55 protein-coding genes and 1 pseudogene (2 of these 56 only partly in view) are annotated in these 56280 nt (G+C 67.9%); 20 read left to right on the top strand and 36 right to left on the bottom strand.

Annotation, left to right across the window (positions count from 1 at the left end; all coding sequences use genetic code 11):
- Both pheT and pheS read right to left on the bottom strand, forming a co-directional pair.
- On the bottom strand, positions 1 to 2211 hold the 5' portion of the coding sequence (gene pheT, locus HYG95_RS10065; RefSeq protein WP_181697711.1) for a phenylalanine--tRNA ligase subunit beta. It extends 291 nt beyond the left edge of the window; only the first 2211 of its 2502 coding nucleotides appear in the window; the start codon lies at positions 2209 to 2211; its stop codon lies beyond the left edge, outside the window.
- 15 nt (positions 2212 to 2226) lie between these two features.
- Complete coding sequence (pheS, locus tag HYG95_RS10060) at positions 2227 to 3303, bottom strand: phenylalanine--tRNA ligase subunit alpha (RefSeq protein ID WP_181697710.1); 1077 nt, start codon at positions 3301 to 3303, stop codon at positions 2227 to 2229.
- A gap of 294 nt (positions 3304 to 3597) precedes the next feature.
- Between pheS and HYG95_RS10055 the strand changes: the two genes are divergently transcribed.
- Entirely contained in the window at positions 3598 to 3777 is a 180-nt protein-coding gene (locus tag HYG95_RS10055; RefSeq protein ID WP_157105158.1) for a hypothetical protein, read from the top strand.
- A 48-nt stretch (positions 3778 to 3825) separates the two neighbouring features.
- Here the strand turns inward: HYG95_RS10055 and HYG95_RS10050 are convergent, their stop codons facing one another.
- Positions 3826 to 4218, bottom strand: coding sequence for a Uma2 family endonuclease (locus tag HYG95_RS10050; RefSeq protein WP_181697709.1), 393 nt, complete (start codon positions 4216 to 4218; stop codon positions 3826 to 3828).
- Positions 4219 to 4237: 19 nt separating this feature from the next.
- Positions 4238 to 5671 carry an MFS transporter gene (locus tag HYG95_RS10045; RefSeq protein ID WP_181697708.1) on the bottom strand — a complete coding sequence of 478 codons (1434 nt, stop codon included), beginning with the start codon at positions 5669 to 5671 and terminating at the stop codon, positions 4238 to 4240.
- A 101-nt stretch (positions 5672 to 5772) separates the two neighbouring features.
- Between HYG95_RS10045 and HYG95_RS10040 the strand changes: the two genes are divergently transcribed.
- Entirely contained in the window at positions 5773 to 6348 is a 576-nt protein-coding gene (locus tag HYG95_RS10040; RefSeq protein WP_181697707.1) for a TetR/AcrR family transcriptional regulator, read from the top strand.
- A gap of 4 nt (positions 6349 to 6352) precedes the next feature.
- On the opposite strand, the gene HYG95_RS10035 is transcribed toward HYG95_RS10040, so the two are convergent.
- The 4 genes from HYG95_RS10035 to infC all read right to left on the bottom strand — a co-directional run bounded on the left by HYG95_RS10035 (position 6353) and on the right by infC (position 8614).
- On the bottom strand, positions 6353 to 7150 hold the full coding sequence (locus HYG95_RS10035) for an RNA methyltransferase (RefSeq protein ID WP_181697788.1): 798 nt from the start codon (positions 7148 to 7150) through the stop codon (positions 6353 to 6355).
- A 35-nt stretch (positions 7151 to 7185) separates the two neighbouring features.
- Positions 7186 to 7572, bottom strand: a complete 387-nt coding sequence (gene rplT / locus HYG95_RS10030; RefSeq protein ID WP_067498536.1) for a 50S ribosomal protein L20 — start codon at positions 7570 to 7572, stop codon at positions 7186 to 7188.
- A gap of 108 nt (positions 7573 to 7680) precedes the next feature.
- Complete coding sequence (gene rpmI, locus HYG95_RS10025) at positions 7681 to 7878, bottom strand: 50S ribosomal protein L35 (RefSeq protein ID WP_067498539.1); 198 nt, start codon at positions 7876 to 7878, stop codon at positions 7681 to 7683.
- A 31-nt stretch (positions 7879 to 7909) separates the two neighbouring features.
- Positions 7910 to 8614, bottom strand: coding sequence for a translation initiation factor IF-3 (gene infC / locus HYG95_RS10020; protein WP_181697787.1), 705 nt, complete (start codon positions 8612 to 8614; stop codon positions 7910 to 7912).
- A gap of 331 nt (positions 8615 to 8945) precedes the next feature.
- On the opposite strand from infC, the gene HYG95_RS10015 reads away from it, so the two are divergent.
- Positions 8946 to 9287 carry a DUF1844 domain-containing protein gene (locus HYG95_RS10015; RefSeq protein WP_067498543.1) on the top strand — a complete coding sequence of 114 codons (342 nt, stop codon included), beginning with the start codon at positions 8946 to 8948 and terminating at the stop codon, positions 9285 to 9287.
- A 513-nt stretch (positions 9288 to 9800) separates the two neighbouring features.
- Here the strand turns inward: HYG95_RS10015 and uvrA are convergent.
- Positions 9801 to 12767 carry an excinuclease ABC subunit UvrA gene (uvrA, locus tag HYG95_RS10010; protein ID WP_181697706.1) on the bottom strand — a complete coding sequence of 989 codons (2967 nt, stop codon included), beginning with the start codon at positions 12765 to 12767 and terminating at the stop codon, positions 9801 to 9803.
- Positions 12768 to 13174: 407 nt separating this feature from the next.
- Here uvrA and HYG95_RS10005 point away from each other — a divergent pair, with 407 nt between their 5' ends.
- Entirely contained in the window at positions 13175 to 13807 is a 633-nt protein-coding gene (locus tag HYG95_RS10005; protein ID WP_181697705.1) for a response regulator transcription factor, read from the top strand.
- A gap of 3 nt (positions 13808 to 13810) precedes the next feature.
- Here HYG95_RS10005 and HYG95_RS10000 read toward each other — a convergent pair whose 3' ends face one another.
- Entirely contained in the window at positions 13811 to 14590 is a 780-nt protein-coding gene (locus HYG95_RS10000; protein ID WP_181697704.1) for a sigma 54 modulation/S30EA ribosomal C-terminal domain-containing protein, read from the bottom strand.
- A gap of 146 nt (positions 14591 to 14736) precedes the next feature.
- On the opposite strand from HYG95_RS10000, the gene HYG95_RS09995 reads away from it, so the two are divergent.
- Positions 14737 to 16560, top strand: a complete 1824-nt coding sequence (locus tag HYG95_RS09995; protein ID WP_181697703.1) for a GAF domain-containing sensor histidine kinase — start codon at positions 14737 to 14739, stop codon at positions 16558 to 16560.
- A 3-nt stretch (positions 16561 to 16563) separates the two neighbouring features.
- Here HYG95_RS09995 and HYG95_RS09990 read toward each other — a convergent pair whose 3' ends face one another.
- Positions 16564 to 17709: a beta-ketoacyl synthase N-terminal-like domain-containing protein gene (locus HYG95_RS09990; RefSeq protein WP_181697702.1), complete on the bottom strand. Its 1146-nt coding sequence runs from the start codon at positions 17707 to 17709 to the stop codon at positions 16564 to 16566.
- Positions 17710 to 17841: 132 nt separating this feature from the next.
- Between HYG95_RS09990 and HYG95_RS09985 the strand changes: the two genes are divergently transcribed.
- From HYG95_RS09985 to HYG95_RS09975, 3 genes are read left to right on the top strand one after another with little or no spacing between them, the layout of a single operon-like run.
- On the top strand, positions 17842 to 19152 hold the full coding sequence (locus tag HYG95_RS09985) for a diguanylate cyclase domain-containing protein (protein ID WP_181697701.1): 1311 nt from the start codon (positions 17842 to 17844) through the stop codon (positions 19150 to 19152).
- Between the two features lie 13 nt (positions 19153 to 19165).
- Positions 19166 to 19504: an antibiotic biosynthesis monooxygenase gene (locus HYG95_RS09980; protein WP_181697700.1), complete on the top strand. Its 339-nt coding sequence runs from the start codon at positions 19166 to 19168 to the stop codon at positions 19502 to 19504.
- A 44-nt stretch (positions 19505 to 19548) separates the two neighbouring features.
- On the top strand, positions 19549 to 21846 hold the full coding sequence (locus HYG95_RS09975; protein ID WP_181697699.1) for a 3'-5' exonuclease: 2298 nt from the start codon (positions 19549 to 19551) through the stop codon (positions 21844 to 21846).
- Positions 21847 to 21899: 53 nt separating this feature from the next.
- On the opposite strand, the gene HYG95_RS09970 is transcribed toward HYG95_RS09975, so the two are convergent.
- The gene (locus HYG95_RS09970) at positions 21900 to 22352 is read right to left on the bottom strand and encodes a universal stress protein (protein ID WP_181697698.1); all 453 of its coding nucleotides are present in this window, start codon (positions 22350 to 22352) and stop codon (positions 21900 to 21902) included.
- Between the two features lie 290 nt (positions 22353 to 22642).
- Complete coding sequence (locus HYG95_RS09965; RefSeq protein ID WP_181697697.1) at positions 22643 to 23479, bottom strand: AraC family transcriptional regulator; 837 nt, start codon at positions 23477 to 23479, stop codon at positions 22643 to 22645.
- 56 nt (positions 23480 to 23535) lie between these two features.
- Here HYG95_RS09965 and HYG95_RS09960 point away from each other — a divergent pair, with 56 nt between their 5' ends.
- Positions 23536 to 24003: a VOC family protein gene (locus tag HYG95_RS09960; RefSeq protein ID WP_181697696.1), complete on the top strand. Its 468-nt coding sequence runs from the start codon at positions 23536 to 23538 to the stop codon at positions 24001 to 24003.
- 44 nt (positions 24004 to 24047) lie between these two features.
- On the opposite strand, the gene uvrB is transcribed toward HYG95_RS09960, so the two are convergent.
- A complete protein-coding gene (gene uvrB, locus HYG95_RS09955; RefSeq protein ID WP_220139264.1) occupies positions 24048 to 26228 on the bottom strand; it encodes an excinuclease ABC subunit UvrB in 2181 nt (726 codons plus the stop codon).
- Positions 26229 to 26318: 90 nt separating this feature from the next.
- On the opposite strand from uvrB, the gene HYG95_RS09950 reads away from it, so the two are divergent.
- Positions 26319 to 26843, top strand: coding sequence for a DUF402 domain-containing protein (locus tag HYG95_RS09950; RefSeq protein WP_181697695.1), 525 nt, complete (start codon positions 26319 to 26321; stop codon positions 26841 to 26843).
- A gap of 51 nt (positions 26844 to 26894) precedes the next feature.
- Here the strand turns inward: HYG95_RS09950 and HYG95_RS09945 are convergent, their stop codons facing one another.
- Together HYG95_RS09945 and coaE are read right to left on the bottom strand one after the other, a co-directional pair.
- The gene (locus HYG95_RS09945) at positions 26895 to 27317 is read right to left on the bottom strand and encodes a hypothetical protein (protein ID WP_181697694.1); all 423 of its coding nucleotides are present in this window, start codon (positions 27315 to 27317) and stop codon (positions 26895 to 26897) included.
- Between the two features lie 120 nt (positions 27318 to 27437).
- The gene (gene coaE / locus HYG95_RS09940; RefSeq protein WP_181697693.1) at positions 27438 to 28643 is read right to left on the bottom strand and encodes a dephospho-CoA kinase; all 1206 of its coding nucleotides are present in this window, start codon (positions 28641 to 28643) and stop codon (positions 27438 to 27440) included.
- A gap of 149 nt (positions 28644 to 28792) precedes the next feature.
- Between coaE and HYG95_RS09935 the strand changes: the two genes are divergently transcribed.
- The gene (locus HYG95_RS09935; RefSeq protein WP_181697692.1) at positions 28793 to 29008 is read left to right on the top strand and encodes a hypothetical protein; all 216 of its coding nucleotides are present in this window, start codon (positions 28793 to 28795) and stop codon (positions 29006 to 29008) included.
- A gap of 139 nt (positions 29009 to 29147) precedes the next feature.
- Here the strand turns inward: HYG95_RS09935 and rpsA are convergent, their stop codons facing one another.
- Positions 29148 to 30623, bottom strand: a complete 1476-nt coding sequence (rpsA, locus tag HYG95_RS09930) for a 30S ribosomal protein S1 (RefSeq protein WP_067498011.1) — start codon at positions 30621 to 30623, stop codon at positions 29148 to 29150.
- Between the two features lie 295 nt (positions 30624 to 30918).
- Between rpsA and HYG95_RS09925 the strand changes: the two genes are divergently transcribed.
- On the top strand, positions 30919 to 31791 hold the full coding sequence (locus HYG95_RS09925) for a class I SAM-dependent methyltransferase (RefSeq protein WP_181697691.1): 873 nt from the start codon (positions 30919 to 30921) through the stop codon (positions 31789 to 31791).
- On the opposite strand, the gene HYG95_RS09920 is transcribed toward HYG95_RS09925, so the two are convergent.
- From HYG95_RS09920 to HYG95_RS09905, 4 genes are all read right to left on the bottom strand, one after another.
- Positions 31788 to 32342, bottom strand: coding sequence for a hypothetical protein (locus tag HYG95_RS09920; RefSeq protein ID WP_181697690.1), 555 nt, complete (start codon positions 32340 to 32342; stop codon positions 31788 to 31790). The genes HYG95_RS09925 and HYG95_RS09920 overlap by 4 nt on opposite strands.
- A gap of 179 nt (positions 32343 to 32521) precedes the next feature.
- Positions 32522 to 32692, bottom strand: a complete 171-nt coding sequence (locus HYG95_RS09915; protein ID WP_166655833.1) for a hypothetical protein — start codon at positions 32690 to 32692, stop codon at positions 32522 to 32524.
- Between the two features lie 8 nt (positions 32693 to 32700).
- On the bottom strand, positions 32701 to 33585 hold the full coding sequence (locus HYG95_RS09910) for an SPFH domain-containing protein (protein ID WP_181697689.1): 885 nt from the start codon (positions 33583 to 33585) through the stop codon (positions 32701 to 32703).
- 65 nt (positions 33586 to 33650) lie between these two features.
- Complete coding sequence (locus HYG95_RS09905) at positions 33651 to 34985, bottom strand: FAD-binding oxidoreductase (protein WP_181697688.1); 1335 nt, start codon at positions 34983 to 34985, stop codon at positions 33651 to 33653.
- Positions 34986 to 35055: 70 nt separating this feature from the next.
- On the opposite strand from HYG95_RS09905, the gene HYG95_RS09900 reads away from it, so the two are divergent.
- Positions 35056 to 35955, top strand: coding sequence for a LysR family transcriptional regulator (locus HYG95_RS09900; RefSeq protein WP_181697687.1), 900 nt, complete (start codon positions 35056 to 35058; stop codon positions 35953 to 35955).
- An 87-nt stretch (positions 35956 to 36042) separates the two neighbouring features.
- The gene (locus HYG95_RS09895; protein WP_181697686.1) at positions 36043 to 37587 is read left to right on the top strand and encodes an acyl-CoA carboxylase subunit beta; all 1545 of its coding nucleotides are present in this window, start codon (positions 36043 to 36045) and stop codon (positions 37585 to 37587) included.
- On the opposite strand, the gene HYG95_RS09890 is transcribed toward HYG95_RS09895, so the two are convergent.
- Positions 37574 to 38491 carry a LysR family transcriptional regulator gene (locus tag HYG95_RS09890; protein ID WP_181697685.1) on the bottom strand — a complete coding sequence of 306 codons (918 nt, stop codon included), beginning with the start codon at positions 38489 to 38491 and terminating at the stop codon, positions 37574 to 37576. The genes HYG95_RS09895 and HYG95_RS09890 overlap by 14 nt on opposite strands.
- Before the next feature lie 87 nt (positions 38492 to 38578).
- Between HYG95_RS09890 and HYG95_RS09885 the strand changes: the two genes are divergently transcribed.
- Both HYG95_RS09885 and HYG95_RS09880 read left to right on the top strand, forming a co-directional pair.
- Positions 38579 to 39421 (top strand): oxidoreductase, encoded by an 843-nt coding sequence (locus tag HYG95_RS09885; RefSeq protein WP_181697684.1) that lies wholly within the window; start codon positions 38579 to 38581, stop codon positions 39419 to 39421.
- A gap of 6 nt (positions 39422 to 39427) precedes the next feature.
- Entirely contained in the window at positions 39428 to 40060 is a 633-nt protein-coding gene (locus HYG95_RS09880; RefSeq protein WP_181697683.1) for a DUF1579 family protein, read from the top strand.
- Between the two features lie 15 nt (positions 40061 to 40075).
- On the opposite strand, the gene HYG95_RS09875 is transcribed toward HYG95_RS09880, so the two are convergent.
- The gene (locus HYG95_RS09875; protein ID WP_181697682.1) at positions 40076 to 40531 is read right to left on the bottom strand and encodes an ABA4-like family protein; all 456 of its coding nucleotides are present in this window, start codon (positions 40529 to 40531) and stop codon (positions 40076 to 40078) included.
- Positions 40528 to 41475 carry a hypothetical protein gene (locus tag HYG95_RS09870; protein ID WP_181697681.1) on the bottom strand — a complete coding sequence of 316 codons (948 nt, stop codon included), beginning with the start codon at positions 41473 to 41475 and terminating at the stop codon, positions 40528 to 40530. The genes HYG95_RS09875 and HYG95_RS09870 overlap by 4 nt, the downstream gene beginning before the upstream one ends.
- Positions 41476 to 41578: 103 nt before the next feature.
- Between HYG95_RS09870 and HYG95_RS09865 the strand changes: the two genes are divergently transcribed.
- Positions 41579 to 42208 (top strand): MerR family transcriptional regulator, encoded by a 630-nt coding sequence (locus HYG95_RS09865; protein ID WP_181697680.1) that lies wholly within the window; start codon positions 41579 to 41581, stop codon positions 42206 to 42208.
- 48 nt (positions 42209 to 42256) lie between these two features.
- Here HYG95_RS09865 and HYG95_RS09860 read toward each other — a convergent pair whose 3' ends face one another.
- The 4 genes from HYG95_RS09860 to HYG95_RS09845 all read right to left on the bottom strand — a co-directional run bounded on the left by HYG95_RS09860 (position 42257) and on the right by HYG95_RS09845 (position 46093).
- Positions 42257 to 43009 (bottom strand): amino acid ABC transporter ATP-binding protein, encoded by a 753-nt coding sequence (locus HYG95_RS09860; RefSeq protein WP_133734253.1) that lies wholly within the window; start codon positions 43007 to 43009, stop codon positions 42257 to 42259.
- A 23-nt stretch (positions 43010 to 43032) separates the two neighbouring features.
- Positions 43033 to 43971 carry an amino acid ABC transporter permease gene (locus tag HYG95_RS09855; protein WP_181697679.1) on the bottom strand — a complete coding sequence of 313 codons (939 nt, stop codon included), beginning with the start codon at positions 43969 to 43971 and terminating at the stop codon, positions 43033 to 43035.
- Between the two features lies 1 nt (position 43972).
- Complete coding sequence (locus HYG95_RS09850) at positions 43973 to 44812, bottom strand: ABC transporter substrate-binding protein (RefSeq protein WP_225282573.1); 840 nt, start codon at positions 44810 to 44812, stop codon at positions 43973 to 43975.
- Between the two features lie 192 nt (positions 44813 to 45004).
- Positions 45005 to 46093 (bottom strand): isocitrate/isopropylmalate dehydrogenase family protein, encoded by a 1089-nt coding sequence (locus HYG95_RS09845; RefSeq protein ID WP_181697678.1) that lies wholly within the window; start codon positions 46091 to 46093, stop codon positions 45005 to 45007.
- Between the two features lie 75 nt (positions 46094 to 46168).
- On the opposite strand from HYG95_RS09845, the gene HYG95_RS09840 reads away from it, so the two are divergent.
- Both HYG95_RS09840 and trxA read left to right on the top strand, forming a co-directional pair.
- Entirely contained in the window at positions 46169 to 46669 is a 501-nt protein-coding gene (locus tag HYG95_RS09840; protein WP_370465740.1) for a 2'-5' RNA ligase family protein, read from the top strand.
- A gap of 49 nt (positions 46670 to 46718) precedes the next feature.
- Positions 46719 to 47093: a thioredoxin gene (gene trxA / locus HYG95_RS09835; RefSeq protein ID WP_181697676.1), complete on the top strand. Its 375-nt coding sequence runs from the start codon at positions 46719 to 46721 to the stop codon at positions 47091 to 47093.
- 76 nt (positions 47094 to 47169) lie between these two features.
- Here the strand turns inward: trxA and HYG95_RS09830 are convergent, their stop codons facing one another.
- Complete coding sequence (locus tag HYG95_RS09830) at positions 47170 to 47592, bottom strand: 2-keto-3-deoxygluconate kinase (protein ID WP_181697675.1); 423 nt, start codon at positions 47590 to 47592, stop codon at positions 47170 to 47172.
- Between the two features lie 347 nt (positions 47593 to 47939).
- On the opposite strand from HYG95_RS09830, the gene HYG95_RS09825 reads away from it, so the two are divergent.
- Positions 47940 to 48251, top strand: coding sequence for a DUF6191 domain-containing protein (locus HYG95_RS09825; RefSeq protein ID WP_181697674.1), 312 nt, complete (start codon positions 47940 to 47942; stop codon positions 48249 to 48251).
- Between the two features lie 33 nt (positions 48252 to 48284).
- On the opposite strand, the gene HYG95_RS09820 is transcribed toward HYG95_RS09825, so the two are convergent.
- The 7 genes and pseudogenes from HYG95_RS09820 to HYG95_RS09795 all read right to left on the bottom strand — a co-directional run.
- Positions 48285 to 49058: an acyl-[acyl-carrier-protein] thioesterase gene (locus HYG95_RS09820; protein WP_181697673.1), complete on the bottom strand. Its 774-nt coding sequence runs from the start codon at positions 49056 to 49058 to the stop codon at positions 48285 to 48287.
- 186 nt (positions 49059 to 49244) lie between these two features.
- Positions 49245 to 49670: an SRPBCC domain-containing protein gene (locus tag HYG95_RS09815; RefSeq protein ID WP_181697672.1), complete on the bottom strand. Its 426-nt coding sequence runs from the start codon at positions 49668 to 49670 to the stop codon at positions 49245 to 49247.
- Between the two features lie 91 nt (positions 49671 to 49761).
- Positions 49762 to 52500 (bottom strand): DNA polymerase I, encoded by a 2739-nt coding sequence (gene polA / locus HYG95_RS09810; RefSeq protein ID WP_181697784.1) that lies wholly within the window; start codon positions 52498 to 52500, stop codon positions 49762 to 49764.
- A gap of 105 nt (positions 52501 to 52605) precedes the next feature.
- The gene (locus HYG95_RS24780) at positions 52606 to 53301 is read right to left on the bottom strand and encodes an ABC transporter ATP-binding protein (RefSeq protein ID WP_225282571.1); all 696 of its coding nucleotides are present in this window, start codon (positions 53299 to 53301) and stop codon (positions 52606 to 52608) included.
- 150 nt (positions 53302 to 53451) lie between these two features.
- Positions 53452 to 54402, bottom strand: a pseudogene (locus HYG95_RS24775) (ABC transporter ATP-binding protein); the annotation flags it as partial.
- On the bottom strand, positions 54399 to 55808 hold the full coding sequence (locus HYG95_RS09800; protein WP_181697670.1) for a branched-chain amino acid ABC transporter permease: 1410 nt from the start codon (positions 55806 to 55808) through the stop codon (positions 54399 to 54401). The gene HYG95_RS09800 and the pseudogene HYG95_RS24775, both read right to left, overlap by 4 nt.
- Positions 55805 to 56280: the 3' end of a branched-chain amino acid ABC transporter permease gene (locus HYG95_RS09795; RefSeq protein WP_067498077.1), read on the bottom strand. Its footprint extends 562 nt past the window's final position; only the last 476 of its 1038 coding nucleotides appear in the window; its start codon lies beyond the right edge, outside the window; the stop codon is at positions 55805 to 55807. Before HYG95_RS09795 ends, HYG95_RS09800 begins: the two co-directional genes overlap by 4 nt.

The following is a 56280-nucleotide window of genomic DNA, read 5'->3' as shown; positions in this document are numbered from 1 at the left end:
CGTTGGGGCAGGGCGGGATTCGACCAGCGGGAGCGCGTCGAGGTCGAGTTCCAGCGCGCAGGTGCGCGGAGGAAGACCGGCGCGTTCCAGCACGGCGGGGTGCAGTTCGCCCGCGTGGCCGACGACCACGCCGTCCACCAGCAGTTCGGCGCAGCGGCCTGGATGCCACGGCAGGTAGGCCGCGGCGCGGCGCTCGATCACCACACCTGCGGCGTCGGCCACCTCGTCGACCAGTGCGAACGCGTCGGCGGCCTCGGCCGGACGACCCGGACCCCACGGTCCGCGCGGATCGCGCTTACCGCTGAGCACAGCCGCGACGTGCACCGGCTGGGCGGGCAGCGAGGCGTTCAGCTCGGCGATCTGCTCATCGGTGGGCCGACGATCGACCGGCAGCGCCTCGACCGCACGGGTCTGCTCGCCCGGCTGGACCACCTGGGCGATGCCGTAGATCGTGAGGTCACGGGCGCCGCGAGAAATGTTGCGAGCGGCCACTTCCAGCAGACCGGGCAGCAGCGTAGTCGCCAGTTCCGGGCGCTCGGCGTCGAGCGGGTTCAGCACGCGCGTGGTGTCGCGGCGCGGATCGTCGGCATCCAGACCCCACACGTCGAAGACGCCACCCGGCAGGAACACCGGCGCGGGGACTTCGACGGCACCGGCGAACGCCATCGCCCGGCTCACCGCGCGACGACGCTTCTGCTGCGCGGTCAGACCACGACCGGCTGGCGCCGACGGCAGCACCGACGGGATCTGCTCCAGCCCCTCCAGCCGCAGTACCTCTTCGACCAGGTCGGCGGGCTGGGACAGATCGGGACGCCAGCTCGGCGGAGTCACCAGCAGCTGGGTCTTGCCCGCGTCGTTGACCTCGATATCGACGTGCGCGCCGATCTGGGCCAGCCTGCGCACGGCGGTACCCGCCGGGTAGGTGACGCCCGCGACGCGGTCGGGCAGGTCGATGTCCATCGCGATCGGCGCCGCCGCTTCCAGCGGCACCCGGATGTCGGTGAGCGTGGATTCGATGGTGCCACCGGTGATTTCGGCGAGCAGGGTGGCGGCGCGATCGAGGGCGACGATATTGATCTCGGGATCGACGACCCGCTCGTAGCGCTTGGCAGCTTCCGACGACAGCTTGTGCCTGCGCGCGGTCCGGTAGACGCGCAACGGGTTCCAGGTGGCGGCCTCGAGGATCACGTCGGTGGTGTCGGCGCCGACCTCGGTGCTCGCCCCACCCATCACACCGGCGAGCGAGATGACACCGGAATCGTCGGCGATCACCACGTCCTCGGCGTCGAGGGTGCGCTCGGTGTCGTCGAGGGTGCGCAGGGTCTCGCCCTTGTGCGCGGAGCGAACGACCAAGCCGCCGTTGAGTTTCGCGGCGTCGAAGGCGTGCAGCGGCTGCCCCAGTTCGAGCATCACGTAGTTGGTGACGTCGACGGCCGGGGAGATCGGGCGCATGCCGGCCAGCATCAGCCTGCGCTGCAACCACAGCGGGCTCACCGCGTTCGGGTTCACCCCGGTGACGCGCCGGGCGCCGAAGCGGGTGCATTCGGAGTCGGCTTCCAGCCGCACCGGCCAGGCCTCGGACTCACCGTCGGGCAGGGTGCGCACGGCGGGGTCGGCGTATTCGAGGTCGAAACCGCAGGCCAGCTCGCGGGCGAGACCGCGCACCGAGAAGCAGTAGCCCCGGTCCGGGGTGATGTTGAGCTCGATGATCGTGTCGTCGGTGCCGAGCAGCACGTTGGCGTCGTCACCGGGCTGCGCGGAACCCGGCTCGAGCACCAGGATGCCGTCGTGATCCTTGCCGATGCCCAGCTCGGCGACCGAACAGATCATGCCGTTGGAGGTGTGGCCGTAGGTCTTGCGGGAGGAGATCTTGAACCCACCGGGCAGCTCACCACCCGGCAGCACGACGACGACCAGGTCGCCGACCGCGAAATTGCGGGCGCCACAAACGATTTCCTGCAACTCCGGGTTGCCGACATCGACCTTGCAGAAGCGGATCGGCTTCTTGAACTCGGTGAGTTCGGTGATCTCGGCGACGCGGCCGACGACCAGCGGCTTGTCGATGTCACCGCCGATCGGGGTGAGCTTGTCGACCTCTTCGACCTCGAGGCCGACCCGGACGAAGCCCGCGTCGAGTTCCTCGGCCGACACCGACCACTCGGGGGTGGTGCGCTGCAGGATCTCGGTCAGCCAGGACTGTGCTACTCGCACGTTTTCGCTCTCTCTCTACGACCGGATACCGAAGGGCAGGGTGAACCGCACGTCACCCTCGACGATGTCGCGCATGTCGGGAATCCCGTTGCGGAACTGCAGGGTTCGCTCCATGCCCATGCCGAACGCGAATCCGGAATACACCTCGGGATCGATGCCGCTGGCGATGAGGACCTTCGGGTTGACCATGCCGCAGCCGCCCCACTCGACCCAGCCCGCGCCGCCCTTCTTGTCCGGGAACCACACGTCGACCTCGGCCGAGGGTTCGGTGAAGGGGAAGTAGTTGGGGCGCATGCGGGTTCGGGTGTCGGGGCCGAACAGGGCGCGCGCGAAGGCGTCGAGGGTGCCACGCAGGTGGGCCATGGTCAGGCCCTTGTCGATGGCAAGACCCTCCACCTGGGAGAACACCGGGGTGTGGGTGGCGTCGAGCTCGTCGGTGCGGAAGGTGCGGCCGGGGCACACGACGTAGATCGGCAGCTCACGTTCCAGCATCGACCGCACCTGCACCGGGGAGGTGTGGGTGCGCAGCACCTGGCGCGACCCCTCGGGGGCGATGTGGAAGGTGTCCTGCATGGTGCGCGCCGGGTGGTCGGGCAGGAAGTTCAGCGCGTCGAAGTTGAAGTGCTCGGTCTCGACCTCGGGGCCCTCGGCGACCTCCCAGCCCATGCCGACGAACACGTCGGCGATCTGCTCGGAGATGACGGTGATGGGGTGGCGGGCACCGGCCGGGCGACGGCGGGCGGGCAGGGTGACGTCGATCTTCTCGGCCACCAGCACGGCCTGATCGCGCTCTTCCAGCAGCGCCGCGCGGCGCGCCTCGAAGGCATCGGAGACCCGCTTGCGCGCGATATTGACCCGCTTGCCCGCGTCGGCCTTCTCTTCCTTGGGCAGACGACCCAGCTCGCGCTGCGCCAGCGCGATCGGCGACTTGCCGCCGATGTAGTCGGTTTTGGCGACCGCGAGCGCATCCAGATCGGCCGCCGCGGCGAACGCCTTCTCGGCCTCCGCCGCCGCTGCCGCGAGTGCCTCCTCGGTCAGTTCGGCGCCCTTCGGGCCTTCGCCCTGCTCGACTCCGCTGTTGTCGTCGGCCACGATTGTTCGACTCTCCCCTGGGGATCGGTTCACGGGTGCGTCATTGCCTACCCGTATCGGTGCTGCATAAATCCTATGGGATGGGGTTCGCTCGGTTCATCCGGATTACCGGGGGGCGCTACCGGACCCCAGACAAGGTCGCCATCAGGACCGACAAGTCCAGGTCAGAACGGTTTTCGGAGGGTTCTCACCAAGATCGACACCGAACCGCGATCCGAGGGAACCGAATCGTCTCCGGTTCCGTCCAACCGTTCAAACACATCCGCCGTGTTCGACGCGAGACAGGACGAACCGATGCCTGAACAGACCCGCGATTCCACCCCACCCCAGGGTCGGCGCACGCGACGCACCGCACCCGGCAGCGGCCTGGCACTGTGCGGCCTCGGCATCCGCCCCATCCGCCCCCGCCCGTTCCCGCGTGCGGGCGGACTGTGCCCCGAAGTCCACCCACAAACCCCACCCGACCAGGATTAGGCACAGCCCATCGCTCCTTGCTGCGATCGATGGTGCACGCGTGGGGCTCTATCCGTAGAGCGGCAGGCAGGCTGTGTCGACGGCTGTCGACAGCGGCTCGGGGAGGACGAGGGGGTCACCGAATGTCCCCTCGACCGGATCGGGGTACACACCGGCGTCGGGATCGCGGTAGAGCGCCCAACGGCCGAACCGCGGGTCGACGACCAGAAGAGTGCGTACCCCTGCCGCGCCGTACCAGCCGTTCTTGCCGGTGATCTGGTGCGCTTTCTCCGACTTCGAGATCACCTCGACGGCGAGTTCCACGTCGGCGGGATCGGCGAGCCATTCGTCATCGGTGTCCCAGGAATCGGGCAGAACGACGAGGTCCGGTGTGCAGTAGTCGTCCGTATCGCCGGGCATCGCGATCGATGTCACCTCGTAGGCGGCGAGCCCTTCGGGCATAACCCCCACCAGCGCCAGGTCAGGCAGTAGTTCTGGTGTGCCGGGGCAGGAAGGCGGCGATGATCGCGGCGGCGGCGACCAGGGCGGCGCCTACCCAGACTGCGGGGATCAGGCCGTCGACGTAGGACTGGGGGTCGGTGTAGGAGCCTGCGGTGGCGAAGACCGAGGCGAGGACCGCGATGCCCATGGCGACGCCGACCTCGCGGACGGTGCTGTTGATGCCTGAGGCCATGCCCTGGTCGGCGGGGGACGCGCTGGCCATGACGATGGTGGACGACGGCGCGAAGGTGAGGCCCATGCCGATGCCGCCGAGGACGAAGGGTGCGACGAAGGAGATGTAGGGGACGTCCGTGCTCGTGATCAGCGCCATCCAGGCCAGCGACACGGCCAGGCACACCTGGCCGGTGGCGATGAGGACGCGCGGGCCGACCCGGTCGACGACGAGTCCGGCCAGCGGGGCGACGACCATCGGAACCATCGTCCACGGCATCGTGCGGATACCGGATTCCAGCGGCGAATACCCCTGCACCACCTGGAAGAACTGCGCGAGCAGGAAGATGGCACCGAACACACCGGCGGAGAATCCGAACGACACGAGGTAGCTCAGGCTCAGGCCCCGGTTGGCGAACATGCGCAGCGGCAGCATCGGTTCGGCAGTGCGCTTCTCCCAGGCGACGAACGCGACCAGCAGCGCGATACCACCGATGAGGGCGGCGAGCACCTGCGGAGCGGTCCAGCCGTCCTCGGCGCCGTGGATCACGCCCCACACCAGCGCGAGCACGCCGACGGCGGACAGGACGAGACCGAGCAGGTCGAGTTTGCGTGCGGCACCGCGTGATTCGCTCAGCATGCGAGCGGCGAAGGGCAGCGCGAGCAGGCCGACGGGCACGTTGAGCCAGAAGATCCACTGCCAGTTCAGCCCCTCGACGACGGCACCGCCGACCACCGGCCCGACCGCGACACCGAGCCCGGCCAGGCCACCCCAGATCCCGATCGCGGCGCTGCGCATCCGCTCGGGCACCGCCGCGGCGAGCAGCGTCAGCGACAACGGCATCACGGCCGCGCCCCCGGCACCCTGGATCGCCCTGGCGAGGATGAGCATCCACGGCTCGGTGGCCAGCGCGCACGCGGCCGACGCGACGACGAACACGGCGATGCCCGCCAAAAAGACCCGGCGGCGGCCGATGCGGTCGCCGAGCGCCGAGGCGGTGAGCAGCAGCGCCGCGAACGACAGCGTGTAGGCGTTGACGAACCATTGCAGGTCCGAAAGCGACGCTCCCAGTTCGGTTTTGATCACCGGCAGGGCGTTGGTCACCACGAGGTTGTCCAACGTGACCATGAACATCGGGATGCCGACGGCGGCGATGACCGCACCGAGCGGCTTGGCCTTCGCACCGCCGGGCGACGGCGCGTCGGCGAGAACGGCATCGCCGGGATCGAGTGTCTGAGTCATGATCCACCCTTGTTGTAATCCACTGATAACTTGAATCCAATGGTTATGCATCGACTGATAACATGTCAAGAGGAATCCGCGTACCGACCGGAGGCGAATGCATGAGCGAGACGACGAGAACCCGGATGACCGCGGCCGAGCGCAGCGCCCAGGTCCTCGCCGCCGCCGTCGACGCCTTCGCCGAATCCGGGTACGCCGCAACGAAAACCGATGAGGTGGCCCGCCGCGCGGGGGTCTCCCAGCCGTACGTGATCCGGCTCTTCGGCACCAAACAGCACCTGTTCGTGGCGGTACTTCAGCACGTGTGCGCACGCATCGAGGACGTGTTCCGCAGCGCCGAGATCGCGCCCGACGCCGACACCGCCGAGGCGCTGCGCAGCCTCGGCACGAACTACGACGTATTTCTCTCCGAACGCCAGCTACCGCTGGTGCTGCTGCACGGCGTCGCCGCCAGCGCCGACCCGGAGATCGGCGATCACGTGCGCGAACACTTCGGCCGCATCTATCAGCTGATCGTCGACCGCACCGGCGCCGACACCCTGCACGCCCGCCGCTTCCTCGCCACCGGCATGCTGCTCACCATCATGACCGCGATGCAGGTGGCAGGCCCCGACGCCATCGAACTCCCCTGGTCGAGGGCCGTCCTCGACGAACTGCAATGCGCCGTGGAACTCTGAGGCCTTACTTCGCGTGCTGGACGCGGGCGTTGGCGTAGAGGCAGATCGCCGCTGCCGCAGCCAGATTCAGGCTTTCGGCGCGGCCGTGGATGGGGATGCGGATGCGATGGTCGGCGCGGGCGGCGACGGCGGAGTCGAGTCCGTGGGCCTCGTTGCCGAAGAGCCAGGCGACCGGCCCGGTGAGGATGTCGTCGGCGTCGTCGAGGTCGACCTCGCCGTGAGCGGTGGTGGCCAGCAGCGTGATTCCGGCCGAGGACAGCGCGTCGAGGGTGGCGTCGATACTGCGGCTGCGCGCGATCGGGACGTGGAACAGGCTGCCCGCGCTGGCACGGACGCATTTGCCGTTGTGCGGGTCGACCGCGTCACCGGCGAGCACGACACCATCGGCACCGACGGCGTCGGCAACCCGGATGAGGGTGCCCGCGTTGCCGGGTTCGGCGATCTCCACGGGCACCGCGAGCATGCGCGGTGCACCGTCGAGGATCTGGTCGAGCGGCACATCGAGCTGCTCGCACACGGCGACCAGGCCCGGCGCGGTGACGGTTTCGCCCAGGTGCTCGGCGGCGCGATCGCTCACCAGCGTGGTGCGCACACCGTCGGCGTCGGCACCGGCGATCAGCGCGACATCGCGCTTGGCCGCGGCGAGCGAGTAGAACAACTCACGCACGCGGCCGGTCTCCAGCGCGGCGGTGACGGCATTGGCGCCTTCGGCCAGGAACAGGCCGGTCTTGCGACGGTGCGCGGCGCGCTGGAGCTTGACAGCCGAAACGACCCGCGGGTTGCGCTCGGAGAGCGCGTCCACGGGTCGTTCCGACAGATCGTTGTGCGTCGTCAAGCTCAGGCAGCCGAGGCCGGGGCGTTGACGTCGGCGGGCAGCGCGGCCTTGGCGACAGCGACGAGACCGGCGAAGGCCTCGGCGTCGGAGACGGCGAGCTCGGCGAGGATCTTGCGGTCCACCTCGACACCAGCGGCCTTGAGGCCCTGGATGAAGCGGTTGTAGGTGATGTCGTTCAGACGCGCGGCGGCGTTGATACGAGCGATCCACAGCTTGCGGAAGTCACCCTTGCGCGCCTTGCGGTCGCGGTAGGCGTAGGTCAGCGAGTGGAGCTGCTGTTCCTTGGCCTTGCGGTACAGGCGCGAACGCTGGCCCCGGTAGCCCTTGGAGGCCTCGAGGATGGAACGGCGCTTCTTCTGAGCGTTGACAGCCCTTTTGACGCGTGCCACTTTTCAGTCCTTGATCATCTGGGGGGCGCGGCGGCGCCCGAATTCGGTAGTTGTCGGCGTCCGGTCATCCCGGCCGCGCAGTCGTCGGGGTGCGACGGTCTGCCTGGATCAGGCGAGACCGAGCAGCCGCTTCACGCGGGGGGCGTCGACGTCGGCAACGGACTCCGTGCCTTCCAGACGACGAGTCCGGCGGGAGGACTTGTGCTCCAGGAGGTGGCGACGGTTCGCCTGCTCGCGAAGCAGCTTGCCCCGGCCGGTCACCTTGAATCGCTTCTTGGCGCCGCTGTGGGTCTTGTTCTTCGGCATGGATTCCTCTATCTAGTCGGTGAAATCGGTGTTACTGCGGGTCGGCCTGCGCCTGCTCCGCGGGCGCGGCCTGCTCGGCGGCGGCCGGAGCGGTCGGCTGTGCCGGTGCCGGTGCGGTCGGCTCGGCCGGACGCGGGGCGGAGTCCTGCTGTGCCTTCACCCGCGTCTTCGCGCCCTTGTGCGGGGCGAGGACCATGGTCATGTTGCGACCGTCCTGCTTGGCCGAGGTCTCGACGAAACCCAGGTCGGCGACATCGGCAGCCAGACGCTGCAACAACCGGTAGCCCAGTTCGGGACGTGACTGCTCACGACCGCGGAACATGATGGTGACCTTGACCTTCGACCCAGCCTCGAGGAACCGCATCACGTGGCCCCGCTTGGTTGCATAGTCGTGATCATCGATCTTCGGGCGGAGCTTCTGCTCCTTGATCACGGTCTGGACCTGGTTCTTGCGGGACTCGCGCGCCTTCTGCGCGGTCTCGTACTTGAACTTGCCGTAGTCCATGATCTTGCACACCGGCGGACGGGCATCGGGTGCTACCTCGACCAGGTCGAGATCGGCTTCGAGCGCGACGCGAAGTGCATCTTCAACACGCACGATCCCAACCTGCTCGCCGCCGGGTCCGATGAGTCGAACCTCGGGAACTCGGATGCGATCGTTGATGCGGGTCTCAGTGCTGATGGGGCCTCCTAGGTCAAGCGGTGTCGTCTTAACGACCGCACGCAATAACTGCAACCCCTGATTCAACGCGAAAGCCCCGTTGCGGTATTTCTCCGCGACGGGGCCCGAGTCGACCGATCATCGGACATCACGCCCGAGGGCACGATGTCGACCCCCGCGCGAATAACACGCGAGGAACCCGCCACTAGGAGCGGGTGACCGGGACCGTTTGTCCAGTACGATTGCTCGTCGGCAACGGTGGGAGTCGGGCTCCACTTATCTGCCCCAGGACGTGCATGACACGACCAGGGGCGGTCGTCAGCAGAAAGTCTAGCATCGCATTCCGCTATCGCCGAATCGGCCCGGCGGCGGTGGCCCGCACGGGGCTGGCGATAGCCTGATGCCCATGACTGACGAGCTCGATCCTCCCGTGCGCGACCTGGCCGACATTCCCGCGGTCGAGGTGATCAGCCGGGCCGCCGTGATGCTGATGAGTTCGGCGGCGGAGAAGCTCGGCCTTGCCGAGGAGAACCCGAACACCGGCGCCAATGTCGACCTCGACGAGGCGCGCCGGGTCATCACCGCGCTGGCCGGCCTGGTCACCTCGTCGGTGGAGTACCTCGGGCCGCACGCCGGGCCGATCCGCGAGGGCCTGCAGGCGTTGCAGCGCGCCTTCCGTGAGGCGTCGTCGGTGCCGGACGCGCCGGGTGCGGGCCCGGGTGAGAAGTACACCGGCCCGGTGCACTGAGCCGTGAACGCGAAGATCCGCCGGCACCTACCTGGGTGCCGGCGGATCTTTTTACGTCGTGAGTGCTCAGACCGTAGGGGTCGGAGTCGGCGGCTGACCGGGGGTGACCGAGACGGCCGAGCCGGAGGAGATCATGTTGGCGAGGGCGGTGAAGATGGCCGCGCTTCCGGTATCCATTGCTGGTGGTCCTTTCGGGGCTGCCGGGTCAGGCAGTCGGCGTCGGCGTCGTGGGCTCGTAGGCCAGCGAGGACCCGCCACTGAGGAAATTCAGAATCTGGCCGATGAGCGCCATCGTGGCTTCATCCATTGGGACGTTCCTTTCGTACTGCACGACATCCGCGACCGCGCTGCCCACGCCGCGCGTGACACCACTGGATGTCGATCGACAAACCGCTACTGACCGGTCTTCCGGCGACGGCGAGGCGAATGTTACCTATGGCCGTTTCACTTCGTAGGGTTTTCGGGAAGTCCCGGGCGGAACGGTAACCCGTTCCGCCCCGACACACCTGCCGGTCAGCGCAATGCGGCCGCTTTCCTGGCCAGCCGCTTGGCCGTCGCCGTCTCGGCGGGCGCCTTCTTCGCCGCCGGCGCGGCCTTCTTCTTCGCCGCGGGCTTCTTCGGCGCCGGTGCCGCGAGGACTTCCTTCAGGAACTGACCGGTGTAGCTGTCGGCGACCTGGGCCACTTCCTCGGGAGTACCCGTCGCGACCACCGTGCCGCCGCCGGAACCGCCTTCGGGGCCCATGTCGATGACCCAGTCGGAGGTCTTGATGACATCGAGGTTGTGCTCGATGACGATCACCGTGTTGCCCTTGTCGACCAGACCGTTGATGACCTTGAGCAGCTTGCGGATGTCCTCGAAGTGCAGACCGGTCGTCGGCTCGTCGAGGATGTAGACCGTGCGACCGGTCGAGCGTTTCTGCAGCTCGGCGGCGAGCTTCACGCGCTGCGCCTCACCGCCGGACAGAGTCGGGGCACTCTGGCCAAGGCGCACGTACCCGAGACCGACCTCGACGAGGGTTTTGAGGTACCGGTGGATCGAAGTAACCGGTTCGAAGAACTCGGCGGCCTCGTCGATCGGCATGTCGAGGACCTCGGCGATGGTCTTGCCCTTGTAGTGCACCTCGAGCGTCTCGCGGTTGTAGCGGGCGCCGTGGCACACCTCGCACGGGACATACACGTCCGGCAGGAAGTTCATCTCGATCTTGAGCGTGCCGTCACCCGAGCACGCCTCGCACCGGCCGCCCTTGACATTGAAGGAGAAGCGGCCCGGCTGGTAACCGCGCACCTTGGCCTCGGTGGTCGAGGCGAACAGGGTGCGGATCTTGTCGAAGACACCGGTGTAGGTGGCCGGGTTCGAGCGCGGGGTGCGCCCGATCGGTGACTGGTCGACCTGCACCAGCTTGTCGAGCTGGTCGACACCGTTGATCCTGGTGTGCCTGCCGGGCACCTGCCGCGCGCCGTTGAGCTTGTTCGCGAGCGTGGTGGCCAGGATGTCGTTGACCAGCGTCGACTTGCCGGAACCGGAGACGCCGGTGACCGAGGTGAGTACACCGAGGGGGAACGCCACATCGATGCTCTGCAGATTGTGCTCGGTGGCACCGACGACGGTGAGCTTGCGTTTCTTGTCCACCGCGCGGCGCACCAGCGGCAGCTCGATCTGCTCGCGGCCGGAAAGATAAGCGCCGGTGAGGGATTCGGGCTCGGTGAGCAATTCCTGATAGGGGCCCGAATGCACCACGCGACCGCCGTGCTCACCGGCGAGCGGACCGATGTCGACCACCCAGTCCGAGGCACGGATGGTGTCCTCGTCGTGTTCGACCACGATCAGGGTGTTGCCCAGCTTCTTGAGCCGCAGCAGGGTTTCGATGAGCCTGCGGTTGTCGCGCTGATGCAGACCGATCGACGGCTCGTCGAGCACGTAGAGCACGCCGACCAGGCCCGAACCGATCTGGGTGGCCAGCCGGATGCGCTGCGCCTCACCGCCCGACAGCGTCGCCGCCGCGCGCGAGAGCGTGAGGTACTCCAAGCCCACGTCGAGCAGGAAGCCGAGCCGGGCCTGGATCTCCTTGAGCACCTGGCCGGCGATCGCGGCCTCGCGCTCCCCCAGCGTCAGCGAGTTGAGGAAGTGCGCGCACTCCCCGATCGACAGGTCGCTGACCTCGGCAATCGACCTGTTCTTGCCGTCGGCGGCCAGGGTGACGGCCAGGATCTCCGGGCGGAGCCGGGCACCGTTGCACACCGGGCACGGTACATCGCGCATGTACCCGTCGTAGTGCTCCTTCATCTGCTCGGACTCGGTGTTGTCCATGCGCCGCTGCAGGAACGGCATCACGCCTTCGAAATCGGCGTAATAGGAGCGTTTGCGCCCGTAGCGGTTGGTGTAGGAGACATGCACCTGATCGGAGCTGCCCTCGAGGACCGCTTTGCGCGCCTTCGCCGGAAGCTCACGCCACGGCGTGTCCATCGAGAAACCGATGGCCTCGGCCAGCCCCGACAACAGACGATTGAAGTATTCGGCCGTCTGACCACGCGACCACGGCGCGATCGCGCCCTCGGCCAGACTCAGATCCGGATCGGGGACGACCAGTTCGGGGTCGACCTCCTTGCGGATGCCGAGACCGGTGCAGTCGGGGCAGGCGCCGTAGGGCGAGTTGAAGGAGAACGAGCGCGGCTCGAGATCCTCGATATCGAGCGGGTGGCCGTTCGGGCAGGCCAGGCGCTCGGAGAAACGGCGTTCCCGGTCGTGCGCGTGCTCGTCGCGGTCGACGAAGTCGAGCACGACGATGCCGTCGGCCAGGCGCAATGCGGTCTCGATCGAGTCGGTGAGCCGCTGCTTGGACGCGGCCTTCACCGACAGACGGTCGACGACCACCTCGACGTCGTGCTTCTCCTGCTTCTTGAGCTTGGGCGGATCGGTGAGCGGATACACCACGCCGTCCACCCGCACACGCGAGTAGCCCTGGGTCTTGAGCTGGTCGAACAGGTCGACGAACTCACCCTTGCGGGTCCGCACCACCGGCGCGAGGACCTGGAACTTCAGGCCCTCGTCCATGGCGAGCACCTGGTCGACGATCTGCTGCGGGCTCTGCTTGGCGATCAGCTCGCCACAGACCGGGCAGTGCGGCGTGCCCGCGCGGGCATACAGCAGGCGCAGGTAGTCGTAGACCTCGGTGATCGTGCCGACCGTCGAACGCGGGTTGCGGTTGGTCGACTTCTGGTCGATCGACACCGCGGGCGAGAGGCCCTCGATGAAGTCCACGTCCGGCTTGTCCATCTGCCCGAGGAACTGACGCGCGTACGCCGACAGCGACTCGACATAACGGCGCTGTCCCTCGGCGAAGATCGTGTCGAACGCCAGACTCGACTTACCCGAACCGGACAGACCGGTGAACACGATCAGGCTGTCGCGCGGCAGATCGAGGTCCACACCTTTCAGGTTGTGTTCCCGAGCTCCGCGCACAGTGAGGCGTTCCGCCACCTGGTGAATCCCTTCTCCATCGTCATCCGCTCGCCGGACATGAACCCCCAGGAATCAATGCTAGGTGGACCCACCGACAAGAACGGTTGAGCTGTGTTTGTTGGAGCGCTGGCGCGCTCGAGCGCGGCCCCTGAGGGGCCGCGCGAACAGCGCTCGAGACTTGCGCTTCGCGCGTGCGCTTCGAGCGCTGTTCGCGCGGCCGGGCCGCTGCGCCGCTTCGCGGCGGACCCTCCTCGAGGTCGGGTCGTGCGGGGTTGGGAGGGCGGTCATGGCGGACTTTGGGTGAGCGAGTTTGCTGTCTGCGCACAGGATTTGGGTGGGCGATTGTCTGTCTCTGCACAGGATTCGGGCGGGCGGATTATGTTGGACCGAACAGGGGGGACGTTCTACGTGATGAAGGGGCCGCCGTGCTCGAGGTGTTTCTGGTCGACGACCACGAGATCGTGCGGCGAGGGTTGATCGACCTGCTCGAGGGTGATCCTGAACTCACTGTGATCGGTCAGGCAGGTGGCGTGGCCGAGGCGATGGTGCGGATCAGGGAGAGCCGGCCCGATGTGGCGGTGCTCGATGTCCGATTACCCGACGGCAACGGCATCGAGCTGTGCCGCAATCTGCTGGCCGAGTTCGAGGACCTGCGCTGCCTGATCCTCACCTCGTTCTCCGACGAGCACGCCATGCTCGACGCCATTCTGGCCGGTGCCAGCGGATATGTGGTGAAGAACATCGACGGGATGAAGCTGGCCGACGCGATCAAGCAGGTCGGCGCCGGTCACTCCCTGCTCGACACCCGCGCGGCCGACGCCCTGCGCGCCCGGCTGCGCCGCAGCACCGAACCGACCGGTCCCCTCGCGGGCCTGACCGACCAGGAACGGCGGCTGCTCGAACTCCTCGGCGAGGGGCTGACCAACCGCCAGATCGCAGCCCGCATGTTCCTGGCCGAGAAGACGGTCAAGAACTACGTCTCGCGCCTGCTGGCCAAACTCGGCGTCGAACGCCGCACCCAGGCCGCGGTCCTGGCGACCAAGCTGCGCGAACCATAGAAATCAGGACGGGACGACGATGGTCAGGTCCCCGTCGTAGCGGCGGTAGAGCAGGTTGCCCCGGCCACTGTGACTGTCGGTGAAGAACAGATACGGCAGGCCGCCACGGCACAGCACGTCCGATGCCTCGTCCTCGGCGAAGACCGGCGCCGCGTCCTGCACCACCCGCACCGGCATGGCGCTGGCGGTGAGCGGCAGGTGCGCCGAGTCGCCCGCGGCGACGGTGCGGTGCTGGCGGGCCAGGCGCACACCGTGCGGGTCGGCCCAGGTGACGATGGCGTCCTCGCCGGTATCGGCGTCGGTGAACAGATACGCGTCGTAGTCCATCGCGTCCAGGACGGTGCTGGCTTCCAGCGGAGTACCGGTCATCAGGGCGCAGTCTTTGCGGCGGATGATCGGGCGGGTCTCGGTGACCTGGGCAAGCGGGCGCCGGGCCGGGTCGGGCCAGGCGCCACGTGCTTCCTTACCAGCGCGGCGCGCCAGCTGCCGGTCCAGACGTTCGGCGGCGAATGTCACCGCGAACCCGCCCGGGCCGGTGACCTGCACACGGGTGAGGGTGTCGTTGGTGCGGATGTTGGCCTGCACCAGGGTCGGCTCGTCGTTTCCACGCGGAGCGGTGACGCGCACCCGGGCCGGACTGTCGAGATGATGGCGCCGCATCACGCGGGTGATGGCACGCACCGCGCGGGTGACGTCTTGAGCCGGTACCTCGCCACGGGTGGTCACCGCGAGCTCGGGATCGGCGGCGGTAGTCCAGTGCTGGGTGCTCGACAACGAATACATCTCTTGCCCCACTTCTCGATCCGGCGTCCCCCCGCTGCCCTATGCCACCACTGTGCGCGGTGCGGTAGAAGGGCCGAAAGTCCCCAACCTCGAGGACTAGACTTCTCCTGACTCGGTACGAAGGTGGGCGGCGACGGGATACGGCGATGGCGAATGACGGTCGGAGCGGCCGCTATTCGGCGGGCCGCACTGCGTCTCAGCAGCGCCTACGCGCCCTGCTCGGCGAGGTGGCCGACCGGGTCGAGGTGATGATCGGCTCGCGCGACCGGATGGACGGCCTGGTCGAGGCCATGCTCACGGTCACCGCGGGTCTCGATCTCGACGAAACCCTGCGCACCATGGTGCGGACGGCGATGAACCTGGTCGATGCCCGTTACGGCGCGCTCGCGGTCCGCGGGCACGGTCAGCAGGTCGCGCAGTTCATCGATGAGGGTATGCCCGAGCACATCCGCGACCGGATCGGGCGATTACCGGCGGGCCGCGGTGTGCTCGGCGCCGTGTTCGCGGAGAAGGCACCGCTGCGGCTCGACGATCTCACCGAGCACGAGTCCTCGGTGGGTTTCCCGCCCGGTCATCCGCCGATGCACTCGTTTCTCGGTGTCCCCGTGCGCATCCGGGACGAGGTGTTCGGCAGCCTGTACCTGACGGAGAAGTCCGACGGGCAACCGTTCACCGAGGAGGACGAGGTGCTCGTCCTCGCGCTGGCCGCGGCGGCGGGCATCGCGGTCGACAACGCGCGCCTCTACGAGCAGGCACGCACTAGACAGGCCTGGATCGAGGCGACGCGCGATATCGCCACCGAATTCCTGGCGGGCACCGAATCGGATCGGGTGCTCGCCCACGTGGTCGACCACGCACGCGGGCTGACCGGTTCGCACCAGGCGTTTCTGGCCTCGGTACCGGTGCCCGACGAATCCCCCGGCGAGGTCAGCGAATTGGTCGTCACCCAGTGGACCGGCCCCGATGCCGGCCAGGACTGGCAGACGATCCCGATCGCGGGCACGGTACTCGGCGATGCTTTCAGCAGGCGCACACCGCTGCGCTTCGACGACGTGTCCGAGGTCGTCCTCGGCGTCGACTTCCCGGTCGCCGAATTGCCCGGTGCCGGACCGGCTCTCGTCCTTCCGCTGTGCACACCCGACGCCACGCTCGGCGTGCTGGTGACCATCCGCCCACCCGGCTTCGCGCCCTATTCCGACGAGATGCTCGAGCTCACCGCCGCGTTCTGCGATCAGGCGGCGCTGGCGGTGCGCCTGGCCGACGCGCAACGGCGGATGCGTGAGCTCGATATCGTCGCCGACCGCGACCGTATCGCCCGCGACCTGCACGACCATGTGATCCAGCGGCTGTTCGCGATCGGCCTCACCGTGCAGGCCACCATGCCCAAGGCGGTTGTTCCCGAAGTGCGGCAACGCCTTTCGACAGTCATCATGGATCTACAGGAGGTTGTGCAGGAGATCCGCACCTCCATTTTCGATCTCCACGCCAGCGGTTCGGGCCACAGCGAGGGGCTGCAACAGCGGCTCGAGCTGGCGATCCGGCGCCAGACCGCCGACATCGCGATGCGCGCGACCATCCAGGTGTCGGGCCCGCTCTCGGTGCTCGACCCGCAACTGGCCGATCACGCCGAAGCCGTTGTGCGCGAAGCGGTGAGCAACGCGGTGCGCCACTCCGGCGCCGACACCGTTGCCATCGTGATCGAGGTGGCCGACGATCTCACGATCACCGTGAGCGACAACGGGTGGGGCATCCCCAATCACGTCATCCGCAGCGGGCTGCGCAATCTCGAGCAGCGCGCCCTGGAGGCGGGCGGCCGGTTCCAGATCGCGCCCGCGGTGCGAGCCGATGCCGACGGCGAGCATTCGGAGATGCCGGGCACGCGGCTGCGCTGGGCGGTTCCGCTCCCACAGGACCAACCGACTACCGGCGGTTTCGCCCTGGCGGGTGGGCCGGAGGCGGGTGAGGACTGAACCTCAGGCCGGACCGACGACGAGGGCGGAGTTGTTGCCACCCATCCCCATCGACAGATTCACAGTGAGGCCTCCGCGCATCGGTGTCGGCCCGTCGAGCAGTCGCGGATGCGCAGGCGCGACGACCGGTGCCGACGCGACGACGCCGGTGTCGTAGGACATCGCGATCAATGCCAGTTCGACGGCCGCCGCGGCGCCCTGGCAGTGACCGGTGAGCGGCTTGACCGAGATGATCGACGGCTGGTCGTCGAAAACGGTGGTGAGCACGTCGCGTTCGGCGGCGTCGCATTGGCGGGTACCGGTGCCGTGCGCGTTCACGTAGTTCACCTCCGAGGCCGCTACCCCACTGTCGCGCAATGCTTTCCGGACGCATTCGAGGTACTGCTCGTGCGTCGGCTCGACCGAGACCACGTGGTAGGCGTCGTTGTTCATGGCGCCGCCGAGCACCCGCGCGTAAGGCTCATCCACCGCGTCGGTGAGCAGCATCGCCACCGACGCTTCCGCCATCACGAACCCCAGGCTGCCCTCCTGGAACGGGCGGCACGCGGTGAACGGGTCCACATCGGACACGGCCGCACCCATCCCGACGAAATGCTCGAGCATCTCCGGGGTGGCCGACAGGTCGGTGCTCACGCACAGCACGTCGTCCACCAGGCCCGCGTCGCGCCACTGCCGCGCCGTGAGTACGGCGACATTGCCCGAACTGCACGCCGCCGACACGTTCATGGCGGGCCCGTGGAAGCCGTAGCGCTGCATCACCACGGAGATGGGGGTCGAGGGCAGCATCGGCAGGTAGTCGCGGGAGCGGCGGTGTCCGCCGTCGCGCAGGTAGAAATCGCGCCAGTCGGCCACGTCGCCGAGGGTGATGGCGTGCACCAGACCGACCGTTCGGCCCTCGTCGCGCCAGCCACGCGAGCGGGCGTCGGCCACCGCCTCGGCGGCCGAGGCGACAACGGCACGCCCGAACAATCCGCGACCGTGCGCCGGGTCGCCGCCGTCGGGAATCCGGCCGACCCAGGCGTGCTCGTCACGTCCCGGCCCGTAACCCGGATACAGACCGGCGGCCGGTTTTCCCCCCAGCACCCCCTGAAACAATTGTTCACGGCCCCAGCCGTAACCGGAGACCACACCGATACCACCGATCGACATAGAATCGACTCGGTGGGCCATGCCGCCGGGACGTCCTTCCGGTCTCACGTCGCTCCTCGCGGATCTCGTCGAGGGTCACCACGATAGTCCGGTGTGTCATCCGAAGACCAGGCCGAGATCGGGGGTATCGCAGTGAGAAAACCCAACACCGACGCGGCGAACGCCGAGCTGCTCGCGCAGCGGTACCGCTCGCTGGTCGAGCACACACCCGACGCCATCTGCGTGCACGAGGCGGGCGTCATCGTCTACGTGAATCCGGCGATGGTGCAACTGCTCGGTGCGCACACGGCCGAGGATCTCCTCGGATTGCGGATCACCCATTTCGTGCACCCCGACTCCATTCCACCGATGCTCGACCGGATCGCCCAGCTCACCGCCGAGGGCGCGGCCTCACCGCCGACCGAAATGGACCTTTTGCGCATCGACGGGCGGAAAGTGCCCGTGCAGACGGTGTCGGTGCTCACGGCCTGGCAGGGCGAACTGGCCTATCAGGTGGTGGTGCACGATCTGACCGCGCAGCGGGCCGCCGAGGCCTCCGCACGGCAGGCCGAGGCGTACTTCACCACCGTGGTCTCCCAGCTCGAGGAGGGTGTGCTTGTCGTCGACCGGCGCGGCAGGCTCGAATCGATCAATCCGGCGGGCAGGCGCATCCTCGGCATCGCCGACTCCGCGCCGGTCCTCGGTGCGCGCTTCGACGAGCTGCCCGTCACGATGATCGACTGGGAGGGTCAGCCGCTGCCCGTGGGCAGGCATCCGATGGCGCACACGTTGACGACCGGCGAACCGGTGACGCGGTTCGTGTTCGGGGTGCGCCGGGCCGACGGTCAGCAGGTGTGGCTGTCGTGTAACTGCCGGCTGCTCAATCCCGACAGCCCGGACTCGGCGGGGGTGTCGTCGTTCGCCGATGTCACCGAATACCGGGCCAGCAAGATGCAGCTCGAGTACCAGGCCACCCACGACGCCCTGACGGGACTGGCGAACCGGTCGCTGATCCTGTCGCAGTTGTCGGCGGCACTGGCCGACGAGGGCGGCACCCTGGTCACCACCGTGCTGTTCATCGATCTCGACGGGTTCAAGGCGATCAACGACACACTCGGCCACGCCATCGGCGACACGGTCCTGCAGATCGTCGCCCAGCGGCTGCAACGCGCGCTGCGCGCCGAGGACGTGGTCGGCAGGCTCGGCGGGGACGAGTTCCTCGTGCTGCTCGCCGGGCAACCGCAGCGCACCGATCTGCCGCGCCTGATCGAACGGCTGCGCGTCACCATGGCCGAGCCGATCATCGCGAGCGGGCACCGTCTCGAGATCAGTGCCTCGATCGGCGTCACCGAACTAGGCCCGCACGAACGCCGCACCCCCGAGGCGGTGCTGCACGACGCCGATCTGGCCATGTACCGCGACAAGCCCTCCGGTCGCCGCAACCACACCACGCACGCGTCCTGACACACTGGTCGGCGTGATCGTCGAACACGCCCTGCTGCCCGTCCGGCCCGGTTGCGCCGCCGCTTTCGAGGCAGCCTTCGCGCAGGCCTACCCGATCATCGCCGGTATGCCCGGCTTCGGAGGGCTGTCGTTGTCGCGGTGTGTGGAGCGACCCGACACCTATCTGCTGCTGGTGCGATGGGAGCGGTTGGGGGATCACACCGAGGGGTTTCGCGGGTCGCCGGAATATCAGCGCTGGCGTGCGCTGTTGCATCACTTCTACGAGCCTTTCCCGGTGGTCGAGCACTTCACGCCGGTGACCGGTGACGAAGTCTTCCCCGCGACGGGCGCGCTGCCGTCCGGGGGCAAGTAGACTCGACAACTCTGTTCTCAACGCGGTGACAAAGGAGTCCTGTTTTGCCCGACCGCCTCGCCGACGACCGCGCCAGCACCGACCAGGGCGGGCGCGGCCGCGAGATCGAACAGGAACAGCAGTACCTCACGGTGCTCTACGACCGCCTCGACGCCATGCGCGACTACGCGCAGAACCGGCTCAAGACCGTGCTGCTGGAAGCGGGCGGGACCCCGCAGGCGCGCAGCGAACGCGAGTCGTTCACCGCGCTCTACAGCGAGGACCTGGCCAAATACGACGCCGCCGAGCACGGCCTGTGCTTCGGCCGCATCGACTTGGACGCCACCGAGGACGCCGCCCGCTATATCGGGCGCCTCGGCATCCTCGACGAGGACAACGACTACGAACCGCTCCTACTGGACTGGCGCGCTCCCCTGGCGCGCCCGTTCTACCTGGCGACCACCGCCAATCCCGAGGACGTGGTCCGCCGCCGTCACATCCGCTCACGCAACCGCACGGTCACCGCGATCAACGACGAGTACCTCGACCTGGGCGCGGCCGAACGCGACGGTGCCGTGGGTACCGACGACGGCGTGGGCGGCGAGAGCGCCCTGCTCGCCGCGCTGAACGCGGCCCGCACCGGGCACATGAACGACATCGTCGAGACGATCCAGAGCGAGCAGGACGCGATCATCCGCTCCGAGCACAAGAGTGTGCTCGTGGTGCAGGGTGGGCCGGGCACCGGCAAGACGGCGGTGGCGCTGCACCGGGCCGCCTACCTGCTCTACACCTTCCGTCAGCAGCTGGCCAAGAGTGGTGTGCTCATCATCGGCCCGAACGCCACCTTCCTCGACTACATCGGGCAGGTGCTGCCCTCGCTCGGTGAGACCGGTGTGCTGCTGTCCACCATCGGCGACCTGTATCCGGGAGTGAAGGCGGTCCGCGAGGATTCGCTGCGCGCGGGTGAGATCAAGGGTTCGCTCGACATGCTCGAGGTGCTCAAGCAGGCGGTGCGCGACCGGCAGGAGGTGCCCGCCGAACCGGTGCGGCTCACCTTCGACGGCTACCCGGTGCTGCTGGACCGCAAGATCGCGACCCGGGCGCGTGGCCGGGCGCGTTCCTCGCGCCGCCCGCACAATCTCGCGCGGCCGATCTTCGCCTCGTCGGTGATCGACGCGCTCACCGATCAGCTGGCCGCGACGATGGGCGCCGATCTGTCCGGCGGCACCAGCCTGCTCAGCTCGGCCGATCTCAGCGAGATCGGCGACGAGATGCGCGCCGACCCGCAGGTACAGGCCGCGATCAGCGCGCTGTGGCCGGTGCTCTCCCCGCAGGAGGTCCTCGCCGATCTGCTCGCCGACCCGGCCCGGCTCGACCGCGCGGCCAAGTCGCTGAGCCCCGAGGACCGCGCCGAACTCGTCCGCCCCGACGACGGCACGTTCTCCGCCGCCGACGCGCCACTGCTCGACGAACTCGCCGAACTGCTGGGCGTGGACGACACCGAGGAGCGGGAACGAGCCCGCCGCCGATGGCGTGCGCAGCTGGCCGAGGCCCAGGACGCGCTCGACATCCTCACCGGTTCCGCACCCCAGGACATCGAGGACGAACTCGACCCCGAGATCCTCATGGCCTACGACCTGATCGACGCCACCCAGCTGGCCCAGCGCCAGGAGTTCGGCAACCGGCAGACCACCGCCGAACGCGCCGCGGGCGACCGAACCTGGACCTACGGGCACGTGATCGTCGACGAGGCGCAGGAACTGTCGGAGATGGCGTGGCGAATGGTGATGCGCCGCATCCCGAATCGGTGGATCACCGTCGTCGGTGACGTGGCGCAGACCGGCGACCCGGCGGGCGCGTCGTCGTGGCAGCGGGTGCTGGAACCCTATGTGGCCAAACGCTGGAAGCTCACCGAGCTCACGGTCAACTACCGCACCCCCGCCGAGATCATGGCGGTGGCCGCCGACGTCCTCACCGCCATCGATCCCACCGCCCAGGCGCCGCGCTCGGTCCGCGAAACCGGCAATCCCCCTCGCGCACATCGTGTTTCGCCTGCGGAAGTGCCGGACGAACTGGCCCGGCTGATCGCCGCGGAACAGGCACCCGGCACTGCGGCCGTCCTCGCTCCCGCCGCTCTCGTCCCCGAACTGTCCACGCTGGCAGGCGAATCGGTGCAGGTCCTCACGGTGCACGATGCCAAGGGCCTGGAGTTCGACCGCGTGTACCTGGTGGAACCCCAGGCCATCGTCAAGGAGTCCCCGCGCGGTCTCAACGACCTCTACGTCGCACTCACCCGCGCCACCCAGCGGCTCGCGGTGGTGCACACCGAGGATCTGCCCGAGGTGTTGTCGGCACTGGCCTGAGACGACGAAGTGCCGGCACCCAGCGGGTACCGGCACTTCTCGTCGGTCCAGTACTAGCGCACCGTGTGGACGATCAGGACGTCCGAGCGCGACTTGCGGGCTACGTCCGAGGGGACGGAGCCGAGCAGGCGGCCGGTGAGGGTGTTGAGGCCACGGTTGCCGACGACGAGCAGGTCGGCCTTGGTCTCCTTGATCAGGTCGAGCAGGGAATCCACCGGCTCGCCGACGATGGCGCGCTCGACGATGTTCTTCGCACCGGCGGCCACCGCCTTCTCGCGGGCGACGTGCAGGATCTCGTTGGTCGGCGCCGAGCCACGGACCTGGTAGGCCTCGTCCTTGAGCACATCGGCGGCCGCGGCGACATCGCGATCATCGGTCGGGAAGTAGGCGCAGGCCAGCACGAGGGTCGCGTCCGCGTCGGCAGCGAGCGCCGCAGCCTTCTCCACCGCGACGTACGACGAATCCGAGCCATCAGTACCGACGACAATGGTCCGGTAGGCGGTCATCTCTCCTCCAACTTGGTCGGTGCAGCGCCGAACGACCCGGGAATCGAGCATCGGCGCGGCAATTGCGTCGACCATAACGCCACAACGCGCCGATTTATCGACAATTCGCAACAGATCACACCGGGAGTGTTGGGTCACTTTGTCCGGCAGTACCGGATTATGGGCGCCGTCGTCGGCATTCACCTGCGCCGATCGAACGGTGAGCCGACGAAATTGTGGCAAATCACAACACAATCAACGCCGCTGCGGGCCTGGGATTTTCGTCACAACACCGACGGCGCCGTGCCCGTTCACAGCGTTGCGGCGGCCGCGCCCGTCGCGCGGGCGCGGCGCGCGTATTCGCGGGGCGGCATCCCGATCTGCGCGGTGAATTCCCGGCTGAAATGCGCCTGATCGAAATAGCCCAGATCGGTGGCCAACTCGGCCAGATCCGGGTCGGAGTGAGCGAGCAGATCGGCGGCGTCCTGCAACCTGAACCGGCACAGCACCCATTTCGGGCCGGCGCCCACATAGCGGCGGAACAGCCGCTGCAAGGTGCGCATGGGCACCGCGAACCGTTCGGTGACCTGGTCCACGCGTGTGAGCTCCGGATCCCGCTCCATCGCCGTCACGATGCGCGACACCAGCGCGAACTGCGGATCCTCGGCACCGCCACGGCCGCCGAAGAATTCCTCGACGATCCCGACCCGGTCCTCGTCGGAAGATTCCGCTAGCACCCGATCGGCCAGTCCCGCCGCTTCGGGCAGCACCTCGGTTAGCGGCGCCGAACCGTCGCGTAGGGCACCGACATCACACCCGGTGAAGGCCCCGAAACCGCCGGGGCGGAAACGGATTCCGAATGTCTCGCCCTCACCGTCGAGATCGCGCACGTACTTGGTGGTGCACACGCCGTTCACGAATCCGCCGGTACGGGTACTGCTGCGTTCGAAGGTGAGGTTCACGCACGGAAACGACAGCACCTCGGCACGGAACGCGGGCCTGCCACGCAGATCCCAGCGCACCACCCAGTACCGGTCGGCGAATTCCGCCAGCGCGGGACCGACGTCGAGCCGTCGCAGCGATCGGTGTCTGGCCTGCTCGCGCGGGAGGAGGATCCCCTTCGCGTCGTCGAGGTCGCCGGTCGTCATCGCCGGTGTCGCGTTCTTACAAGACCGGCGGGCGCCGGGTGAGCAGGATCGAAACCATGACGAATCCTGTTGCGCCCATCCCGGAGGGCTACCACTCCATCACCTGTTTCCTGGCCGTCGCCGATGGCGAGGCAGCCATCGACTTCTACTCCGAGGTCTTCGGCGCGAAGGTGCTCAGCCGCGCCGACGATGCCGAGGGCAGACCCGTGCATGCCGAACTGCTCATCGGCGACTCCACTCTGCAGCTCGGAATCCCGCTGGCCGACAACAGCGTTCGCGCGCCCGAAGGCTGGGTGCACACCTCGATCGTGCACTACTGCCCCGATGTCGACGAGGCCGTCGCGCGTGCCGTCGCGCGCGGTGCCCGCGTTGCCGAGGACGTCCAGACCTTCGTCACCGGTGACCGCTACGGCGTCGTCATCGACCCGTTCGGCCACCGCTGGGCGGTCATGACCCGCGTCGAGAACGTCTCCCGCGAGGAAGCCGACCGCCGCATCGCCGAATGGATGGCTGGGTCTGATTAGCGGCCGGCGCCGCGGGGTTTCCGGCCGTCGCCGGGTCGACATACTCAGCTCAACCCCGCGGCGTCCATTCCGCGCAGCTCCTTCTTCAGGTCGGCGATCTCGTCACGTAAGCGGCCTGCGAGCTCGAACTGCAGTTCGCGGGCGGCGTTCATCATCTGATCGGTGAGCGAGGCGACCAGGTCGGCCAGCTCGGCGCGCGGCATCGACTTCACGTCGCGTTCGGCGTAGATGCCCGCGCTCACCGCGCGACCGGGTTCGCCCTGTGCCCGCCTGCCGCGGCTGACGTTGCGGCCGGAACCGCCGACGGCCACCTCGTCGCCCGCCTCCAGGTACACCTGGTCGAGGATGTCGGCGATCTTTTTGCGCAGGGGCTGCGGGTCGATGCCGTTGGCCTCGTTGTAGGCGATCTGCTTGGCGCGGCGGCGGTCGGTCTCGTCGATGGCGTGGCGCATCGAGTCGGTGATCTTGTCGGCGTACATGTGCACTTCACCCGACACGTTGCGGGCCGCGCGGCCGATGGTCTGGATGAGGCTGGTGCTCGACCGGAGGAAGCCCTCCTTGTCGGCGTCGAGGATCGCCACCAGCGACACCTCGGGCAGGTCGAGGCCCTCGCGCAACAGGTTGATGCCGACGAGCACGTCGTATTCGCCGAGGCGCAGCTGACGCAGCAGTTCCACGCGGCGCAGGGTGTCGATCTCCGAATGCAGGTACCGCACCCGGACCCCGAGCCCGAGCAGGTAGTCGGTGAGGTCCTCGGACATCTTCTTGGTGAGCGTGGTGACGAGCACGCGCTCGTCGCGCTCGGTGCGCTGCCGGATCTCGTGTACCAGGTCGTCGATCTGGCCCTTGGTCGGTTTCACCACCACCTGAGGGTCGACGAGACCAGTCGGGCGGATGACCTGTTCGACGACCTCACCGCCCACCTGGCCGAGCTCGTACGGCCCGGGCGTAGCCGACAGGTACACCGCCTGCCCGATCCGGTCGGCGAACTCCTCCCAGGTGAGCGGCCGGTTGTCGACCGCCGAGGGCAGCCGGAACCCGAATTCGACGAGGTTGCGCTTGCGCGACATATCGCCCTCGTACATGCCACCGATCTGCGGGACGGTGACGTGGGACTCGTCGATGACCAGCAGGAAGTCGTCGGGGAAGTAGTCGAGCAGAGTGGCGGGCGCCGACCCGGCGGGGCGACCGTCGATGTGACGTGAATAGTTCTCGATGCCCGAGCAGAACCCGACCTGGCGGATCATCTCCAGATCGTATTCGGTGCGCATGCGCAGGCGCTGCGCCTCGAGCAGTTTGCCCTGGCCCTCGAGCTCGGCCAGGCGCGTGGCCAGCTCCTCCTCGATGGCGGCGACGGCTTTCTCCATGCGCTCCGGGCCCGCCACGTAGTGGGTGGCGGGGAAGATACGCAGCGAGTCGACCTGACGGACCACATCGCCGGTGAGTGGGTGCAGGTAGTACAGCGCCTCGATCTCGTCGCCGAAGAACTCGATGCGGACCGCGAGCTCCTCGTAGGACGGGATGATCTCGACAGTGTCGCCACGCACCCGGAACGACCCGCGCGTGAACGCCATGTCGTTGCGGGTGTACTGCACATCGACCAGCAGCCGCAGCAGCGCGTCACGGTCGATCTCGCCGCCGACCTCGAGCTGCACCGAGCGATCCAGGTATGACTGCGGCGTACCGAGACCGTAGATGCACGACACCGACGCGACCACCACCACATCGCGACGCGACAGCAGGCTGGAGGTGGCCGAGTGCCGCAGCCGCTCGACGTCGTCGTTGATCGAGCTGTCCTTCTCGATATAGGTATCGGTCTGGGCGATGTAGGCCTCGGGCTGGTAGTAGTCGTAGTACGAGACGAAGTACTCGACCGCGTTGTGCGGCAACATCTCCCGCAGTTCGTTGGCCAGCTGGGCCGCGAGGGTCTTGTTCGGCGCGAGCATCAGGGTGGGCCGCTGCAGCTTCTCGATCAGCCAGGCGGTGGTCGCCGACTTGCCGGTGCCGGTGGCACCGAGCAGCACCACGTCCTTCTCCCCCGCGTTGATGCGACGCTCGAGCTCGGCGATGGCGGCGGGCTGATCGCCTGCCGGCTGATGCGGGCTGACCACCTCGAAGCGGCCACCCTTGCGCTCGATCTCACCGACCGGGCGGTGCTCCGAATGCGCGAGCGGGTGCCCCCGCTCTTCGTACCCTTCGGCCGGGATCTCGGTTGCGAATGCCATGCACACCAGGTTAGGCGCAGCCACCGACAGATTCGTCCCGGCGCGAAAGCGAGCGGCACACCTGCCCGCGTGCCGGTAGATTCTGCGCACATGACCCAGGCCTCGACCGTGCACGTGCACCCGCCCAAAATCGAGCTGTTCGACGTAGCGGCCAAGACCAATACCGATCCGAAGGGTTTCGTGCGGCCGGTCGAGGTGTACCGGGAGGAGCCGTGGGGCCTCTACATGGGGCGGCACTCCGACCATGCCAGCTTCCACTATCTGGAGTCGTGGCTGCTCCCGAGTCTGTCGCTGCGCGCGTCCAAACTCTGGTACAACCCCGGCATCGAGCAGTGGCAGGACGTGTACGTCGATGTCGGCGTCTTCACCAGGGACTCCCCGACGCTGTGGCGCTCGCTGGACCACTACCTGGACCTGCTGGTCCGCACGGGCCGCGATGTGCGCCTGGTCGACATCGACGAACTGCTCGCCGCGCAGACCGACGGCCTGCTCGATGCCGAACAGGCCCAGGCGGCGATCGAACACGCGGTCGCGGCGGTCGACGGGATCGCCGCGCACGGGTACTCGCTCGAGGCGTGGCTCACCACCCTCGGCATGACGCTGACCTGGCGCTGAAACGACGAAACCGCCCGCGACCGGACAGGTCGCGGGCGGTTTCGGTATCGATCAGCCTGCCGAACCGCTGCCGAGCAGGTCGCCGAGGCCACCACCGCAGCCTGCGCTGCCGGTCGCGGCCGCCTCACCGACGGTGACGGTGATCGAGTCGCTGATCAGCAGCTGCCGCGCCTCGAGCTTGTGCTGGCCGGTCGTGGTCGGCTTCCAGGTCATGCTCACCGTGCCGGAGAGCAGCGACGGGGAGACCGTGCCGATGTCGCGGCCGTTGTCGGTGAACTTCACCGAGGTCAGCCTGTCGACCTCGACGCTGGCCGTCAGCTTGTAGCTGCACCCGACCTTGTGATCGGTGCCCGCGACGCTGAGGTTGCCCACCCAGGCCGAGGCCTGTGGGGCGGCCAGCACGATGGTGGCGGCGACAGCGCCGAACGCGGTGATGCCGAAGCCCGCACGGCCGAGACGGTGATGTGTTGTCATACGCGCTACAACTTCCCTGTGAATCGAGTCACCCGGTAGTGACTCGCCACAATGTAACCAGCGCGCCGCCCGCTACGGACAGTTTTTGAAACATTGACGTTTAACAGATGCCGACCGGGGTTACGCGCGGGCGCGAGCCCACTCACCGACCCTCGGGTAGACCACGTCGAACCACGGTTCCTTCACCCCGTAATAGGCCTCGCCCGCCGCCTCGCCCGACTTCCCCGCCGCCGCCCGTTCGGCCGTCCGCTTGATCTCCAGATACTCCGTCCGCACGTCCTCCTCTGCCCGCAACCAGTCGCGGAAGTCGAGCGCGAACCGCTGGCCTGGCGAATCCTGCACGCGCAGATGAATATTCGCCGGTCGGCCGGGATCCGCGTTGCCGTGCAAGCGTTTTGCCCACAGGTCCACGTCGGTGCCCGCCGGATCCTCGGGCGTGGGCTTCGGGTTGTCGTGCGTGATGCCGACCGCGCGCGGGAATCCCGCGGCTGCCAGCGAATCCGCCAGTGCGTCAGCGGTTTCCAGGTGGGCCACCGTCACCTGGATATCGATGAGGTCCTTGGCGGGCAACCCGCTCACCGCCGTGGAACCGACATGGTCGATGCGCACCGCCGCAGCACCACACACCAGATGCAGCCGGGCGATGATCCGGCGCGCCTGCGCGCCCCACTCCGGGTCGTGCGGCACCAACCGGTACTCCGCCCGCGCCCGCACCCCCTCGCGCTGATTGCGTTCGAAGGGCACCAGCCGCCGCTCCCACAGCGCCCGCACCTGCTCCTCGACCACACCGGGGGCACCGTTGTTGTCCAGCCACACATCGGCGACGGCGTGGCGTTGCTCGTCGGTGGCCTGGGCGGCGATCCTGGCCAGGGCATCGGCCTCGGCGACACCGCGCTGCTCGACCAGCCGGCGCAGGCGGGTCTCGACATCGGCGCCGACCACGACCACCAGCTGCATGAGCGGGGCGAGCCCGTTCTCCACCAGCAACGGAATGTCTTGCACCACAATGGCATCGGCGGGGGCGGCGCCGATGAGTTCGGCCGTGCGGGCACCGACCAGCGGGTGGGTGATGGCGTTGAGCTTGCCGCGTGAGGTGTCGTCGGCGAAGGCCACCGCCGCCAGCGCGGGCCGGTCGAGGCTGCCGTCCTCGGCCAGGATCGCGTCACCGAACTCGGCGACGAGCGCGGCCAGACCCGGCGTTCCCGGCGCGACGACCTCGCGGGCGATGGCATCGGAGTCGATCACCACCGCCCCCAGTTCGACCATGGTCCGCGCCACTGTGGACTTACCCGCTCCCATGCCTCCGGTGAGGCCGATCCGCAACATGCGCCAAGTCTCGCATCCCCGCGCCCGGAGCAGGTCAGGTGTTCCCGACACGCCGATATGCGGCGGCTGCAAATCCGGGGCCGGGCGCGTCGCGTCGACTAACCTTCGCGCAGGCGAGAAGGCCAATCACCAGCGAGCGAAGGATGATCATGGGCACCACACAACACCGGACGGCTCGCCACCGCCTCGGCATGCCCGGCGGTGTGCACTGCGTTGAATTCCCTGCTGTGGCAGCGAGTCTCGCCGAGTATCGCCGGTCCTGGTTCACCGCTCTGATCTCGCCCGCCAGACACAGTTTCGCCGCGATGCGCAAGCGCACCAGCATGGGCGCCACCTACTGGGTGCCCGCCGCCGCCGCGAACTGAGCACCGACCACCCGAGCCCACCCGTTACGAACGGGTGGGCTCGTTGTCGTGCAAGCTCTGTGTGATGACCGGGCCGGAAACAGGCCGAAGGCCCCGGTCAGTGTGGACCGGGGCCTTCGACTGTGTTGCTCTACCTGAATCAGGCGTTACCGCTGAGCTTCTCCCGCAGAGCCGCCAGCTGCGCGTCACTGGCGAGCGAACCGCCGGTGGACTCGGCCGGACCGGAGGTGGCCTGCGTGGCGTTGCCGCTCTCGGAGGAGTAGTTGCCCGCGGCCGGACCGCCAGCGGCGGCTTCGGCAGCCGCGTCAGCAGCCATCTTCTCCATCTGAGCGGTGTGCATCTTGTGGCGACGCTCGGCCTCGGCGTAGCGGCCTTCCCACTCTTCACGCTGCTTGTCGAAGCCCTCGAGCCATTCGTTGGTCTCGGGATCGAAGCCCTCGGGGAAGATGTAGTTGCCCGCTTCGTCGTAGCTGTCGGCCATGCCGTACTTCGACGGGTCGAACTCGGCGTGGTAGTCCTCGTTCGCCTGCTTCAGCGACAGCGAGATCCGGCGACGCTCCAGGTCGATGTCGATGACCTTGACCATCGCGTCGTCGCCGACTGCCACGACCTGGTCCGGGACCTCCACGTGGCGCTCGGCCAGCTCGGAGATGTGCACCAGGCCCTCGATGCCCTCTTCGACGCGCACGAAGGCACCGAAGGGAACCAGCTTGGTGACCTTGCCGGGCACGATCTGGCCGATCGCGTGGGTCCGGGCGAACTGACGCCACGGGTCTTCCTGGGTCGCCTTGAGCGACAGGGAGACGCGCTCGCGGTCCAGGTCGACGTCGAGGACCTCGACGGTGACCTCGTTGCCGACCTCGACGACCTCGGACGGGTGGTCGATGTGCTTCCAGGACAGCTCGGACACGTGCACCAGGCCGTCGACGCCGCCCAGGTCCACGAAGGCACCGAAGTTGACGATCGAGGAGACCACACCCTTGCGGACCTGGCCCTTCTGCAGCTGGTGCAGGAACTCGCTGCGGACCTCGGACTGGGTCTGCTCGAGCCAGGCGCGACGCGACAGGACCACGTTGTTGCGGTTCTTGTCGAGCTCGATGATCTTGGCCTCGATCTCCTTGCCGACGTACGGCTGGAGGTCGCGGACACGACGCATCTCGACGAGCGAGGCGGGCAGGAAGCCACGGAGACCGATGTCGAGGATCAGGCCGCCCTTGACGACCTCGATGACGGTGCCCTTGACGGCCTCGTCCTTCTCCTTGAGCTCCTCGATCGTGCCCCACGCGCGCTCGTACTGAGCCCGCTTCTTCGACAGGATCAGGCGGCCTTCCTTGTCCTCCTTGGTGAGAACCAGGGCCTCGACCGCATCGCCCACGGAAACGACCTCGTTGGGGTCGACATCGTGCTTGATGGAGAGTTCACGGGAGGGGATGACGCCTTCGGTCTTGTAACCGATGTCGAGCAGGACCTCGTCACGATCGACCTTGACGATGGTTCCCTCGACGATGTCGCCATCGTTGAAGTACTTGATCGTGGCGTCGATGGCGGCGAGGAAATCCTCGGCGGAGCCGATGTCGTTGACGGCTACCTGCGGCGAGGTGACGGTGGTGGGCATATGTGGGTTTGCTCCGGACGGATTGTGGTCGGTTGCGGACATTGGAACTTTCGGTACGCTGCGAGATCACCGCGACGAGGCGACGAGGGACCGAACAAGTATCGCACGGACCGCCGACATTGCCGCTGATCAAACTCAGCACGGGCGACTCCGTCATCGGATACTGTACGCATCAACCCCGGCGCACAGCGTTCCTCGTGAGAGGTTCCTCGAAAGACACTCGCGTGCCTCAGCGTACGCGAGGGTGTTCCAGCCGGGCAAACCACCCCCCGTTCCCGCCGATACCCTTGGCGTCGTGTCCGATGACGAACGCCATGCGCAGGCAAACGCGCTGTTGGGAACCGCGGCGACCACCCGAACCAGGATCGGCTCGGCCGACAGCGAACGCGCCAGCAGGCGCTGGTGGGATGCCGACGCCGACCAGTACCACCAGACCCACGCCGATTTCCTCGGTGTCGACTCCCCCGGCGGCGAGTTCGTGTGGTGCCCGGAGGGGCTGCACGAGGGCGACATGCATTTTCTGGGCGACGTGACGGGCCAGCGGGTGCTCGAGATCGGGTGCGGTTCGGCGCCGTGTTCGCGCTGGCTGGCGGGGCAGGGCGCGCATCCGGTCGGGCTCGATGTGTCGATGGGGATGCTCGCGCGCGGCGTGGCCGCGATGGAGCAGGGTGGACCGCGGGTGCCGCTGGTTCAGGCGGGCGCGGAGGCGCTTCCGTTTGCGGACGCCACCTTCGATCTGGCCTGTTCGGCGTTCGGCGGGGTGCCGTTCGTCGCCGATTCGGCGCGGGTGATGCGCGAAGTGGCGCGGGTGCTCGTGCCGGGTGGCCGGTGGGTGTTCTCGGTGAATCACCCGATGCGCTGGATCTTTCCCGACGATCCGGGCGAGGCCGGCCTGGTGGCCCGTATTCCGTATTTCGACCGCACGCCCTATGTAGAGGTCGACGCTGACGGTGTGCCGACCTACGTCGAGCACCATCGCACGATCGGTGACCGGGTGCGCGAGATCGTCGGCGCGGGGCTGACCCTGCTCGACATCGTGGAACCGGACTGGCCGGAATGGCTCGACCGCGAATGGGGCCAGTGGTCGCCGTTGCGCGGGGAGATCTTCCCCGGCACCGCCATCTTCGTCACCGAGAAGCCCGGCGGCACCGGACGGCCCGGCGCCTAGAACTCGGGCAGCGCCGCGAACGACGGGGCGACCTGGACGTTCGGCACCGTTTCGGCGACCCAGCGACGCGCCCTGGTGAGCGCGTGATGCGGGAATTCGGCGTCGAAGCGGACGTCGTCGGACAGCAGGTACGGCAGTTTCCCGCGCAGACCCGGTGCGTAGGGGTGGGGCGGGCACATCTCGTCGCGGCGGAATCGGCGGCCGATCGTCCGTTCCCGCTCCCCCGGCGGCCCCGTCTCCGGGCAGATGATCTGGAACACCGCCGAGCAGCGGTCCTTGGGCACCACGATGGACGCCGCGAAGACGAGCTCACCGTGTGGGCCCGGCATCCGCGTCTTCTCGACGCGCAGCAACGCGGGCAACTGGTCGACCCACACCACGAATGCCTCGATCAGGCAGCCGGTGCGCGCGTGGTGTTCGGCCAGCCGCCTGCGCAGCCGCTTCGGGTCGTCGAGCCGCGCGGGCAGATCGGGTGCGCCGTTGACGTAGTTCAGCGCGACGACATCACGAGTGGCCGGATTCCCCCAGGTCGTGTCGTCCAACTGTTGCATTCCAGGAATGTCGAACGAGATGGGCACCGGATCAATTTACCGGCGTGGTCGAGTTCGGTTGTCGCCGTGCACGGCTCGGCGCGTCCTTCCAGACGAAACCCGGTGTTCGCCCAGGTCGGCCGGTCGGGTGCCGTGACAGATCACCACGGTGAGCCACCGAGGGCCTCGATCCGAGCGACTCAGTCGCGCTTGGGTTTTCGGCCGACCTGCTCGAGGGCTAGGCGCAGGGCGTATTCGATCTGGGAGTTGATGCTGCGCAGGTCGTCGGCCGCCCACTTGGCGATGGCCTCGTGGACGGCCGGGTCGAGCCGCAGCAGAACCTTTTTGGGTTCCCTCTTCGGCGCGGGCACAGTCGGCCTCAGTAGAGGGATCCGGCGTTGACGACCGGTTGCGTCGCGCGGTCGCCGCAGAGGACGACGAGGAGGTTGGAGACCATGTTGGCCTTGCGTTCCTCGTCGAGTTCGACGGTGCCCTGCTCGGCGAGGCGGTCGAGCGCCAGGGCGACCATCCCGACAGCGCCCTCGACGATCTGGGTGCGGGCGGCGACCACCTGCGCGGCCTGCTGACGGACCAGCATCGCCTGCGCGATCTCGGGTGCGTAGGCCAGGTGGGTGATGCGGGCCTCGATCACCTCGATACCGGCGGTAAGGGTGCGTTCGCGCAGCTCGACGGTGAGTTCCTCGGCCACCTCGGCGCCGTCGCGCAGGCTGGTGCGGGTGTCGTCGTGGGCGTCGTAGGGGTGCGTGGTCGCCAGGTGACGGACCGCGGCCTCGGACTGGGTCTCGACGTACTCCTCGTAGTCGTCGACCGCGAAGGCAGCCTTGAAGCTGTCGACCACCTTGTAGACCACCACAGCCGCGATCTCGACGGGATTGCCGTCGGCGTCGTTGACCTTCAGTTTCTGGGTCTCGAAGTTGCGCACTCGCAGCGAGATGGACTTGCGGTCGCTGAGCGGGACCACCGAGAAGAAGCCCGGTTCGCTGACCGAGCCGATGTAGCGACCGAAGAAGGTGACGACCTTGGCCTCGTTGGGGTCGACCACGATCAGCCCGGTGGCCAGCGCCGCGACGATCACCACACCGAGAACGCCGACCACCGCGCCTGCCCAGGCGAGCGCGCCGCCGTCGTGCTGGGACACCGAGATCAGCGACAGCACCGCGAGGGCGCCGAACAGCAGGGTGGACACCAACCACCCGAGTAGGACGGCAAATCCGTTGAAGCGAAAGGCGGGCCGCAGTTCCATGACATCCTCCGATATCCGAGTGATATCATTACAATAGCAGATACAGACAGCGGCGACAACGCCGGTTACACGCGGGGGATGGTGCGATTGGCGCGGAACATGCCGTACGGGTCGTACTTCGTCTTCAAGGCCCGCAGCCGGTCGAAATCGGCAGGTGGATAGCCCGCCGCGGTCTGCTCGGGGCCTGCCGCGGCGCCCGCTCCGTAAAGGAAGTTGAGGTTGTGGCCGATTGTCCACGGCGCCAGTGCTTTTCGCACCGTGTCCAGCGCTTCGGGAGCGGCGTCGCCGGCGCCCGCGTCGGTGATGACCCGCACGATGTACTCGGCGTCGCGGTGACCGACCGACGCGGTCCCCCGGCGCAGCGCCCCACCCAGATGACGGATGTCGATCACGGCGTCGACCGGTCCGCCGGGTGCGGTTTGCGCCCGCAGCGCGGCCAGCGCTTCGGGGGTGAGGTCGGCGAGCAGCGCGTTGGTCGCGGCGTAGGCGTGCGGGAAGTCGGGATCGCTGTGCACCGTGTGGGATTCGGTGTAAGGCATGGTGCGCAGGTCGTCGCGCAGACGGTCACCGATAGCGCGCAACGGTGCGACCAGGCGCTCGGCCTCCTCGGCGGGCAACGTGCTCGCCACCCGGATGGAGGCGACATGCCTGCCGCGCAACGGCTGCGGGACCGGCGGGATGTCGGGGAAGGTCAGCGCGGCGACGGTTGAGGTGATTTCCTCGGGCACGGTCGCACTCCACTGCCGCCAGGTGTCGAGCACCGTGTCGACGAGCGGGGTGTCGAAAAGCAGCTGGCCGCCATAGATCTCGGTGACGGGCACGAGGTCGAGTTCGAGGGCGGTCACCACACCGAAGTTGCCGCCGGTGCCGAGGACCGCCGCGAACAGTTCGTCGGCGGGGCCGAGGGTACGGACGCGACCGTCCGCCGTGACGAGTTCTATCGAGCGCACATGGTCTGCGGCGTAACCGAATTCGCGGCCGAGCAGGCCGAGGCCGCCGCCGAGCACGTAGCCGACCACACCCACCGACGGTGAGGAACCGTTCAGCGGGGCCAGCCCGTGCGCGGCGGCCGCCTCGACCAGTGCGCCGGCCCGCACACCGGCGCCGACCCTTGCGGTTCGTTTGTCCGGGTCGACGGTGATCGCGTTCATCCGGCCGGTGGTGACGAGCACACCGCCGTCGACGGCGACCGACAGACCGTGCCCGGTGGCCTGCACCGCGAGGGGAAGACGGTGTCGCGCCGCGTATTCCACGGCGGCGCGCACGTCCTCGGTGTGGACGGCACCGGCGACGAGTGCGGGCCGGTGAGTGTAGGCGGTCTGGAACCCGGCGATCTCCTGCTGGTACCCGGCGTCGTCCGGGGTGAACACGGGCCCGGTGAAAGTGGCGGTTTCAGTCATGACTCCACTGTGCTCACCTCGGTGCAATAAGCCCAACAGATAGTTTTTCTGGCTCCTATAATCTCTGGTTATGGAACTGCGGCAGCTGCGCTACTTCGTGACGGTCGTCGACGAGGGCGGCTTCACGCGAGCGGCACAGCGCCTACACCTGAGTCAGCCGGGGCTGAGCGCCCAGCTCAAACAGCTCGAACGCGAACTCGGCCAGCGGCTCCTGGATCGCGGCGCCCGAACCGTCACCCCGACCGAGGTCGGCCGGGCGGTTCTCGACCATGCCCGCGCCGCCCTGGCCGCCGTCGATCGCATCGACCAGACCGTCCAGGAGTTCAGCGGATTGCTGCGTGGCCGGGTGCGGTTGGGTGCCATCTCCGGTGCGGCGGCCGACGAGTTCGACATCGCGGGTGTGCTGGCCGGCTTCCACCACGACCACCCCGGTGTCGCGATCAGCCTGACCGAGGACACGTCCGAACGCATGCTCGCCGCACTCGACCGCGACGACCTCGACCTCGCCCTGGTCGGCCTCACCGGCGCCGAGCTCGGACCCGGCATCGCTACCGACGTGGTGCTCGAGACGCCGCTCGTCGCCGCGGTCGCCGCCGAAGCCGACGAACCCGCCGACACCATCACCCTGCGGGCGCTCACCGGGCGACGCCTCATCTGCCTGCCCCGCGGCACCGGCCTGCGCGGAATCTTCGAACGTTCCTGTGCTGCCGCGGGTTTCGTTCCGGAGATCGCCTTCGAGGCGGCGGCTCCCCCGCTGCTGCTCGAGCTCGCCGCACGCGGCCTCGGCACGGCGGTGGTGCCCGCGCTCGGCGCCGAGGAAGCCGCGGGATTCGGGGTTCGGGTGCTATCGATCGTCGAGCCGGCGATCCGCGGCAGGCTGGCGCTGGCCTGGCGAGCCGATCGGCCACTCACTCCGGCGGCCAAGGTGCTGCTCGGTCAGCTGCGGATCGCGCTGCGCACCGGCACCTGATGCCGCCCGCGCCGCCGTCGTCACGGCGGCGTTAGGCTCGCACCACACTGATGAAGGAGAGCTCGACCACGACAGGAAGGGCGCGACATGGGGCAGTCGACAACCGCGGGGAAGTTGCGGGAGCTGCGGCAGAATCTGGTGGCGGCACAGGAGCCGGCGGGGGAAGCCGGCGTCGCCAAGCGGGCGGCCAAGGGGATACCGAGTCCGCGTGAACGGATCGACATGCTGTTGGACAAGGGCAGTTTCGTCGAAATCGGCGCCCTCGTGCGGCAGCCGGGCGACGGCCTCTACAGCGACGGCGTGGTCACCGGGCACGGAACCGTGGACGGGCGCCCCGTGGTGGTGATCGCCCACGACCAGACCGTGTACGGCGGGTCGGTCGGTGAGATGTTCGGCCGCAAGGTGGCCATGGCCATGGACCGCGCGGCCGACGTGCAGTGCCCGTTCATCGCGATCAACGACTCCGGCGGCGCCCGTGTGCAGGACGCGGTGACCTCGCTGGCCTGGTACGCGGCCATGAGCCGCCGCCAGCTCCGGCTGTCGGGCCTGGTGCCGCAGGTGTCGATCATGCTCGGCAAATGTGCTGCGGGAGCGGTGTATTCGCCGATCAACACCGATGTGCTGATCGCCACCGAGTCGGCGTACATGTTCGTCACCGGTCCCGAGATCATCCGGGAGACCACCGGCGAGGTGGTCACCCTCGAGGAGCTCGGCGGCGCGTTCAACCAGGCGCAGAACGGCAACATCCATCACGTCGCGGCCGACGAGCAGGCCGCCTTCGACTGGGCGCGAGCGTATTTGAGCTACATGCCGTCGAGCTGTTTCGACGAGGCGCCGGTGGTGAATCCCGGCCTCGAACCCGGGATCACCGAGTCCGATCACGAACTCGACTCGCTGATCCCGGATTCCGATCGCGCCGGTTACGACATGTACGACGTGCTGTTACGCATCTTCGACGACGGCGATTTCCACGAGATCGGTGGCAATGCCGCCCGCAATCTCATCACCGGTTTCGCGCGCGTCGACGGCCGAAGCGTCGGCGTGATCGCCAACCAGCCGCTCGTGTCCAGCGGCGCGATCGATGCCCGCTGCTCGGACAAGGCGGCCCACTTCATCCGCCTCTGCGACGCGTTCGGGTTGCCGCTGGTGTTCGTCGTCGACACGCCTGGTGTGCTGCCGGGCGTCGAGGAGGAGAAGATCGGCGTCATCAAGCGCGGCGGGCGGTTCTTCTACGCGGTGGTCGAGGCGACCGTGCCGATCGTCACCGTCGTCGTGCGCAAGGCCTACGGCGGTGGTTACGCGGTGATGGGCTGCAAGCAGCTCGGCGGCGATGTGAACCTGGCGTGGCCGACCGCGCGTATCGCGGTGATGGGCGCGGAGGCGGCGGTCGGGTTGACGCAGCGGAAGCAGCTGGCCGCAGTTCCCGAGGAACAGCGCCGCCAGGTGCGTCAGCAGATGATCGACTTCTACAACACCACCGTGGCCACCCCGTGGATCGCCGCCGAACGCGGCTACATCGACGCGGTGATCGAACCGTCGCGGACCCGCCTGGAAATCCGCAGGGCCCTGCGCCTGCTCGCCGACAAGCGCGAGATCCGAGGGCCACGCAAACACCTGCTCATGCCGTTGTGACACCGTGCTCGGCCCGGCGCCCACGCCGGGCCAGCCCGCACGCCGCCACATAGCCGCGGACCAGGGGGCGGGTGTCGTCGCGCCGCCAGGCCAGGGCAAGTTCGCAGGGGCTGATCCCGGTGACCGGTCGGCACACCACGCCGTCGCGGGTCACCATCGGTGCGTTTCCGGTGGCCAGCAGCACGACGCCGTCGCCGTTGACCAGGGCCTCGTAGGTTTCCTCGGTGCTCGAGACCTCGGCGCCGATGACGGGTTCACGCCCGTCACGGGCATCGAGGGCGAGCCAGTAGTCGCGCAGGATCCCGGCCGAATGCGGGAGTGCCAGAAAGGGTTCCGCGAGGAGATCCGCGAAGGCGATCTGCTCGCGGGTGGCGAGCCGGTGTGTGCTCGGCAAGGCGACCAGCCGCGGTTCCGTCGCGACCACGTGCCAGTCGTAGCGGGCGTGGTCGAGCGGCAACCAGACGAAGGCGACATCACTTGATCCATCGGCCAGCCCCGCTGACGGATCTTCCCAACTGAACTGGCGCAGGACCGGTTTCGCGTGCGGAAAGGCGGTGCCGAACCGGGAGCGGATGGCGGGCAGGATGCCGCGACCCGGGCTCGTACTGATCCCGATCGTCAGGACCGCCGCCTGCGTGGCCTTGGCGGCCGCGACCGCGGCTTCGCCGAGCTCCCACGCCGCGAGTACCTGACGGGCCTGCGGCAGCAGCGCCGCACCCGCCGCCGTCAAGGTGACCGACCGCGGTCCACGCACGAACAATGCGGTGCCGATCTGCTTTTCGAGCTTGCGGATCTGTTTGCTCAGCGCGGGCTGGGACACATACAACCGTTCGGCGGCGCCGGTGAAGGTGAGCTGCTCGGCGACCGCGACGAAGTAGCGCAGATCGCGCCCGTGCACATCCATAACCATTGGTTATCACAACGGGTCTTGGACGGCATCCGCGGACTCGAGCAGGATCGGGACGAAACATCAACGGGTAGAGGAGTTCTGATGAGTGTTCCGCAGATCTGGTTGGTCACCGGGGCGAGCAGCGGTTTCGGTCGGGCCATCGCGCAGGCGGCGATCGAGGCGGGCGACATCGTCATCGCCGTCGCCCGGCGCACCGCCGCCCTCGACGATCTGGTCGCCGCGCATCCCGATCAGCTCGAGACCGTCGCCCTCGATGTCACCGACACCGACCGTATCGACACGGTGATCGCCGATGTCGTGGCCCGCCACGGCCGCATCGATGTGCTGGTCAACAATGCGGGCCGCACCCATGTGGGCGCGGTGGAAGAGACCACCGATGCCGAACTGCGCGCCCTGTTCGACCTGCATCTGTTCGGTCCCGCGGCATTGACCAGGGCGGTACTGCCGCACATGCGCTCCCAGCGCAGCGGTGCGATCGTGCAGATGAGCAGTGTCGGTGGGCAACTGTCCTTCGCCGGGTTCTCCGCCTACAGCGCGACGAAATTCGCACTGGAGGGCCTGACGGAAGCGCTGGCCGAGGAAGTGGCGCCTTTCGGGATCAAGGTGCTGATCGTGGAGCCCGGCGCCTTCCGCACGGGCCTGTTCGGGCCGGGCGCGGCCGCCTTCAGCGCCGAGTCCGAGGTGTACGCCGACACCGCGGGCGCCACCCGCCGCATGGTCGAGGGCGGCGACGGCACCCAGCCGGGCGACCCCGCCAAGGCCGCCGCCGCCATCCGCACCGCCCTCGCCGCCGAGCACACCCCGCTGCGACTGCCGTTGGGGTCCGACTCGGTCGACGCGGTGCTGGGCCACCTCGACGCCGTCCGTGACGACGTGCTGACCTGGGAGAAAGTCTCGCGCGACACCACCTTCGACGAGAACTGAAAGACGATGCGCACCAGACTGTTCCGCACTCTCGCTCCGCTGGTCCTGGTCACCGCCGCGCTGCTCGGATCGGCTGCCTGCGGTGACAACACCTCGGCCGCCCCGGTACCGCCGACGACCGCCCAGCAGGTGCCCCAGGACGCGGGGCACGCACGGCTGAACCAACTGGTCGGCGAGTGGACTGCCGAGAAGTCCACGTTCGTCGCGGGCGGCACGCCGGAGAACCCGATCGTCACCCGCGACGCGGTCTCACGGTGGAGCTGGGTCGCCGAGACCGGCGGCAACTTCCTGCGCGAGGAGGTCACCGGGACCTTCGGCGACCGCCCCTACTACCGGCTCGGTCTGCTCGGCTACTCCCCTGTCGACGACCGCTACGAATGGTCGACCTTCGACAGCGTCACCCCGCTGACCATGACCTACCGTGGCGCCAAGGGCAGCGCCAACGCACCGGAGCTGTCGATGACCGGCGAGTTCACCGACCCCGGCATCACCGGACCGGCCAATGTCGGCAAGTCCGTCCCGATGCGCACGGTGATCAGGCTGGAGTCGTCGGATCGGACGGTCATGGAGCTCTACTTCACCCCGCCCGGCGAACCGGAGCGGCTCGCCGACCGCGTCGTACTGACCAGGATCAGCTGACCTCGCCGACAGCGTTCACACGATGGCCGGATCCGCCTGCGGTGCGGGCGGATTCGGCGCCCGGCTCCCCACTGTCCGCAACACGAGATAGATCGGGAACGCGATGGGCGACAACAGGATCGTGCCGACCAGCAGGGGTCCCATGAGCAGCGGGTGGATGGCGCGGTCACGGCTGTCGAGGTAGATCCAGCGGCCGAGGAACAGGTCCCAGGCGAGGATCTGGGCCCACAGCGCGGTCAGGACCGCGGGTTCGGCGGCGGCGGCGGTAATGGCGGCCAGCGACGGCGAGGTCACCAGCGACCACAGGGTCCCCAGGACCGGGATCGCCACGATCGCCCAGATCACCAGGGACGGCGCGACGATCCACGGTGAGGCGATGACCGGGCGGGTGTGCCGCCAGGTCGGCGCGAAGATCATCAGTGCCCAGAACGGCACCGTGACATAGAACGACAGGTCGAACAGCGTGCTCATGCGGTGACCACCTTCCGGTTCCCGATCGCGCTCGCGAACGAAACCAATACTCCGACAACAACTCCCACGGCGATCACCGCGGCGACGACGAGGGTTGTCCGGTCCGGGTGGACGAGTGGCTGCCCACGCAGCGCCTGCCAGGTCACCAGGGCCAGCACCGCGGCGTAACCACCCGAGGCGGTGAGGATCAGGCCGAGCCGCACGCGGGCGTGCCGCAGCAGCGGAATCCGTGGCGCGAGGACCACGAGCCCGGCGGCGAGCAGCGGCAGAATCTGCAACGCGTGCATGCCGACGAAGTGCGGAATGCGCAGGTCACCGTTGGTGGTGCTCCAGCCGGTGATCGGCATACCCGGTGTGCCGTCGGGCGCACCGACGGTGTGCGCACCCGCGATGCCCTCCACCCCCGTTTCCTGCATGGGCATCAGCTGCCCGAGCGCCAGACCGACGAGGGTGATCGCGAGCCCGAGCCGGATCGACCAGGTGACGGCGGCATCGCCGATACGGGCGCGCCACAGACCGACCGCGACGGCCATCGTCGCGAGGAACAGCACGACGATGGTGACGGCCATCGTCACCCAGAGCACCGTGTCGAACACTGTCGTCGTGTTGAAGTGACTGCGGGTACCGCGCACCACCTGCCCGACGATGATCACCTGCTCGATGGTTCCGGCAATCACGATCACCGTGGCCATCCACCACAGGAATCGGGATGGCTTGGGCCGCAACGAGATCAGCCAGGCCAGCGCCACGCTGTAGAGCACGAACGACAGTGCGAACTTGGACGGCTTGAACCAGGCGGTCGATCCGGCGATCACCCGGTCGTCGACCAGCATCCCGACGACGGTCACCACCGCCAGGACCACGTTGACGGCGGCGAAGTACAGCAGCGGCCGATGCAGTGGGGCGTGACGGCGAGGCAAGGACTCTGTGATGGGGGCGGACATGCGAATCTCCCGACGTTCTAGATAGCTACACTATCCGTTATGGATAGTTAGACTATCCACGAATGGGGCGCTAAGCAAGAGGGGGTGAACGAAGGAGGCGACGGTGCGGATCTCTGAGTTGAGCGAACGCAGCGGCATCGCGGTGGCGACGATCAAGTACTACCTGCGTGAAGGGCTGCTGCCGCCCGGCGAACGCACCGGCCCCAACCAGGCCAGTTACGGAGACGAGCATCTGCGCAGGTTGCGCCTGGTGCGCGCGCTGATCGAGGTCGGCGGGCTACCGGTGGCCACGGTCGGTGACGTACTGCGGGCCGTCGACACCCCCGACCTGCCGATGTTCAGCCTGCTGGGCGTGGTGCAGGGCAGCCTCATCTCCCCCGCCCCCGCCGCCTCCGACGCCGAGTGGGAGCGCGCCTACGAGACCGTGCGCAGGGAAATGGATCGGCGGGGATGGTCGATGAAACCGGCCCAGCCGCTGATCGAGGCCCTCAGCGCCGTCCTCGTGCGCGCCGCCCAGCTCGGTTACCCCGAGTGGGGCGAGACCGCGCTGCCCGCCTACTTCGACGGCGCGCGCATCGTCGCCGAAACCGATGTCGCCACGGCACTTTCGGCAGGTGAGCGCGACGCGGTCGTCGACGCGGTCGTCGTCCTGACCGTCCTGGGCGACACCGCCCTCGCCGCCATCCGCCGCATCGCCCAGGCCCAGGTCTCCCTCGAAAGACTGCAGTCCTGACGACGAACGGCCCCGCGAAATCACCGCGGGGCCGTTCAGGTCGATCTCTCAGAGCAGGCGGGACAGGAAGGACTTCGTCCGTTCGTGCTGAGGGTTGGACAGCAGCTCACGCGGCGGTCCCGACTCCACCACTACGCCGCCGTCCATGAACACCAGCTCGTCGGCGACTTCACGGGCGAAGCCCATCTCGTGGGTCACCACCAGCATCGTCATACCCGAATCGGCCAGCTCACGCATGACCGTGAGCACCTCACCGACCAGTTCGGGGTCCAGCGCCGAGGTCGGCTCGTCGAACAGCATCAGTTTGGGATCCATGGCCAGCGCACGCGCGATCGCCACCCGCTGCTGCTGACCACCCGAGAGCTGCGCGGGGTAGGCATTGCGCTTGGCCGACAGACCGACCCGCTCGAGCAGTTCTTCGGCCCGGGCGATCGCCTCGGACTTGCGGATACCACGCACCTGGGTGGGCGCCTCGATGACGTTCTCGAGGGCCGTGCGATGCGGGAACAGGTTGAAGTGCTGGAACACCATGCCGATGTCGCGGCGCTGGACCGCGGCGTCGCGCGGATGCATCTCGTAGAGCTTGCCGTTCTTCTCCCGGTAGCCCACGAGTTCACCGTCGACGTAGAGCCTGCCCGCGTTCACCTGCTCGAGATGGTTGATGCAACGCAGGAAGGTCGACTTACCCGAGCCCGACGGGCCGACCAGGGTGAGCACCTTGCCCCGGTGCACCTCGAGCGAGATGCCCTTGAGCACCTGCAGCGCACCGAAGTTCTTACACACCCGATCGGCGAGCACCATGGGAGGTGCGGTCACTGCTTCGCTCATTTCGCCTTCACCGCCGCCTGCGCAGTGGCCAGTTCCTCGAGCTGCTTGGCCGTCAGCTGCCGGGTGGCACCGCGCGAGTAATACCGTTCCAAGTAGTACTGCCCGACCATCAGCACGCTGGTGATCGCCAGGTACCAGGTGGCACAGACGAGCAGCAGCGGGATCGGCTGGAAGTTCACGCCGTAGATGTCGCGGGCACGGCCGAACAGATCGGTACTCAAGGGGATCGCGGTCACCAGCGAGGTGGTCTTGAGCATGCCGATCAGCTCGTTGCCAGTGGGCGGGATGATCACCCGCATCGCCTGCGGCAGCACCGTGCGGCGCATGGTCTGCGTCCAGGACATGCCGAGGGCGATGGACGCCTCCCGCTGACCCTCGCCGACGGAGTTGATACCCGCGCGCACGATCTCTGCCATGTACGCGGCTTCGTTGAGGCCGAGACCGATCACCGCGAACAGGAACGCGGCCTGCAGGTTCTGCACGTCGATATGGAAGAACTGCGGACCGAACGGCACACCGAGGTCGATCTGCTTGTACAGCGACGGGACCAAGCCCCAGAACACCAACTGCACGAACACCGGGGTGCCGCGGAAGATCCACAGGTACACCCACGCGGTGGTGCGCAGCACCGGGTTCGGCGACAGGCGCATCACCGCGAGGATCGTGCCGAGACCCACCGCGATCGCCATCGCGAGCACGGTGAGTTCCAGGGTGACGATCGCGCCCTGGGTGATCCGGCTGTCGAACAGGTACCTGCCGTAGGTGTCCCACTTGTAAGCGGGGTTGGTGGCAGCGCCGTAGACGAACAATCCGACCAGGATCAGGATGATTGCCGCCGCGATCCAGCGGCCCGGCCTGCGCAGCGGGACCGCTTTGATCGGTTCGGGTTCGGTGCCCGGTCCGGGCACCTCCACCGTGTCTTTCTCGTCGGTCACGTCAGCTCACTGCGCCGTTGATAACCGAGGTCTTGATCTGACCGGATTCGACACCCCAGTTCGTGGTGATCTCGCCGTACTTGCCGTTGTCGATCAGGTGCTGCAGCGCCTTCTGCAGCGACACCGCGAGCGGCGAACCCTTCTGCACGGCCCAGCCGTAGGGCGCCGAGTCGAACAGCGGGCCCGAGGACTCGATCTTGCCTTCGCTCTGCTTGATCGCGTACGCCGTCACCGGGGAATCGGCCGACATCGCGTCGACCTGACCGAGGACGAGCGCGTTGGTCGCCGCGCTCTGCTCGTCGAACGGCTTCATATCGATCGGCGGCTTACCTTCGGCGACGCACTTCGCGCTCTTGGCGGGAATCTCTTCGGTGTGCTCGACCGTGGTGGCCTGAACGGCGACGCGCTTACCGCACGCGTTGTTCGGGTCGATGGTCTTGCCGGTCTGCTGGGCCCACTGGATACCGGCGTTGAAGTAGGTCGTGAAATCGACCTGCTGCTCGCGTTCGCGCGAATCGGTGATCGAGGACATACCCACGTCGTAGGTGCCTGCCTGGATCGCGGGAATGATCTTCTCGAAGGCGGACTCCTGATAATCGACCGTCACCCCGAGGGTGGCGGCGACCGCGTCGAGCAGGTCCACGTCGAAGCCGACGATCTTGCCGCTGGCGTCCTTGTACTCGTTCGGCTGGTACGGCACGTTCACGCCGACGACGATCTTGCCTGCTTGCTTCACCTTGTCGGGCAGCGTCGCGGCGATCGCATCGACCTTCTCGGCCGAGACCTTGGTGACCTCGGTGGTATCGCCCTCGGTGTTTTCCGCGCAGCCGGTCAACACCATCGCGCCCACGGCGGCGGTACAGAGCAACCGCACGGCACCGCGGCCGAGCACAGTTCGAACAGACAAAGGAGCCTCCACATTTCACGTCGACGCCGGCCACGTGTCAGCGCCTGTTTGGCAATGTATGCGAACCGGACACAGCGTGGTGCGACAGTAACCGAAGATTAATCAGCGAATGTGAAAGGGGTGGGTTCACCTCCGGTGCACGCGGGCGGCGACCTGTTCGGTGAATTCGCTGGTCGAGGCGAGACCGCCGAGATCCGCGGTGGCGACTCCGGCGGCGAGCGTGGCCGCGACCGCACCGGAGATCCGGTCCGCCGCCGCATTCAGCGCACGATTTCCGTCGCGAACTCCCAACCAGCGCAACAACATTGCCGCCGACAGTTGCAAGGCCACCGGATTCGCCCGATTGTGCCCGGCCAGACCGGGTGCGGCACCGTGCACCGCCTGCGCCATCGCCTTGGTATCGGAGCAGTTGAGCGAGGGCGCCATGCCGAGCGACCCGCTCAGCTCGCCCGCCAGGTCCGAGAGGATGTCACCGAAGAGGTTCTCGGTGACGATCACGTCGAACTCGCCGGGCGCGCGCACGAGGTGCGCGGCCATCGCGTCGACATGCGCGTCGTCGACCCGCACGTCCGGATACTGCTCGGCAATCTCGTAGCACACGTCACGGAAGAGGCCGGTGGTCATCGGGAGCACGTTCGCCTTGTGCACCACCGTGACCCGCTTGCGCCGTCCCCGCGCCAACCGCAGCGCCTGATGGGCGATCCGTTCGCACGCCTGCCGGGTGACCACGGCCACCGCCATGGCCACGTCCTCGGTCGGCTTGAACTCCCCCGACCCGGCGAACATATTGCGATCGGCATAGAAGCCCTCGCTGTTCTCCCGCACGATCACCAGGTCGATATCGGCTGCCGCCGCACGCACTCCCGGGAAGGCCACGGCGGGACGAATATTCGCGTACAGACCGAGGCGCTTGCGGATGGCACCGCCGGGCGCCACCCGCATGTCGGCCGGGTAGGAGGCGTTGTCGTGCGGGCCGAGGATCCAGGCGTCGAATTCGTCGAGTGCCGTGAGGGTCTGCTCGGGCAGCGGATGACCGAATTCGGCGATGGCGTCGTGGCCGATGCGCAGCGGCACCCAGTCCACCGGGTCGAGCCCGGCCGCGCCGACCGCCTCGTCGACCACCACGCGAGTGGCGGCCACCACCTCGGGTCCGATGCCGTCACCGTCGATCACTCCGAGCCGCACGCTCGCCTTCGCCGTGTTCACGCGCTCCATCCTCGCCCCTGCCGCCACGCCATCGGCACGCGGACATACCGGAGCGACTAGTTTCTGCAGATCATGGTGCAGTCGGTGGAGCTCCTCCTGGACGACGCGGGCGAGGCCGAGGTCCGCAGGCAGTGGGCCGAGCTGGCCCGTCTCGGGCTTGCCGCCCCGCGCGGGGAAACCCATCGACCACACATCACCGTCGCGGTGGCCCGCGAGATCTGGCCGAGGATCGACCGGGCGCTGGCGGGCCTGGAGTTCGCACCGTTGCCGGTCCGCCTGGGCGGACTGCTGATCTTCGGGGCACGCAGGCCGATTCTCGTGCGATCGGTGATCGTCACCGAGGAACTGCTCGACCTGCACCGCCGGGTCGACGAGCTGGTCGACCCGTGCCCCGGTATGCCCGCGAACACGCGGCCGGGCGCGTGGACACCACACGTGACACTCGCCCGCCGCGTGACCACGGAACAGCTCGGTGCGGCGGTGGACGCGGTGGCCACCGACCACGAATTTCCGGCCGTTGTGGTGGGCATTCGCCGTTGGGACGGAGACGCGCGGCAAGAGCATGTGGTAGTCGGTGGAAGATAGAGGGACGCCGAGGCGTTACAGCCGAGGACACCGACAAGGAGAGGACGTCATGGCCACCCAGACGCTGACCCAGCAGAACTTCGACGAAGTCGTCACCGGAAACGACGTGGTACTCGTCGATTTCTGGGCTTCCTGGTGCGGGCCCTGCAAGAGTTTCGCACCGACCTTCGAGGCGTCGTCGGAGAAGCACACCGACGTCGTCCACGGCAAGGTCGACACCGAGGCCGAGCAGGGGCTCGCCGCCGCCGCCAACATTCGGTCGATCCCGACCATCATGGCCTTCCGCGAGGGCGTGCTCGTGTTCGCCCAGCCCGGTGCGCTGCCCGCCGCCGCGCTCGAGGATCTGGTGACCCAGGTCAAGGGTTTGGACATGGACGAGGTGCGCAAGCAGATCGCCGAGCAGCAGAACTCGCCTGCCGAATAGGTCGCCTGCTCGACCGCTGAAATGTCAAGGGCCCGTTCACCTTTCATGAGGTGAACGGGCCCTGCGCGTCGATCTGTCAGTTGGCGAGCAAGTTGACGCCCGCGATCATGGCGCGCACGGTCGACTCGGCGCCGCCGGCGCCCATGGCGGCGGCCCATCCACGCTTGCCGTTGAACTCGCACTGCACGAAGGTGGCGATACCGGCCTCGGTGCGGCGCTGGTGGAAGCGGAGGATCTCGAGGGGGTAGCCCTCGTCGTAGAGCGCCGAGGTCATCGCGGCGACCGGGTTACCGGCGGCGATGACGGTGCGCAGGTGGTTGCAGAGTTCCAGCGTGGCGGTGAAATCCGTTCCGGAACAAGTGAATTCGCCGAGGGTGACCGGTCCGGTGATCCGGATGTAGCGGTCGGCGAAGTCGGCGGGGTCGAGGTCACGGAGCTCGGCGCGCAGGGCCTTGGGCGCGGCGTCGAACATGGCATGGTCCAGTGTGAGCAGTGTCATTGCAGGTGAGGTCTTCCCGAAGATGTCTTCGTTGGCAGAGGGGACCAGCAGTACAAAAGAGAAATCAGCCCGCAGCGAGGGGGCCGGTCCGAATCAGACCCCGCTACGGCGGGTTACTACGAGAAGAATCTGCCGTGTGGCTGCCGGCGCGGTCTGCGCAGCAGCGACCGCGCGGTCGCGGTGAGCGACAAGCGGCGCGGCGAAGCGGTCGGCGGGATTCGGCACGACTACGACAATAGGGGCGTCGTCGCGAAATCGCAACCTTGTTTCCCGCTCGACGTGTCTACTCGTGAGTACCATCACTGCAGCTCAGAGACCACTCACCGGAGGCGGGGTACCGTGAGCGCATGGGTACGGTCTTCGCGATGACGATCCCCGGGCTGGCGATCGGGCTCATCCTGCTCACGCTCTTGGAAGTGGTTGTCAACCGGCTCACCGGCAGCCGGGTGCTGCCCTGGACCCGCAAGCGCCGTGGACCGGCCGTCGCCGCGACGGGCTTCGAGCATCTGGCCGCCATGTTCCAGGGGTCCAAGCATCACGAATTCGAACAGCGGCAGACCACGCTGATGCACCGGGAGAACCCGTCCGACGGCGCGCCGCCACGCGACGAAATAGATCTCGGCCGCAGGTCCGCGCGGTTGATCGCGCGCGAGCGCTGAGCACGGAAGCCGCTTCGCGGCAATAAGATGCCGTCAGGTCGCGGCGCGGGTAGGCAGCGCAGTCACCGACGCCAGCGCGCGAGCCGAGCCGTCCACGTCCATCTGCATCCGCAGACCGTTCGGACGAACGCTCGTACGCAGGACGACCTTGTCTCGGGCCATCACCGGGCCGACATGTTCGATGATCGCCCGGTAGGGCAGTTCGTGGGTGTCCGGGTGGGCGGCGAGGGTTTCCTCGAGAGCTTCCCAGTACACGGCGTTGTTGACATGGCCGAGGCGGTCGACATCGGTGACGCGCAGCGGGAACGGCACCGTCTCCACGTCGGGATCGTCGAGTTCGGTGAGGGCGGCTTTCCAGCGCAACCGGTGCTCGGTGGTACTGGCCAGCATCGGCGCCATGAAGGTGTCGGTCATGCGGGCGGGTCGCCCGGCCACAGGGTCGATATGGATCAGGAACGCGGCCGCCTCGATGTGCCCACCCCGTTCGCCTTTCAGCTGGATCCGCATATCGCACCAGCGGTTCGACAGGGCGTCGGCCCAGCGGCGCAACTGCACCCGGTCGCCGAACACGATCGGCTCGTACACGTCGATGACGGTGCGCCGCACGATCCAGGCCTGGTGGATATCACCGTCTTCGACCGCGTCGAGATGATCGAACCCGATGTCCTGCAGGTACCGGGCGACCGCGTCGAGGCGCAGCCGGTCCTGGTCGTCGGTATCGCCCAGGCGGACCGGCCACGAGCGCGCGAAGGCCTGCGTGATGTCGAGGCAGTCGGGCAGCGGGGTGGGGATGACGTCGACTGGCATGAGCCGATGCTGTCACAGATCGGGGTCACAGTCGGGGGACGACTCGCGAGTCGCGGGTGCTCACAACTGCGCGGGCGGTCCCTGGTGCACCGGCACGACCAGGTCACGTCGTGCGGCCACGGCCGACGCGTCCACGGACCGGCCCGGCATGCTCGGCATGCTCGGCGTCGACCGCATGCCGGGCGCTCACTCTTCGGCGGCCGCCTTGATCCCGTCGACGTGGGCGGTCCACATCTGCCGGGAGTGCTCGGCGTCCGCCTCGGTGGCGTTGTTGTCCTGGCTCATCGACAGGTGTGTCGTCGTGTCGTCGCCGCTTAGCTCGTAGGTGAGCGTGTGGTAGTTCGTGGGAATGTCGGGCTGCCCGCTCAGGGGGCTGTAATGCGTCATCCGCAGCAACCGGCCGGGCTCTGCGGCGAGGATCTCACCGCGGTCCTCGTATGCCCTGCCCTGAAACTCCCCCGTCCAGGTGATCGAACTACCCGGCTGCCAATCGGTGCGCACCTCGGCACCGAACATGAACTTGCGGATCTGCGCTGGGTCGGTCAGCACCTCCCACACCCGCTGTGGAGAGGCGTCGACGTCGGTCCGCACGGTCGCGACGAATCCGGTCATGATGCTCAACTCCTTCGGTCGATCACCACCACCTTAGGACCGCGACCGGCGCGCCGTCTTGGACGAACGCGCCAGGTCGTGGCCGGTGAACTCAGTGTGCGGCGGCGTCCCAGCTGCGCCCAGTGCCTACCGAGACGGTGAGCGGGACCGACAGCTCGATCGCGTTCGCCATCTGTTCGTGCGCGAGGGCTTCCAGCGCTTCGCGCTCACCCTCGGCCACTTCGAAGACGAGTTCGTCGTGGATCTGCAGCAGCATGCGCGAGCGCAGGCCCGCCTCGCGGATCGCGGTGTGGACGTTGATCATGGCGACCTTGATGATGTCGGCGGCGGTGCCCTGGATGGGGGCGTTGAGCGCCATCCGCTCGGCGGCCTCGCGGCGCTGGCGGTTGCTCGAGTCCAGATCGGGCAGGTAGCGGCGACGACCGAACAGGGTCTGGGTGTAGCCGACCTTGCGGGCCGCCTCGACGACCTCCGACAGGTAGTCGCGGATGCCGCCGAAGCGGTCGAAGTAGACCTCCATCTGGTCCTTCGCCTCGGCGGTGCTGATCTTGAGCTGGGCGCTGAGGCCGTAGGAGCTCAGACCGTAGGCAAGGCCGTAGGACATCGCCTTGATGCGGCGGCGCATCTCCGGCGTGACCTCCGACAGCGGGATGTCGAACGCCTTGGACGCGACGAAGGTGTGCAGGTCCTCCCCCGAATTGAACGCCTCGATCAGGCCCGCGTCGCCCGACAGGTGCGCCATGATGCGCATCTCGATCTGGCTGTAGTCGGCGGTCATCAGCTCCGAGTAGCCGGGGCCGACCACGAAGGTGTCGCGGATCATGCGGCCGGTATCGGTGCGGATCGGGATGTTCTGCAGGTTCGGTTCGGTCGAGGACAGGCGACCGGTGGCGGCGATGGTCTGGTTGAACGTGGTGTGCACGCGACCGTCGTCGGCGACCGACTTGAGCAGGCCGTCGACGGTCACCTTGAGCCGGGTCGCGTCGCGGTGGGCGAGCAGGTGTTCGAGGAAGGCGTGGCCGGTCTTCTCGAACAGCGATTCCAGCGCATCGGCGTCGGTGGTGTAACCGGTCTTGGTGCGCTTGGTCTTCGGCATGTCGAGTTCGTCGAACAGCACCACCTGCAGTTGCTTGGGCGAACCGAGGTTGATCTGCTTGCCGATCACGTCGTAGGCGGCGTTGGCGGCCTCGCTGACACGGTCGGCGAACTGCTGCTGCAGATTCTCGAGCTGGGTGACGTCGACGGCGATACCCGCCTGCTCCAGCTCGCCGAGCACGCCGAGCAGCGGCAGCTCCATCTCCTCGAGCAGGGCGGTGGATTCGATCTTGGCCAGTTCCTCGTCCAAGGCGACGGCCAGGTCGGCGACCGCGCGGGCGCGCAGCATTTCCTCGCGGGCGATGCCCTCCGCGACGCTGTCCTCGTCGTCGAGCAGCGACAGCTGGGTCTGCTCGCCGGTCTCGGCGCGCAGTTCGCGCTTGAGATAGCGCAGCGACAGGTCGTCGAGGTTGAAGCTGCGCTGGCCCGGACGGACCAGGTAGGCGGCCAGCGCGGTATCGGTGGTGAGCCCGGCCAGGGTGAAACCGCGCCCGCGCAGGGCGTGGCCTGCCGACTTCGCCTCGTGCAGCGCCTTGGCGACCGCCGGGTCGGCGAGCCAGGCCGCCAGCGCCGTCTCGTCCTCGGGCGTGAGCACGGTCAGGTCGATGTAGCCGCCCTCGCCGTCGGCCGCGGCGATCGCGAGCGCCCGGGCTTCACCGTGCACCGGCGTACCCGTGCCGACGATCGAAAGCCCGTGGCGCGCACCCGCTTTCGCATGCTCTGCCAGCCAGTCCGCGACCGCGCCCTGGTCGAGTGCGCCGCCGCTGATCTCGAAACCCGACTCGGCTTCGGGCTCGGGCGAACCGAGGGTGTCGAACAGCCGATCGCGCAGCACCCGGAATTCCAGGTCGTCGAAGAGCTGATGGATCTTCTCCCGGTCCCAGGGCGCCTTGATGAGCTGGTCCGGGGTGTAGGCCAGCGGTACCTCACGCACCATTTCGGTGAGCTGGCGGTTGAGGACCACACTCGACAGGTTCGCGCGCAGCGCGTCGCCTACCTTGCCCTTCACCTGGTCGACCCGCTCGACCAGCGTGGCGAGGTCGCCGTACTCGCGGATCCACTTCGCCGCCGTCTTCTCCCCCACCCCCGGAATGCCGGGCAGGTTGTCGCTCGGGTCGCCGCGCAGCGCCGCGTAGTCCGGGTACTGGGCGGGAGTGAGTCCGTATTTCGTCTCCACCTCGGCCGGGGTGAACCGCGTGAGATCCGAGACGCCCTTCTTCGGGTAGAGCACCGTGACATCGTCGTTGACCAGCTGGATCGCGTCCCGGTCACCGGTGACGATCAGCACCCGATACCCCTGCGCCTGCGCCTGGGTGGTGAGCGTGGCGATCACATCGTCGGCCTCGTACCCGTCGATCGCCATCACCGGGATGCCCATGGCCCCGAGCACGTCTTTGGTGAGCTCGACCTGCCCGCGGAACTCGTCGGGAGTAGCGCTGCGATTCGCCTTGTACTCCGGGTACGCCTCGGTCCGGAACGTCTTGCGCGACACATCGAAGGCCGCCGCCACATGCGTCGGCTGTTCGTCGCGCAGCAGGTTGATGAGCATCGACGTGAACCCGTACACCGCGTTCGTCGTCTGCCCCGTGACGGTCTTGAAGTTCTCCGCCGGTAGCGCGAAAAACGCACGATAGGCAATGGAATGCCCATCGAGCAGCAGCAGCGTCGGCCGCTCGCCCTCCGCGGCAGTGGTCGTAGTCGATGCCTGAGCAGTCGTCGGTGAACTCACCCGCATGAGTGTAGGGACACCCACCGACACCGCGGCTATTGGTGCGCGGGCGTGCTCGGAAAAAAAGGCCGGGCACGCTGTGGCAGCGTGCCCGGCCTCCTCAGTACCCGATCAATCCACGCCCAAATACGCGGACATCACCGCCGAGTCGGTCAGCAGATCGGCACCGGCACCGGTCTTGGTCACCTCACCGGTTTCCAGGATGTAGGCCCGGTCGCTGCGCGTCAGCGCCTGCTGGGCGTTCTGCTCGACCAGCAGCACGGTCGTGCCCTGCCGGTTGATCTCACTGATGATCCGGAAGATCTGCTGGATCACCATCGGCGCCAGACCCATCGACGGCTCGTCGAGCAGCAGCAACTTGGGCCGTGCCATCAGCGCGCGCCCGATGGCCAGCATCTGCTGCTCACCACCGGAGAGGGTGCCACCCACCTGCTTGCGGCGCTCGGCCAGCCGTGGGAACAGCTCGAACACCCACTCGAGCGTCTTCTGATACTCCGCCTTGTCGTCGAAAGGCCTGCCGTAGCAACCCATATCGAGGTTCTCCAGCACCGTCATGCCGGGGAAGACGCCGCGACCCTCGGGTGCCTGGATGAGCCCCTCGACCACCCGGTCGTGGGCCTTCATCGTGGTGATGTCCTTGCCCTCGAACAGGATCCGCCCCGAGGTGAGCGGCAGCAGACCCGACAGCGCCCGCATGGTCGTGGTCTTGCCCGCGCCGTTGGCGCCGAGCAATGTGACCAGCTCGCCCGGCGCGACCGACAGCGAAATACCGTGCAGCGCTTCGATCCGGCCGTAGTGCACCACCATGTCGCGCACTTCGAGCAGCGGTGTCTGTGCGGCCGGCTCGGCGGGTTCGTCCTTCTCGAGCACCGTGGTACTCGCCACGGTCGCCCCCGCCGCCGGAGTCGCGCCCTCCGCCGCGGCGGCATCGGCTCCCTCCCGCACCTCGGCCACCGTATCCGCGTCGGGCACACCGAGGTAGGCCGCGATCACCGCCGGATCCTCGCGCACCTGGGTCGGCAGCCCGTCGGCGATCTTGCGGCCGAACTCGAGCACCACGATGCGGTCGGTCACGCCCATCACCAGCCGCATGTCGTGCTCGATGAGCAGCACCGTGTACCCGTCGTCGCGGATCTTGCGGATCAGGTCCATCAGCGCCGACTTCTCGCTGGGGTTGAACCCGGCGGCCGGCTCGTCCAGGCACAGCAATTTCGGCTCGGTGGCCAGCGCTCGCGCGATCTCGAGCCTGCGCTGGTCGCCGTAGGACAGGTTGCGCGCCTTCTCCACCGCACGCGGTGCGATGCCGACGAATTCGAGCAGGGCCATGCCGCGCTCGATGGCGTCGCGTTCCTCGCGCCGGTGCTTGGCGGTGCGGAACACCGCGCCGGGCACCGAGGTGGTGTGGCGCGCGTCCGTGCCGACGACGACGTTCTCGAGTGCCGTCATCTCCCCGAACAGCCGCACGTTCTGGAAGGTGCGCGCGATCCCGAGCCGGGTGATCTCGTTGCGCTTGGTCTTGCCCAGCGGTTTGCCGTCGAAGTGCACGCTGCCCGCCGCCGGCTTGTACACACCGGTGATGGCGTTGAAGCAGGTGGTCTTGCCCGCGCCGTTGGGGCCGATTAGCCCGAGGATCTCGCCGCGGCGGATCTCGAAACTCACCCCGTCCAGAGCCGTCAGGCCACCGAACTTCACCGTCAGCCCGTCGGTGCGCAGCAGCGGCTCACCGACGGCGGTCTCGATCGCGCGGTGCGGTGCGACGGCGTCGGCCACGGCCTCGGCGTCGCCCAGTTCCGGCATCACCGCGGTCACGTCGACCTCGCCCGCGGGCTCGACCTCCGGTGCCGCTTTGTAGCCGGCGGCCATGTCCTCGTTGTCGTACAGCGCGTCGCCCGCGCCCGGCCCGGTCATCGCCTTGCTCCGATCAGTTCGGCCGGCTTGCGCACGGCCTGGTACACCTGTCTGCCGTAGGTGAGCAGTTTCTGCCGCACCGGGAACAGGCCCTGCGGTCGCAGAATCATCATCACCACCAGCGCGATGCCGAAGTAGAGGTACTTCAGGTCACCGAGGGACTGCGCGCCGCCCTGGCGGTGCAGCAGCACACTGCCGAGCAACAGCAGCCCGAGGATCACCGCGATCACCGCGCCGGTGGTCACCGCGCGCGTGGCCCACACCCCCAGCGTGTTGCCTCGCCACCGCCACAGCAGCCACAGCCCGACCAGGACCGCGACATCGACCGCGAGCAGCAGATAACCGGTCGATTCGTTGGAAACCAACTGCACCGATTGCAGCCGAACCGGCAGGTAGGCGATGAGGAACGCGCCGACGATCACGCCGAGCTTGTTGCCCGATCCGCCGAGCACCACCGCGCACAGGAACAGCATCGACAAGATGATGTCGAACTGCTTGGGGTTGACGTAGGTGACCTGACCGGCGTACATCGCGCCCGACAGGCCGCCGACCGACGCACCGATCACGAACGCCCACAGCTTGAACTTGAACGTCGGCACGCCCATGATCTCGGCGGCGTCCTCGTCTTCGCGGATCGCGACCCAGGAGCGGCCGACCCGGCTGCGCTCGAGGTTGCCGATCACCAGCAGCACGACCACGACCAGCGCCAGGCCGAGCCAGAACCACCAGGCGCCGTTGCTCGCCCTGGTGAACGGATTCCAGCTGTCGGGGTCGCCGAGGTTGCCCGGGGAGAAGAATCCGCCCGGTTCGGTCTCGGACTCGCCGACCTCCGGATAGGAGATCTTGGACAACCCGAGGCTGCCGTTGGTGAGATCGCCGAGGTTGTCGGCCATCAGGCGCACGATCTCACCGAAGCCGAGCGTCACGATGGCCAGGTAGTCACCGCGCAACCGCAGGGTCGGCGCGCCGAGGATCAGGCCGGCCACCGCGGTGAGCGCCACCGCGAGAGGCAGGCACGCCACCCAGGCCCAGCCGGGTTCGAGCCAACCACCATCGGTCTGGTTCCACGGACTGTTCGGGCTGGTCAGCAGGCCGACGGTGTAGGCGCCGACGGCGTAGAAGCCGACGTAACCGAGGTCGAGCAGACCGGCCTGGCCGACCACCACGTTCAGGCCGATCGCGATCAGCGCGTACATGGCGAACTGCGCCATCACACCCGCGAAACTCGCGCCCGGCGTGTCGAGCAACGGCGGCGGGAACAACGGAAGCAGCGCGAGCACGGCGATCACCGGGATGCCGACCGCCCACTGGCCGGGCCGCGAGAGCCCGTCCCACCAGCTGCGGATCGCGTCGCCGATGCCACGCTTGTCCTGTTGCGCCACTGCGGTTTTCGTCGTGTCGGTCATGCGCGTGCCCTCCCCAGACTCTCGCCGAGGATGCCGGTGGGCCGGAACATCAGCACGGTCACCAGCAGCACGAACGCGACCACGTCACGCCATTCGGTGCCGAACAGGATCTGCCCGTACTGCTCGGCGACGCCGAGGATCAACCCGCCGAGCAGTGCGCCGCGCAGGTTGCCGATGCCACCGAGTACCGCGGCGCTGAAAGCCTTGATACCGAGAATGAATCCGCCGGAGAAGATGATGCCGGTGGGAATGTAGAGCGTGTACAGCATGGCGGCCGCACCGGCCAGCAGACCGCCGATGAGGAAGGTCAGCATGATGACCCGCTCCCGCGAGACGCCCATCAGGGTCGCGGTGTCGGGGTCCTGGGCCACCGCGCGGATGCCACGGCCGAACTTGGTCCGGTTGATGACGACCTCGGTGATGATCGCGAGCACGATCGCCGCCGCGAAGATCACCAGCGCCACATTGGTCA

It is taken from the genome of Nocardia sp. GTS18 (assembly GCF_013839555.1).
Classification (GTDB): Bacteria; Actinomycetota; Actinomycetes; order Mycobacteriales; family Mycobacteriaceae; genus Nocardia; species Nocardia rosealba.
The sequence above is the reverse complement of the archived record's forward strand: the minus strand, read 5'-3'. Positions and strand labels throughout refer to the sequence as shown.

Coding starts and splice junctions, on each gene's coding strand:
- HYG95_RS09875 (WP_181697682.1), bottom strand. CDS start 40,531: ATGAGCACGCTGTTCGACCTGTCGTTCTATGTCACGGTGCCGTTCTGG.
- HYG95_RS10050 (WP_181697709.1), bottom strand. CDS start 4,218: ATGCCCGAAGGGCTCGCCGCCTACGAGGTGACATCGATCGCGATGCCC.
- HYG95_RS09990 (WP_181697702.1), bottom strand. CDS start 17,709: ATGTCGATCGGTGGTATCGGTGTGGTCTCCGGTTACGGCTGGGGCCGT.
- HYG95_RS09995 (WP_181697703.1), top strand. CDS start 14,737: ATGGCGAATGACGGTCGGAGCGGCCGCTATTCGGCGGGCCGCACTGCG.
- HYG95_RS09820 (WP_181697673.1), bottom strand. CDS start 49,058: ATGCCAGTCGACGTCATCCCCACCCCGCTGCCCGACTGCCTCGACATC.
- HYG95_RS10040 (WP_181697707.1), top strand. CDS start 5,773: ATGAGCGAGACGACGAGAACCCGGATGACCGCGGCCGAGCGCAGCGCC.
- HYG95_RS09815 (WP_181697672.1), bottom strand. CDS start 49,670: ATGACCGGATTCGTCGCGACCGTGCGGACCGACGTCGACGCCTCTCCA.
- HYG95_RS09830 (WP_181697675.1), bottom strand. CDS start 47,592: ATGACACTGCTCACACTGGACCATGCCATGTTCGACGCCGCGCCCAAG.
- rpmI (WP_067498539.1), bottom strand. CDS start 7,878: ATGCCGAAGAACAAGACCCACAGCGGCGCCAAGAAGCGATTCAAGGTG.
- HYG95_RS09885 (WP_181697684.1), top strand. CDS start 38,579: ATGAGTGTTCCGCAGATCTGGTTGGTCACCGGGGCGAGCAGCGGTTTC.
- trxA (WP_181697676.1), top strand. CDS start 46,719: ATGGCCACCCAGACGCTGACCCAGCAGAACTTCGACGAAGTCGTCACC.
- HYG95_RS09965 (WP_181697697.1), bottom strand. CDS start 23,479: ATGACGACCGGCGACCTCGACGACGCGAAGGGGATCCTCCTCCCGCGC.
- HYG95_RS09905 (WP_181697688.1), bottom strand. CDS start 34,985: ATGACTGAAACCGCCACTTTCACCGGGCCCGTGTTCACCCCGGACGAC.
- HYG95_RS24780 (WP_225282571.1), bottom strand. CDS start 53,301: ATGGTGGTGCACTACGGCCGGATCGAAGCGCTGCACGGTATTTCGCTG.
- coaE (WP_181697693.1), bottom strand. CDS start 28,643: ATGTTGCGGATCGGCCTCACCGGAGGCATGGGAGCGGGTAAGTCCACA.
- uvrB (WP_220139264.1), bottom strand. CDS start 26,228: ATGGCATTCGCAACCGAGATCCCGGCCGAAGGGTACGAAGAGCGGGGG.
- HYG95_RS09950 (WP_181697695.1), top strand. CDS start 26,319: ATGACCCAGGCCTCGACCGTGCACGTGCACCCGCCCAAAATCGAGCTG.
- HYG95_RS09845 (WP_181697678.1), bottom strand. CDS start 46,093: ATGGAGCGCGTGAACACGGCGAAGGCGAGCGTGCGGCTCGGAGTGATC.
- HYG95_RS10045 (WP_181697708.1), bottom strand. CDS start 5,671: ATGACTCAGACACTCGATCCCGGCGATGCCGTTCTCGCCGACGCGCCG.
- HYG95_RS09890 (WP_181697685.1), bottom strand. CDS start 38,491: ATGGATGTGCACGGGCGCGATCTGCGCTACTTCGTCGCGGTCGCCGAG.
- HYG95_RS09945 (WP_181697694.1), bottom strand. CDS start 27,317: ATGACAACACATCACCGTCTCGGCCGTGCGGGCTTCGGCATCACCGCG.
- HYG95_RS09920 (WP_181697690.1), bottom strand. CDS start 32,342: ATGCAACAGTTGGACGACACGACCTGGGGGAATCCGGCCACTCGTGAT.
- HYG95_RS09970 (WP_181697698.1), bottom strand. CDS start 22,352: ATGACCGCCTACCGGACCATTGTCGTCGGTACTGATGGCTCGGATTCG.
- HYG95_RS10055 (WP_157105158.1), top strand. CDS start 3,598: ATGCCTGAACAGACCCGCGATTCCACCCCACCCCAGGGTCGGCGCACG.
- HYG95_RS09895 (WP_181697686.1), top strand. CDS start 36,043: ATGGGGCAGTCGACAACCGCGGGGAAGTTGCGGGAGCTGCGGCAGAAT.
- HYG95_RS09870 (WP_181697681.1), bottom strand. CDS start 41,475: ATGTCCGCCCCCATCACAGAGTCCTTGCCTCGCCGTCACGCCCCACTG.
- HYG95_RS09860 (WP_133734253.1), bottom strand. CDS start 43,009: ATGGTGCTCGCCGATCGGGTGTGTAAGAACTTCGGTGCGCTGCAGGTG.
- HYG95_RS09960 (WP_181697696.1), top strand. CDS start 23,536: ATGACGAATCCTGTTGCGCCCATCCCGGAGGGCTACCACTCCATCACC.
- HYG95_RS09800 (WP_181697670.1), bottom strand. CDS start 55,808: ATGACCGACACGACGAAAACCGCAGTGGCGCAACAGGACAAGCGTGGC.
- HYG95_RS09935 (WP_181697692.1), top strand. CDS start 28,793: ATGGGCACCACACAACACCGGACGGCTCGCCACCGCCTCGGCATGCCC.
- HYG95_RS09900 (WP_181697687.1), top strand. CDS start 35,056: ATGGAACTGCGGCAGCTGCGCTACTTCGTGACGGTCGTCGACGAGGGC.
- HYG95_RS10000 (WP_181697704.1), bottom strand. CDS start 14,590: ATGTATTCGTTGTCGAGCACCCAGCACTGGACTACCGCCGCCGATCCC.
- HYG95_RS09880 (WP_181697683.1), top strand. CDS start 39,428: ATGCGCACCAGACTGTTCCGCACTCTCGCTCCGCTGGTCCTGGTCACC.
- HYG95_RS10015 (WP_067498543.1), top strand. CDS start 8,946: ATGACTGACGAGCTCGATCCTCCCGTGCGCGACCTGGCCGACATTCCC.
- polA (WP_181697784.1), bottom strand. CDS start 52,500: ATGCGGGTGAGTTCACCGACGACTGCTCAGGCATCGACTACGACCACT.
- rpsA (WP_067498011.1), bottom strand. CDS start 30,623: ATGCCCACCACCGTCACCTCGCCGCAGGTAGCCGTCAACGACATCGGC.
- HYG95_RS09825 (WP_181697674.1), top strand. CDS start 47,940: ATGGGTACGGTCTTCGCGATGACGATCCCCGGGCTGGCGATCGGGCTC.
- HYG95_RS09910 (WP_181697689.1), bottom strand. CDS start 33,585: ATGGAACTGCGGCCCGCCTTTCGCTTCAACGGATTTGCCGTCCTACTC.
- HYG95_RS09850 (WP_225282573.1), bottom strand. CDS start 44,812: ATGGTGTTGACCGGCTGCGCGGAAAACACCGAGGGCGATACCACCGAG.